The 53620-nt window shown below is 67.4% G+C and carries 55 protein-coding genes, 2 tRNA genes and 1 pseudogene; 39 read left to right on the top strand and 19 right to left on the bottom strand.

The window, feature by feature from the left end; all coding sequences use genetic code 11:
- Positions 1 to 153: 153 nt before the first annotated feature.
- Entirely contained in the window at positions 154 to 1209 is a 1056-nt protein-coding gene (gene hisC / locus ACZ54P_RS00330; protein ID WP_465459409.1) for a histidinol-phosphate transaminase, read from the bottom strand.
- A gap of 97 nt (positions 1210 to 1306) precedes the next feature.
- Between hisC and ACZ54P_RS00325 the strand changes: the two genes are divergently transcribed.
- From ACZ54P_RS00325 to ACZ54P_RS00265, 13 genes are all read left to right on the top strand, one after another.
- Positions 1307 to 1939 (top strand): dienelactone hydrolase family protein, encoded by a 633-nt coding sequence (locus tag ACZ54P_RS00325; protein WP_465459408.1) that lies wholly within the window; start codon positions 1307 to 1309, stop codon positions 1937 to 1939.
- 47 nt (positions 1940 to 1986) lie between these two features.
- Positions 1987 to 2466 (top strand): hypothetical protein, encoded by a 480-nt coding sequence (locus ACZ54P_RS00320; RefSeq protein WP_465459407.1) that lies wholly within the window; start codon positions 1987 to 1989, stop codon positions 2464 to 2466.
- Positions 2466 to 3608, top strand: coding sequence for a PPE domain-containing protein (locus ACZ54P_RS00315; protein WP_465459406.1), 1143 nt, complete (start codon positions 2466 to 2468; stop codon positions 3606 to 3608). Before ACZ54P_RS00320 ends, ACZ54P_RS00315 begins: the two co-directional genes overlap by 1 nt.
- The gene (locus ACZ54P_RS00310) at positions 3608 to 4360 is read left to right on the top strand and encodes an ESX secretion-associated protein EspG (RefSeq protein ID WP_465459405.1); all 753 of its coding nucleotides are present in this window, start codon (positions 3608 to 3610) and stop codon (positions 4358 to 4360) included. The genes ACZ54P_RS00315 and ACZ54P_RS00310 overlap by 1 nt, the downstream gene beginning before the upstream one ends.
- Before the next feature lie 28 nt (positions 4361 to 4388).
- Positions 4389 to 6365: an acetoacetate--CoA ligase gene (locus ACZ54P_RS00305; RefSeq protein ID WP_465459404.1), complete on the top strand. Its 1977-nt coding sequence runs from the start codon at positions 4389 to 4391 to the stop codon at positions 6363 to 6365.
- 31 nt (positions 6366 to 6396) lie between these two features.
- Complete coding sequence (locus ACZ54P_RS00300; RefSeq protein ID WP_465459403.1) at positions 6397 to 8046, top strand: phosphatidylglycerol lysyltransferase domain-containing protein; 1650 nt, start codon at positions 6397 to 6399, stop codon at positions 8044 to 8046.
- 65 nt (positions 8047 to 8111) lie between these two features.
- Positions 8112 to 8201: transfer RNA gene (locus ACZ54P_RS00295), tRNA-Ser, on the top strand.
- A gap of 42 nt (positions 8202 to 8243) precedes the next feature.
- A tRNA-Arg gene (locus ACZ54P_RS00290) sits at positions 8244 to 8317 on the top strand.
- 803 nt (positions 8318 to 9120) lie between these two features.
- Positions 9121 to 10485: a restriction endonuclease gene (locus ACZ54P_RS00285; RefSeq protein WP_465459402.1), complete on the top strand. Its 1365-nt coding sequence runs from the start codon at positions 9121 to 9123 to the stop codon at positions 10483 to 10485.
- 327 nt (positions 10486 to 10812) lie between these two features.
- Positions 10813 to 11499: a hypothetical protein gene (locus ACZ54P_RS00280; RefSeq protein ID WP_465459401.1), complete on the top strand. Its 687-nt coding sequence runs from the start codon at positions 10813 to 10815 to the stop codon at positions 11497 to 11499.
- Between the two features lie 427 nt (positions 11500 to 11926).
- Positions 11927 to 12586 carry an HNH endonuclease gene (locus tag ACZ54P_RS00275; RefSeq protein ID WP_465459400.1) on the top strand — a complete coding sequence of 220 codons (660 nt, stop codon included), beginning with the start codon at positions 11927 to 11929 and terminating at the stop codon, positions 12584 to 12586.
- 46 nt (positions 12587 to 12632) lie between these two features.
- Positions 12633 to 13598 carry a NaeI family type II restriction endonuclease gene (locus tag ACZ54P_RS00270; RefSeq protein ID WP_465459399.1) on the top strand — a complete coding sequence of 322 codons (966 nt, stop codon included), beginning with the start codon at positions 12633 to 12635 and terminating at the stop codon, positions 13596 to 13598.
- Positions 13599 to 13603: 5 nt separating this feature from the next.
- Positions 13604 to 14431 (top strand): HNH endonuclease, encoded by an 828-nt coding sequence (locus ACZ54P_RS00265; protein ID WP_465459398.1) that lies wholly within the window; start codon positions 13604 to 13606, stop codon positions 14429 to 14431.
- Between the two features lie 42 nt (positions 14432 to 14473).
- On the opposite strand, the gene ACZ54P_RS00260 is transcribed toward ACZ54P_RS00265, so the two are convergent.
- Positions 14474 to 15712 (bottom strand): DNA cytosine methyltransferase, encoded by a 1239-nt coding sequence (locus tag ACZ54P_RS00260; RefSeq protein ID WP_465459397.1) that lies wholly within the window; start codon positions 15710 to 15712, stop codon positions 14474 to 14476.
- 87 nt (positions 15713 to 15799) lie between these two features.
- Between ACZ54P_RS00260 and ACZ54P_RS00255 the strand changes: the two genes are divergently transcribed.
- The gene (locus ACZ54P_RS00255; protein ID WP_465459396.1) at positions 15800 to 16294 is read left to right on the top strand and encodes a very short patch repair endonuclease; all 495 of its coding nucleotides are present in this window, start codon (positions 15800 to 15802) and stop codon (positions 16292 to 16294) included.
- Positions 16295 to 16303: 9 nt separating this feature from the next.
- On the opposite strand, the gene ACZ54P_RS00250 is transcribed toward ACZ54P_RS00255, so the two are convergent.
- Complete coding sequence (locus ACZ54P_RS00250; RefSeq protein WP_465459395.1) at positions 16304 to 16867, bottom strand: TetR/AcrR family transcriptional regulator; 564 nt, start codon at positions 16865 to 16867, stop codon at positions 16304 to 16306.
- A 46-nt stretch (positions 16868 to 16913) separates the two neighbouring features.
- Between ACZ54P_RS00250 and ACZ54P_RS00245 the strand changes: the two genes are divergently transcribed.
- Together ACZ54P_RS00245 and ACZ54P_RS00240 are read left to right on the top strand one after the other, a co-directional pair.
- Positions 16914 to 17582 (top strand): SDR family oxidoreductase, encoded by a 669-nt coding sequence (locus tag ACZ54P_RS00245; RefSeq protein ID WP_465459394.1) that lies wholly within the window; start codon positions 16914 to 16916, stop codon positions 17580 to 17582.
- 4 nt (positions 17583 to 17586) lie between these two features.
- Positions 17587 to 18477, top strand: a complete 891-nt coding sequence (locus tag ACZ54P_RS00240) for an SWIM zinc finger family protein (RefSeq protein WP_465459393.1) — start codon at positions 17587 to 17589, stop codon at positions 18475 to 18477.
- Here the strand turns inward: ACZ54P_RS00240 and ACZ54P_RS00235 are convergent.
- Positions 18474 to 19481, bottom strand: coding sequence for a tetratricopeptide repeat protein (locus ACZ54P_RS00235; protein ID WP_465459392.1), 1008 nt, complete (start codon positions 19479 to 19481; stop codon positions 18474 to 18476). The genes ACZ54P_RS00240 and ACZ54P_RS00235 overlap by 4 nt on opposite strands.
- 108 nt (positions 19482 to 19589) lie before the next feature.
- On the opposite strand from ACZ54P_RS00235, the gene ACZ54P_RS00230 reads away from it, so the two are divergent.
- A complete protein-coding gene (locus ACZ54P_RS00230) occupies positions 19590 to 20624 on the top strand; it encodes a nucleotide disphospho-sugar-binding domain-containing protein (protein WP_465459391.1) in 1035 nt (344 codons plus the stop codon).
- 70 nt (positions 20625 to 20694) lie between these two features.
- The gene (locus ACZ54P_RS00225; RefSeq protein ID WP_465459390.1) at positions 20695 to 22524 is read left to right on the top strand and encodes an NB-ARC domain-containing protein; all 1830 of its coding nucleotides are present in this window, start codon (positions 20695 to 20697) and stop codon (positions 22522 to 22524) included.
- Here the strand turns inward: ACZ54P_RS00225 and ACZ54P_RS00220 are convergent.
- Positions 22511 to 23635 carry a hypothetical protein gene (locus ACZ54P_RS00220; RefSeq protein WP_465459389.1) on the bottom strand — a complete coding sequence of 375 codons (1125 nt, stop codon included), beginning with the start codon at positions 23633 to 23635 and terminating at the stop codon, positions 22511 to 22513. The two genes, ACZ54P_RS00225 and ACZ54P_RS00220, sit on opposite strands and share 14 nt — an antisense overlap.
- 179 nt (positions 23636 to 23814) lie before the next feature.
- Here ACZ54P_RS00220 and ACZ54P_RS00215 point away from each other — a divergent pair, with 179 nt between their 5' ends.
- The 3 genes from ACZ54P_RS00215 (at position 23815) to ACZ54P_RS00205 (ending at position 25619) form a co-directional block, all read left to right on the top strand.
- Entirely contained in the window at positions 23815 to 24138 is a 324-nt protein-coding gene (locus ACZ54P_RS00215; RefSeq protein WP_465459388.1) for a hypothetical protein, read from the top strand.
- A gap of 148 nt (positions 24139 to 24286) precedes the next feature.
- A complete protein-coding gene (locus ACZ54P_RS00210) occupies positions 24287 to 24934 on the top strand; it encodes an HNH endonuclease family protein (RefSeq protein WP_465460187.1) in 648 nt (215 codons plus the stop codon).
- 28 nt (positions 24935 to 24962) lie between these two features.
- Entirely contained in the window at positions 24963 to 25619 is a 657-nt protein-coding gene (locus ACZ54P_RS00205) for an alpha/beta fold hydrolase (protein WP_465459387.1), read from the top strand.
- On the opposite strand, the gene ACZ54P_RS00200 is transcribed toward ACZ54P_RS00205, so the two are convergent.
- Positions 25597 to 26232 carry a nitroreductase family protein gene (locus ACZ54P_RS00200; RefSeq protein ID WP_465460186.1) on the bottom strand — a complete coding sequence of 212 codons (636 nt, stop codon included), beginning with the start codon at positions 26230 to 26232 and terminating at the stop codon, positions 25597 to 25599. The two genes, ACZ54P_RS00205 and ACZ54P_RS00200, sit on opposite strands and share 23 nt — an antisense overlap.
- A gap of 22 nt (positions 26233 to 26254) precedes the next feature.
- Complete coding sequence (locus tag ACZ54P_RS00195) at positions 26255 to 27238, bottom strand: aldo/keto reductase (RefSeq protein WP_465459386.1); 984 nt, start codon at positions 27236 to 27238, stop codon at positions 26255 to 26257.
- A 55-nt stretch (positions 27239 to 27293) separates the two neighbouring features.
- On the opposite strand from ACZ54P_RS00195, the gene ACZ54P_RS00190 reads away from it, so the two are divergent.
- Positions 27294 to 27770 carry a MarR family winged helix-turn-helix transcriptional regulator gene (locus ACZ54P_RS00190; protein WP_465460185.1) on the top strand — a complete coding sequence of 159 codons (477 nt, stop codon included), beginning with the start codon at positions 27294 to 27296 and terminating at the stop codon, positions 27768 to 27770.
- Here the strand turns inward: ACZ54P_RS00190 and ACZ54P_RS00185 are convergent.
- From ACZ54P_RS00185 to ACZ54P_RS00175, 3 genes are all read right to left on the bottom strand, one after another.
- Complete coding sequence (locus tag ACZ54P_RS00185) at positions 27739 to 28164, bottom strand: ATP-binding protein (RefSeq protein ID WP_465459385.1); 426 nt, start codon at positions 28162 to 28164, stop codon at positions 27739 to 27741. The two genes, ACZ54P_RS00190 and ACZ54P_RS00185, sit on opposite strands and share 32 nt — an antisense overlap.
- A 78-nt stretch (positions 28165 to 28242) precedes the next feature.
- Positions 28243 to 29016, bottom strand: coding sequence for a SigB/SigF/SigG family RNA polymerase sigma factor (locus ACZ54P_RS00180; protein ID WP_465459384.1), 774 nt, complete (start codon positions 29014 to 29016; stop codon positions 28243 to 28245).
- Positions 29013 to 29429, bottom strand: a complete 417-nt coding sequence (locus tag ACZ54P_RS00175; RefSeq protein WP_465459383.1) for an anti-sigma factor — start codon at positions 29427 to 29429, stop codon at positions 29013 to 29015. The genes ACZ54P_RS00180 and ACZ54P_RS00175 overlap by 4 nt, the downstream gene beginning before the upstream one ends.
- 139 nt (positions 29430 to 29568) lie before the next feature.
- Between ACZ54P_RS00175 and ACZ54P_RS00170 the strand changes: the two genes are divergently transcribed.
- The 5 genes and pseudogenes from ACZ54P_RS00170 (at position 29569) to ACZ54P_RS00150 (ending at position 32444) form a co-directional block, all read left to right on the top strand.
- The gene (locus tag ACZ54P_RS00170; RefSeq protein ID WP_465459382.1) at positions 29569 to 29877 is read left to right on the top strand and encodes a WhiB family transcriptional regulator; all 309 of its coding nucleotides are present in this window, start codon (positions 29569 to 29571) and stop codon (positions 29875 to 29877) included.
- A 214-nt stretch (positions 29878 to 30091) separates the two neighbouring features.
- Positions 30092 to 30445, top strand: coding sequence for an STAS domain-containing protein (locus tag ACZ54P_RS00165; protein WP_465459381.1), 354 nt, complete (start codon positions 30092 to 30094; stop codon positions 30443 to 30445).
- A 54-nt stretch (positions 30446 to 30499) separates the two neighbouring features.
- Positions 30500 to 31285, top strand: coding sequence for a metal-dependent hydrolase (locus ACZ54P_RS00160; protein WP_465459380.1), 786 nt, complete (start codon positions 30500 to 30502; stop codon positions 31283 to 31285).
- Positions 31286 to 31362: 77 nt separating this feature from the next.
- Positions 31363 to 31902 (top strand): annotated as a pseudogene (locus tag ACZ54P_RS00155) (TetR/AcrR family transcriptional regulator); the annotation flags it as partial.
- Positions 31903 to 32057: 155 nt separating this feature from the next.
- Positions 32058 to 32444 carry a hypothetical protein gene (locus tag ACZ54P_RS00150; protein WP_465459379.1) on the top strand — a complete coding sequence of 129 codons (387 nt, stop codon included), beginning with the start codon at positions 32058 to 32060 and terminating at the stop codon, positions 32442 to 32444.
- Positions 32445 to 32479: 35 nt separating this feature from the next.
- Here the strand turns inward: ACZ54P_RS00150 and ACZ54P_RS00145 are convergent, their stop codons facing one another.
- The gene (locus tag ACZ54P_RS00145) at positions 32480 to 34120 is read right to left on the bottom strand and encodes an ABC transporter permease (protein WP_465459378.1); all 1641 of its coding nucleotides are present in this window, start codon (positions 34118 to 34120) and stop codon (positions 32480 to 32482) included.
- On the bottom strand, positions 34117 to 35013 hold the full coding sequence (locus ACZ54P_RS00140) for an ABC transporter ATP-binding protein (RefSeq protein ID WP_465459377.1): 897 nt from the start codon (positions 35011 to 35013) through the stop codon (positions 34117 to 34119). Before ACZ54P_RS00140 ends, ACZ54P_RS00145 begins: the two co-directional genes overlap by 4 nt.
- Before the next feature lie 94 nt (positions 35014 to 35107).
- On the opposite strand from ACZ54P_RS00140, the gene ACZ54P_RS00135 reads away from it, so the two are divergent.
- The 6 genes from ACZ54P_RS00135 to ACZ54P_RS00110 all read left to right on the top strand — a co-directional run bounded on the left by ACZ54P_RS00135 (position 35108) and on the right by ACZ54P_RS00110 (position 40791).
- A complete protein-coding gene (locus tag ACZ54P_RS00135; RefSeq protein WP_465459376.1) occupies positions 35108 to 35608 on the top strand; it encodes a GbsR/MarR family transcriptional regulator in 501 nt (166 codons plus the stop codon).
- A gap of 120 nt (positions 35609 to 35728) precedes the next feature.
- Positions 35729 to 36454, top strand: coding sequence for an SGNH/GDSL hydrolase family protein (locus ACZ54P_RS00130; protein WP_465459375.1), 726 nt, complete (start codon positions 35729 to 35731; stop codon positions 36452 to 36454).
- 116 nt (positions 36455 to 36570) lie between these two features.
- Entirely contained in the window at positions 36571 to 36732 is a 162-nt protein-coding gene (locus tag ACZ54P_RS00125) for a hypothetical protein (protein ID WP_465459374.1), read from the top strand.
- A 331-nt stretch (positions 36733 to 37063) separates the two neighbouring features.
- Positions 37064 to 37669, top strand: a complete 606-nt coding sequence (locus ACZ54P_RS00120; RefSeq protein ID WP_465459373.1) for an RNA polymerase sigma factor — start codon at positions 37064 to 37066, stop codon at positions 37667 to 37669.
- Positions 37666 to 38145 (top strand): hypothetical protein, encoded by a 480-nt coding sequence (locus tag ACZ54P_RS00115; protein WP_007030725.1) that lies wholly within the window; start codon positions 37666 to 37668, stop codon positions 38143 to 38145. The genes ACZ54P_RS00120 and ACZ54P_RS00115 overlap by 4 nt, the downstream gene beginning before the upstream one ends.
- Before the next feature lie 162 nt (positions 38146 to 38307).
- Positions 38308 to 40791, top strand: a complete 2484-nt coding sequence (locus ACZ54P_RS00110; protein WP_465460184.1) for a CHAT domain-containing protein — start codon at positions 38308 to 38310, stop codon at positions 40789 to 40791.
- Positions 40792 to 40991: 200 nt separating this feature from the next.
- Here the strand turns inward: ACZ54P_RS00110 and ACZ54P_RS00105 are convergent, their stop codons facing one another.
- A complete protein-coding gene (locus ACZ54P_RS00105) occupies positions 40992 to 41432 on the bottom strand; it encodes an SRPBCC family protein (RefSeq protein ID WP_465459372.1) in 441 nt (146 codons plus the stop codon).
- 49 nt (positions 41433 to 41481) lie between these two features.
- On the opposite strand from ACZ54P_RS00105, the gene ACZ54P_RS00100 reads away from it, so the two are divergent.
- Positions 41482 to 43446 carry an FUSC family protein gene (locus tag ACZ54P_RS00100; protein WP_465459371.1) on the top strand — a complete coding sequence of 655 codons (1965 nt, stop codon included), beginning with the start codon at positions 41482 to 41484 and terminating at the stop codon, positions 43444 to 43446.
- Positions 43447 to 43449: 3 nt separating this feature from the next.
- Here the strand turns inward: ACZ54P_RS00100 and ACZ54P_RS00095 are convergent, their stop codons facing one another.
- Positions 43450 to 44073: an AAA family ATPase gene (locus ACZ54P_RS00095; protein WP_465459370.1), complete on the bottom strand. Its 624-nt coding sequence runs from the start codon at positions 44071 to 44073 to the stop codon at positions 43450 to 43452.
- A gap of 91 nt (positions 44074 to 44164) precedes the next feature.
- On the opposite strand from ACZ54P_RS00095, the gene ACZ54P_RS00090 reads away from it, so the two are divergent.
- The 3 genes from ACZ54P_RS00090 (at position 44165) to ACZ54P_RS00080 (ending at position 45982) form a co-directional block, all read left to right on the top strand.
- Positions 44165 to 44503 carry a hypothetical protein gene (locus tag ACZ54P_RS00090; protein ID WP_465459369.1) on the top strand — a complete coding sequence of 113 codons (339 nt, stop codon included), beginning with the start codon at positions 44165 to 44167 and terminating at the stop codon, positions 44501 to 44503.
- Between the two features lie 234 nt (positions 44504 to 44737).
- Positions 44738 to 45670, top strand: a complete 933-nt coding sequence (locus ACZ54P_RS00085) for a TauD/TfdA dioxygenase family protein (protein WP_465459368.1) — start codon at positions 44738 to 44740, stop codon at positions 45668 to 45670.
- Positions 45671 to 45745: 75 nt separating this feature from the next.
- Positions 45746 to 45982, top strand: coding sequence for an antitoxin (locus ACZ54P_RS00080; protein WP_465459367.1), 237 nt, complete (start codon positions 45746 to 45748; stop codon positions 45980 to 45982).
- A gap of 68 nt (positions 45983 to 46050) precedes the next feature.
- On the opposite strand, the gene ACZ54P_RS00075 is transcribed toward ACZ54P_RS00080, so the two are convergent.
- From ACZ54P_RS00075 to ACZ54P_RS00055, 5 genes are all read right to left on the bottom strand, one after another.
- Entirely contained in the window at positions 46051 to 47004 is a 954-nt protein-coding gene (locus ACZ54P_RS00075) for a prephenate dehydrogenase (protein WP_465460183.1), read from the bottom strand.
- Positions 47005 to 47052: 48 nt separating this feature from the next.
- Entirely contained in the window at positions 47053 to 49071 is a 2019-nt protein-coding gene (locus ACZ54P_RS00070) for an oxidoreductase (protein ID WP_465459366.1), read from the bottom strand.
- Between the two features lie 9 nt (positions 49072 to 49080).
- On the bottom strand, positions 49081 to 49617 hold the full coding sequence (locus ACZ54P_RS00065; protein ID WP_465459365.1) for a PadR family transcriptional regulator: 537 nt from the start codon (positions 49615 to 49617) through the stop codon (positions 49081 to 49083).
- A gap of 117 nt (positions 49618 to 49734) precedes the next feature.
- Positions 49735 to 50583 (bottom strand): SAM-dependent methyltransferase, encoded by an 849-nt coding sequence (locus ACZ54P_RS00060; protein WP_465459364.1) that lies wholly within the window; start codon positions 50581 to 50583, stop codon positions 49735 to 49737.
- A gap of 27 nt (positions 50584 to 50610) precedes the next feature.
- Positions 50611 to 51078, bottom strand: a complete 468-nt coding sequence (locus ACZ54P_RS00055; protein ID WP_465459363.1) for a MarR family winged helix-turn-helix transcriptional regulator — start codon at positions 51076 to 51078, stop codon at positions 50611 to 50613.
- Between the two features lie 145 nt (positions 51079 to 51223).
- Here ACZ54P_RS00055 and ACZ54P_RS00050 point away from each other — a divergent pair, with 145 nt between their 5' ends.
- A complete protein-coding gene (locus ACZ54P_RS00050; RefSeq protein WP_465459362.1) occupies positions 51224 to 52171 on the top strand; it encodes an alpha/beta hydrolase in 948 nt (315 codons plus the stop codon).
- A 123-nt stretch (positions 52172 to 52294) separates the two neighbouring features.
- The gene (locus tag ACZ54P_RS00045) at positions 52295 to 53512 is read left to right on the top strand and encodes an alpha/beta hydrolase (protein WP_465459361.1); all 1218 of its coding nucleotides are present in this window, start codon (positions 52295 to 52297) and stop codon (positions 53510 to 53512) included.
- Positions 53513 to 53620: the final 108 nt, after the last annotated feature.

Here is a 53620-nt window from a genome sequence, read left to right as displayed (position 1 = left end):
GGCTTGTGGGGTTTTCCCCCTTCGGGGTGGTTCGTTTTCTCCGGAGGGAGAAACCCCATCTTTAGGTGTCTGTGTGTGGTTGTGGTGGGAGGTGCGGTTCCCACCCCAACCCCCCCCCCACGACCACGCCGAGCCTTCACGGCCCGGTCGCTCCTAGCGCGGGAAATCCCCCGCCGCTTCGAGGAAGAGGTCGTTCTCCTCAGGCGTCCCGATGGTCACTCGCGCGCCTTCGCCCGCGAACGGGCGCACGATCAGCTTTCGCTCCAGTGCGTGCTCCGCGAACGCCGTCGTCCGCTCGCCCAGCGGCAGCCAGACGAAGTTCGCCTGTGTCTCCGGAACCTCGTAACCCTTGGCCAGCAAGGCATCCCGCACGCGGGTCCGCTCGGAGACGATCTCCTTGCAGCGCTCCAGCAGTTCGTCGGCCGCGTCGAGGGAGGCGATGGCCGCCGCCTGGGCGATCATGTTCACCGAGAAGGCGACGTACACCTGCTTCAGCGCGATGGCGATCGGTTCCGGCGCCACCGCGTAACCGACGCGGAGACCCGCGAGGCCGTATGCCTTCGAGAAAGTCCGAAGTACCGCGACGTTGTCCTTGCCGCGCGCCAGTTCGACACCGTCCGGCACCTCGGTGTCGGTCACGAATTCCTTGTAGGCCTCGTCGAGCACGACGAGCACACCGGCGGGCACGGCGTCGAGGAACCGCTCCAGTTCCGCGCGCCGCACGACCGTCCCGGTCGGGTTGTTGGGGTTGCACACGAAGACCAGCCGCGTCTTCGGTGTGATCGCCGCCAGCATCGCGTCGAGATCCAAGCCGTGCCCGTCCGTCAGCGGCACCTTCACGCTGACGGCGTTCGCCACCTGCGTGACGATCGGGTACGCCTCGAACGAACGCCACGGGAAGACGACCTCGTCGCCCGGTCCGCAGAGGGCCTGGATCATTTGCTGGCAAAGGGAAACCGAGCCGCAGCCGATGGCGATGCGCTCGGTCGGCTCATGCAGTTCGCGGGCCAGCCGCTCGACGAGCCCGGACGACGTGATGTCCGGATACCGGTTGATGCCCTGTGCCGCTTCGACTATGGCCTGCGCCACACTCGGCAGCGGTCCACCGGGAACCTCGTTGCTCGCCAGCTTGATCGCACCCTGGATTGTCCGGCCAGGGACGTACTTCGGCAACGATTCGAGATCCGCACGCGGCGAAACAGGGGACATCTTCGGCGCTCCTACGTCTGGGGGACGGCTCCGACACCGTATCCTCCCGCGCCGGGGCAAGCCCCGAATATTTACCTAAGAGTGGTCTGATGGAGGAATGACCCTGACGACCACCGTGGAACATCAGCACGTCGACGGCCACACGCTGCGCCTGACCTTCGCCGAACCGGAAGGCGTCGTCCGTGGCGGACTCGTGGTGTTGCACGAGGAAGCCGAAGAGGTCGAAGAGGGTTTGGGCCTGTTGCTGGCGGGTCTCGCCGGCGAGGGCTGGCTCACCGTCACGCCGCATCTCGATCGCGACGACCTCACGCAGCAGGATCTGCTCGACGCCACCGACGCGACGCTCGCGTGGCTTTCCGAGCGCGGTGTCCAGGCGGATCTCGTCGGTGTCGTCGGTTTCGACCTCGGCGGGACGGCGGCGCTGGTCGTCGCGTCGAACCGCAGGCTGGGCGCGGCCGTGAGCGTCGGCGGGCAGGGAGTCGCCGAACTGCCGGTCCTCGTCGAGATCGCGGGACGGCTGACCAGCCCGTGGCTCGGGATGTACGGCGACGCGGGTGACGAGGCCGGAGGTGCCGAGGTCGAGCAGCTGCGTGACGCGGCGGCCTCGGCGGGGGTCGCGACGGACGTCGTCCGCTACCCGGGCGCCAACCACCGCTTCGACGCCGACCCCGACGCGGCCGCGGAGGCCTGGCAGCGCACGCTGAATTGGTTCGACGCCCACCTGCGCTGACTCATCCGCGCTAACATTCCCCTTCGGATGTGACAGGGGAGGGTCAGATGGCACAGTCACCCAAGGTGCCCGTGACGCCACAAGCCGCGTTCGGCGCTTCGGCGCCGGCCTTGGCGCCGGTGGCGGGTCAGATCCGGGACACCAAGACCGATGCCAAGAAGGGGACCGTCAAGGTCACCGAAGACGCCGCCAAGAAGCTCGTCGACGCGCTGCTGAAGGCACGTCACGAGCTGAACGCGCTGATCAAGGACTCGACGGAGTTCAAGGCGCCCTTGAAACTGGGCGACAACTTCGTCGGGCACACGATGAGCGAACGGTTCCAGGGCGCCGCGACAGAGGGCACCGAAGCCGCCGTACCCGTCCTCAACGACTTCGCCAAGGTACTCAAAGACTTCCAGCTCACCGTCATGGCGGCGCGGAAGATGTACGTCGCCGCGGACGAGGAAGGCCAGGAGCAGCTCGAGCGGGTCGCTCGCCGCTTCGACATGGAGGACATGGTCGAACACGAGCGGAAGGACGAGCACTGATGCGGATCATGCCGACGCCGTGGCCGCCGCCCGAGCCGGAGCCCCAGCCCGGCCCCGATCACCTCAACGCCGACATCGACTGGATGAGTTACTCGCATCGAGAGCTCTACGAGATGGTCCACAACGAGCTGGACCTGGCCGGCGCGGAATCCGTCGCCGCGCAGTGGGCGAAGATCAGCGCGTTCCTGGACAGGGTCGGCTCCGAGCTCAGGGCGGCCATTGTCGCGACCGCCGACGGCTGGACCGGCGAGGGCGCCGACAGGGCTCGCGACGCCGCGATCAAACTCGTCGACTGGGCGGGCGAGACCGGCTGGCGCGCCGAGAACGTCGCGAACTGCTTGCGCCGCCAGGCGGATATCGCCGATACCGCGCGGCGCACGATGCCGGAGCCGCCGGGATTCTCCCCGCGGCCAAAGGCGCCAGAGGCACCGAAGCGTCGTCCCATCCCGATGTCCGATTCGACGCAGGCCATGTCGACGTCTTCGCCGCCGAAGTCCGACTTCGCCGAGGCAGGCCGGATCGTCGCCGAGCCCACCGACGAGAGCTCGCAGGATCTGCACCGCCAGGCCGCCGACGTGATGACGCGGATGCAGCGGAGTTCCGGCGAGGTCTACGAGAACGTCCCTCGCTTCACTTCGTACGGCAAGCAGCCGCAGATCCTCAAGACGCCAGAGAAGCCGGAGTCCGAACCGAAGCCCGTCCCGCAGCCGGAACCGGAAACGCCGCCGGACGACTCGACGCGCAGCAGCGGGGTCGACGACGTCGCCCCGATCCAGGTGCGGGAGCCGGCCGAGGCACCACGCTCGCCCGGCGCGAGCAGCGGCGCGTTCGTGCCGCCTCCACCGTCGTCCGGCACCTCCGGCGGAACCCACGAGCAGCTCGGCCAAGGCGGCCGATCCGGCGTCGGCGGCTTCGGACCGTCGGGCCAACCCGGCCAGGTCGCCGGTGCCGGATCGCGGGCGGCGGCCGCGGGCATGGGCGGATTCGGCGGGATGCCGATGGGAATGGCGCCTCAGCAGGGCAAGCAGGACGAGGGAGAACACAAGGCGCCGGATTACCTCGTCGAGGACTCCGACGTCTGGGGGCTGGGCGGGTACGTGACCCCGCCGGTCATCGGCGAAGACCCGAGGGGTGGCCGCTGATGGACTGGATCCGGCTGCACATCGGCGAGTTGTTTCTCCTGTGGTCGGCGCACGGACGCGACGAACTGCCCGCGGTGCTGGAGGTGCCGCACGTCGGGCGGACGCCGGAGTTCCGGGCCGAGCTGGCGGCGACGGCGAGCCGGACACTGTCCGAACGCGGCCTGGGCACGGTCGAGGCGCCTTCGCCCGAACTGGTGGGATTGCTGCACACTCTCGCGAACAGCGAGCTGACACTGGACCTGCGGCTCGACGGCGACCCGTCGTACCGGGCCGTCGGCTGCGTGTCCGATCGGGGCGCCGTCGCGATCGGCGTCGCCGGCACCGACGTCGAACTGGCCGCCCTGCGGGAACCGCTCGTCGCCGCGACCCTGCTGCAGGCGTTGCCCCCGTGCGAGCAGGGGCGCGGTCTCTCGGTCAACCTGCGTGTCGACGACTACACGGCGGCGTGCGAGGCGGGGGAGCGCGGTGGGCAGGCGGCGTTCTCCGACGTCCTGCGCGATGCCGGGCTGCGGGAACCCGAGGTCATCGTGCTGGTGAGGATCGCGACGCAGCGGATCCGCAGCGGGCGGCTGGGCGCGACCAGGAAGTCGTGGGAGGGCCGCTGGGTGCGCGGCGAAGGCACGCTGACCTGGGTGGACACTCATGACGGGCGCTACGGACTTCGTCGTGACCGAGGTTGGCTCACGGTGACCCCGCTGGACGCGGCGCGGCTCAAGACGATGGCGTACGAGCTGTTCACGGGGGCTCGCTAAGTCGGTTAACGGGGGTTAACATCGCGGGGTGACGCACACCGCCGACGCCCCAGAAGTGCTCTGGCGCCCTGAGCCGAGCCGCCTGTCCGACACCAAGATCGACGCGTTCCGCCAGTGGCTGCGCACCGAACGCGGCGTGGAGGTCGACGACTACAACGCGTTGTGGGAGTTCTCCGTCCGGCGCGGGCCCGAGTTCTGGGCGGCCGTCGCCGATTTCCTCGGTATGCGCTGGCACGACCGACCCGGCGAGGTGCTCGCCGGTGAGATGCCGAACGCGCGGTGGTTCGCGGGTGGCACCTTGAACTACGCCGAGCACTCGCTCATGCCCGGCGTCGCGGGCGCCGCGAAGGCCGACGACGAGATCGCCGTGATCTTCCACCGCGAAGACGGTCTCTCGTCGCAGTTGACCTACGGCGCCTTACGTTCCGCCGTCGCCGCCGCGCGAGAAGGCTTGCGGAAGCTGGGAGTGTCCAAAGGGGACAGGGTCGTCGCGCTGGCGCCGAACTGCCCGCAGACGCTGATCGCCTTCCTCGCCACGGCGAGCCTCGGCGCCGTCTGGTCGTCGTGCTCGCCGGACTTCGGCGTCCGGGCGATCACCGACCGGTTCGCGCAGATCGAGCCGAAGGTGCTGATCGCCGTCAACGGCTATGTCTACAATGGACGGTGGTTTGACAGCCGGTCGACGGTGAACTCGTTGCGGGACGAGATCTCCACGCTGGAAGCGACCGTGCTCGTCGACTACGCCGGCGGCCGCCTCGACGGCACCCTCGACTGGGACACCCTGCTCGCCGACAACGGCGGCGCGGAACTGGCCTTCGAGCCCGTCGAATTCGGCCACCCGCTGTGGGTCCTGTACTCGTCGGGCACCACCGGCCTGCCGAAGGGCATCGTCCACGGGCACGGCGGGATCACCCTTGAACACCTCAAAGCCCTTGCCCTGCAAAGCGATATCGGCCCTGGCGATCGGTTCTTCTGGTTCACCACCACCGGCTGGATGATGTGGAACTTCCTCATCTCCGGGTTGCTGACCGGCACCACGATCGTGCTGTTCGACGGCAGCCCGGGATATCCGGACCTGAACGTGTTGTGGCACCTGGCCGAACAGCACCGCGTGACCTACTTCGGCACCTCGGCGCCGTTCATCCAGAGCTGCCTGAAGGCCGGGATCGAACCGGCTGAGCGGTACGACCTCACCGCCTTGCGCGCCTTGGGATCCACCGGTGCGCCGCTGAGCGTCGAAGGCTTCCGGTGGATCGTCGACGAGGTCGGCAAGCGCGTCCAGATCTGCTCGGTGTCCGGTGGCACGGACCTGTGCGCGGCGTTCGTCGCGGCGGCCCCGGACGTCCCGGTCTGGCTGGGTGAACTCTCCGTCCGCGCGCTCGGCGCCGCCGTCGCCGCGTTCGACGAGGAGGGAAAACCGGTGGTGGAGACGGTCGGTGAACTGGTCATCACCGAACCGATGCCGTCGATGCCGGTGTTCTTCTGGAACGACCCGGACGGTTCGCGGCTGCGCGAGGCGTACTTCGAGATGTACCCCGGGATCTGGCGGCACGGTGACTGGATCCGGATCACCCGCCGCGGCTCCGCGGTCATCTACGGACGCAGCGACTCGACGCTCAACCGCGGCGGCGTCCGGATGGGCACGGCCGAGTTCTACCGCGTCGTCGAAGCGTTCGACCAGGTCGCGGATTCGCTGGTGATCGACACCTCGGCGGCGGGGAACGAGGACGGGCAACTGCTGTGCTTTCTCGTCCTGGCCGAAGGTGTCTCACTCGACGAAGTCGAACCCGCCCTGCGCAAGGAGCTGCGAGGGGCCCTCTCACCGCGGCACGTACCCGACCGGTTCGTTCAGGTGAGCGAGGTACCGCGCACCCTGAACGGCAAGAAATGCGAGGTCCCGGTTAAGAAGATCCTTTCGGGTGTTTCACCTGACCGCGCCGTCAGCAGGGATGCGCTGCTGAACCCGGACGCCCTTGTACCGTTCGTAGAGCTGGCAAGGAGTTAAACGGGGGCCGAATTTGGCGGGCGCGTGGCGGGTGGCTGGTGCCACCTCGGTGCTGGTGATCACCTGGGTGACCCGGCTGGCCGGACTGCTGGCGTTGGTCTCGGTGCTGGTCCCGGCCGGGCGGCGCACCCTGCGCGGGCACGTCGCCGAATGGCTGGAACTGCCGCACGAGGCCACGGTCGGCGCGGCGACGGTCGTGCTGGTGACCGGCGTGCTGCTGGTGCTGCTAGCCGCCGGCCTCAAGCGGCGGAAGCGAAGGGCCTGGCAACTCGCGGTCGCCGCCGCCGTATTGCTGACGGTGTCGCACCTCGGACTGCGCCACGTCCTCGGCGCCGGGCTCGTTTCGCTCGCGCTGCTGATCGCCCTGATAACGACAAGGCGCTACTTCATCGCGCTCCCCGATCCGGTGACCGGCCGGTGGCGCGCGATCCGGGTGTTCCTGCAGTTGGTGCTGGGCGGAATCGCGATCAACTTCACGCTGCTGTCGTTCGCGCCCGTCGCGGCGAGTGTCGGCGACCGCCTGGCGCAGTCGATGTCGGCCCTCATCGGCGTGAGCGGTCCAGTGGTGTTTCCCGCGCTGTGGCTGGAGGACCTGTCGGCGGCCGTCGGCGTGCTGTTCGGCATCAGCGCTGTGTTGCCGGCGGCGTACTTCCTGCTGCGGTCGGCCGAACCCGCGCCGGAACTGACCGACGACGAGGTCGAGCGGCTCAGGGCGTTGCTGGACGAGCGAGACTCGCTGGGGTACTTCGCCCTGCGTCGGGACAAGTTCGTGGTCTTCTCGAAGTCGGGGAAGGCCGCGGTCACCTACCGGGTGATCGCCGGTGTCGCGCTGTGCTCGGCGGACCCCCTCGGTGACCCGGAAGCATGGCCCGGCGCCATCGAGGAGTACCTGGACATCTGCCGTAGGTACGCCTGGACCCCGGCGACCATGGGCTGCTCGGAACTGGGCGCCACCGTCTGGGCACGCTTCGGCCTGGAGGTACTGGAGATCGGCGACGAAGCCGTCGTCGACACGGAAACCTTCACCCTCGACGGCCGCGTCATGCGCGGCGTCCGCCAAGCCGTCTCACGCACGAAACGTGCCGGCTACACCGTCCAGATCCGCAAGGCCGAAGACCTGTCTCTCGCCGAGTTGGACGAACTCCGCACCCTGGCCGCCACCTGGCGCGGCACAGACACCGAACGCGGCTTCTCCATGGCCCTCGGCCGGATGGGTGATCCAGGCTCGGTCCTGGTCACCGCCGAGCACGACGGCGCCGTTCGAGGCGTCCTGCAGTTCGTCCCCTGGGGCGAGAAGGGCCTGTCCCTCGACGTCATGCGCCGCGACCGAACCGCCGACAACGGTGTCAACGAGCTGATGATCTCCGAACTGCTCCTGACGACCCCCGCAAAGCACGTGTCCCTGAACTTCGCCGCCTTCCGCGCCGTTCTGGAACAAGGCCAACGCATCGGCGCCGGCCCCGTCGCACGCCTGTCCGCGAAGACACTGCGATTCTTCTCACGCTGGATCCAGATCGAGACCCTCTACCGCTTCAACGCCAAGTTCCAGCCCCGCTGGGTCCCGCGCTACCTGGCCTACCCCGCGGCCCGCGACCTCCCCCGCGTCGGCGTCGCCGTCTTCGAAGCCGAAGGCCTCGGTGGCCGCCCATCACGCCTGCTCAGAGCGCTGCAGCGAACCTAAGGGGGGTCCCTTTCGCGGGGGTTCGGCGAGTGTGTAACCTATCTGGGCAGTGGTCGTTCGACCTGGGAGGCTTCGCCTAGTCTGGTCTATGGCGCCGCACTGCTAATGCGGTTGGGGGTAACCCCCCCTCCCGGGTTCAAATCCCGGAGCCTCCGCTGGCCCCTGTTCCGGCAGGTGCTAGATTGATAACTGAACAAGCGCCCGTAGCTCAGCTGGATAGAGCATCTGACTACGGATCAGAAGGTCAGGGGTTCGAATCCCTTCGGGCGCACGTCTGGTTGAGACAGCACTAAGGCCCTCCCGTTCGCGGGAGGGCCTTTTTGTCTGTCCTGTATGGATTCTTAGCGACGCCGCCGCGCGGCCAACGCACCGCCGACCGATCCACCGCCGAGTAGTCCGGCCGCCGCCAGACGAAGCGCGTTGGCCGTGCGGGGTGTCGTCAGAGATCGTCTGTGTGAACCAGTCGCTTCGCCGCCGGGTCACCATGAGTGCTCCCGCGTCGGCGCGCTCAATTCACGCCGCAGCCAAGGCGCCCGTGCCAGAACTCTCAGCGCGTAAGTGCCCGGCGCCCGGTGATTCGCGGGGGGGAGATGTGAATGAAGAATTGAGTTCGCTTCCCGCAGAGTCCCAGAGGACAGGAACCTAATGGGTCGAGTGGTGGCACGAGCTTGTGCTTAGGTGTGACTTCGACTTCAAGGTAATACTGAGACACGTCAGTATTTCCCCTACTGCAGTGCGAATATCTGCGGTATCGCTGCGAGGTAGCCGAGGCGGTTGTCGTGGTCGGCGATTTGCTACCGTCGCAACATTATCGAGATGGGGTCAATTATGCCGCTCGACGGCGTCGTCGTGGTGCATATCTTCAGCTCGTAAATCTCCCGTGCCGGATCCGGCACCAGATGGCATGGAACTAACTATCCCAGACAGTGTTCTCGGTTAGCTACACCTTCCGTTCGGTGAGCTGCGCTGGCTTGCGACGGGGCTGTCTTCTTCCCGTTAGCAGTTCGGACACGCGGCTTGTCACACTCTGAACAGGCCGGAATTACACACTGTGTACAGCGGTGGTGGCATCGCATGCTCGCGGCACAACCGCCAGTGCTTGCTTCAACGCAAGCGGAGGTGTCGTGTCGTGGAGACCTGGCGTCGACCTGCCGGTATGATCACCCGAAAGGATGGTCTATTCATCACTTTGGGCGGCTGTTCGAGTGCTTGAGAGGAGCGGACCTGTCTAGGCCTGGGGCACCGGAGGTCGACAAACCGGCAGCGCCGTTTGCTGATCTCCATGTCGCAGACCTGCTCATCGATGGCTTCTATCCGGGCGGCTTGAGCGGGCATTCTGGCGACGACCCGATTGCGAAGTTGGTCCCCGGTGTAGGCAACCAGGGCGGCTTTCGATACGTCGGTTCACCGCGCCGCGGCACCGTGCGCCTTGCAGTCCTCTACACCACGGGTAACCAGCCAGACTGGCCAGACGCTCTCGACCTGCAGACCGGCCTATTCACCTACTACGGAGATAACCGCACCCCCGGTCACGAACTGCACGACACCAGCCGGGGAGGTAACCTCCTGCTCCGCGATGTCTTCAACGCGGCACGCGGCACACCTGAGCAACGGCTGGCTGTTCCCCCTTTCCTGTTGTTCGAAAAAGCCAACGCTCGTGGCCGAGCTGTCCGGTTCCGCGGTCTGCTCGTACCAGGTGGGCCGGCGCTGACGTCGGACGACGAACTGCAGGCAATCTGGCGGACCACGCGCGGGCAGCGGTTCCAGAACTACCGCGCACGCTTCACCATCCTGGACTGCGCTGTCATTCCTCGGACCTGGCTTCGACACGTCTCCGCGGGCGGCAATCCACTTGGCGACGATTGTCCCCGTGCGTGGGCCGCCTGGATCCAGGGACGCGCGTACCTGCCCCTAACGGCACCGGCAACGACGGTAGTCCGCACCAGGGAGGAGCAGTTGCCCCAAGACGCTCAGGGCAGGCAGATCCTGGAGACCATTCGTGAGTATTTTCGTGACCGAGAGCACGACTTTGAAGCCTGCGCCGTGGCGCTCTGGCGTCTGACGGCCCCGGCTACCGGTCGCTGCGACGTCACTCGTCCAACTCAGGACGGGGGGCGTGATGCCGTTGGTCAGTACCATCTCGGCCCCGCTGCGGACCGGATTGCCATCGACTTCGCGCTTGAGGCAAAGTTCTACTCAGCCGACAACTCAGTAGGAGTCCGAGAGGGAAGCCGCCTTATTTCCCGGCTCCGCCACCGGCATTTTGGAGTTCTTGTGACCACTTCGTATTTCAATCGACAGGTGCAGCAAGAGATTCGCGACGACCAGCACCCCGTGGCCCTTATCTGTGGTCGCGACATTACTGACCTGCTCTATCAGCATGGCTACTCTACAGTAGGTTCAGTTAAGCAATGGCTAGAGCAACAGTTCTCTTGCTGATGTCAAAAAACGAAATTGACTTAGAATCATTTGTAGCTGAGGTTGTTGTGATCGACACTCGCTGAAGATGCGGGCAAGAATTACTTGCGTCGCCCGACAGTAAGACCTGAGTAAACTATCCAAGCGGAACATCTCACGCATGGTGCATCCATTGTGCTCGATTACACCTAATAAGACAAGTCAAACGTGAGTAGTCTGGGAGAATGCGCGTTGATTACCACTGCAGACGAAGTTTGCTCCTTATTTCTGTCGGCGCCAGGAAGCCGGGCGGCCTATGACAGCTGGTGCAGTCGAAGTCGCCTGCGGCGCGCTGGTGTAATTCAGACTGTGCGTAACCATAAGTCAAGAGCACTCTATTCTCTTAGTGTCGACGATCTTAACCAGACGTTCCAGCAGAGTGACCATCCCCTCGGTGAAATAGACCGGCGGGTAGCTGAGAGTATTCAAGCGGCGAGAAACTGGAATCCGTCTTATGCCTTTACTCATCTCCTGCATTTCTTGCTGGAAAAGATGGGTAAACTGCCAACATGGCAAGAATTCCATCACTTCTACACTGCGACGGAAGAAGGCTGGGCAATGCTCGGCAAAGAAGCTGCGGAGCTTTTGTGGAAGCTTGAAAAAGATGGGGCTAAGCGGTCTGTGGTCAAAGACGCCTTGACTTGGCGCGTTGGGAATGCTTATTACGGGATCGTCCGAGACATTTATACGCTGGTGCATCTCCGTACATTTAGTATCGATGCACGTGCACATCCTCTTGCTGATGCGCTATTCAGGACTGACTGCTGGGTTGGTCGCCATATCTTGAGTATTCGCGTAGGCAACTCCGAATTTGCACTCGGTTCGCAAGGGAGGAAAAAGTCTCCGGTACTGCTACTCAAAGACGCTGAACCAGCCTTCACATTCAGTGACATCGAACTTGCGCCCGCAGTGGAGTACGGGACTGTGCATCTGCCAGCGGTAGAGAGCATTGCTGAACATGCGAACCGGCTGGCACGTCTGCCAGGCGCACAGTAGGAGCTCTGGACATGGTTGGAGCTCTGTTCGAGGGTCACGTGCAGGGCTCTGACATCGTCCGTGCCTGAACCGATTGCCTCAACAAGGGGAGCTTTCGCAGGTCAGAGTTTGTCAGCCAAGGCGCAGTGAAGATCCCGGTCATGAATCGACGCGCGCGTGACAGCCCGCCCGATGCCGGATGCTGGCGCTGCGCCCTCTCCGTCATAGCTGCTCTTGCGATTGGAGGACGAACTGTCGTGGGCCTGATGACTAGTGACTTAGCTGCTGGGACGGTGTACGCGTACGGCGGCACTGGTGCCACTACTTGCCGAAGCAAGCTTCGGCGGCGTACGGTGCGAAGGTCACTTCGCGTGCTTCGGAGGTAGTGGTGTCTTCTGACGATGCTGGGGCTAAGCCTGACTGGAGGAACCCGAATCTGGGGACGCGGGTGAGGGTCGCGCTCTGGCTCGCCGATGAGGTGGGTGAGGGCGGGCGCTTCGTGAAGCGGCAGCTTCGGGAAGCGATCCCGGGAGTGGAACAGATTGACAGGCGTATGCGCGATCTCCGGCCTGCCGGATGGTCGATCCTGACCTATCGCGATCGTGGTGGCCTTGCTCCAGGTGAGCTTCTTCTGGAGAAGATCGGAAAGCCGGTATGGGAAAAGGAGCACCGCGCCGCGGGGTTGAGGGTCATCACGGCTGCGACTCGCCGGAGGGTGTTCGAGCGGGACAACCACCGGTGCGTTCGCTGCGGGATCTTGCCAGGAGAGCTCTATCCCGATGAGACGGAAGCGGCGGCGCGGCTGACCATCGGTCATGTCGAGCCGCACAAGTATGGATCCGCTTCAGGCGAGGAAAATCTCGTGACCGAATGCTCGCGGTGCAACGAGACGGCCAAGCATCTGGCGTCTCCCAGGTTCAGTGAGCGCCAGGTGTGGGACGAGATTACGGAACTTCCTCGTAAAGACAAGCAAATGCTGCTTGCCTGGCTTGTTGCTGGAAAGCGGGAGCAAAGCCGGGTTGAGCGGGCGATGTCGCATCTTTGGCAGCTTCCTGGTGCTCAGCGCGAGGAGATCATGCGACGGTTGGGGCGCTCGCTTTCCTCTTGATCTCAGGTGACACAATTTTTCCATTCAATTTCTTGAGGGGGAATTAATGCTTCCTGGGCTGTCTGACCTTGCCGCCGCTGATTCCGAGGTGCTGGCGGTGAGAGATGAGCTTTATCGAAGAGATCCTTCTGGGGACAGGGTTGCTGCGGTCCTTCGGGACACGCTCGATCAACTTTATGATGGTCAGCGTACGGGCAGATGGTCCTTTGACCAATTGCACAAGACCGAAAAGACCTATATGGGAACACTGATTGAGATCAATCTGCATCGTGAATTCGGGTTCGAAGACGGCGCCGTGATGGACTACAAGATCGCTGGTATCGACGTCGACTGCAAGTATTCGATGTCGAAAGGTTGGATGCTTCCGCCCGAGGCAGTCGGTCATATTTGCTTGCTTCTTTGGGCGGAAGACTTAAAGCAGTCTTGGTCCGCCGGGCTGGTCAGAGTTCGTCCTGAGTGCCTCAACCGCGGAGCAAATCGCGACAGCAAGAACACGCTCAACAAGGCCGGAAGGGCTGCAATCCTTCCGCTGTGGGAAGACCACAAAGTACTAGAGCCCAATCTGTTCCTTGAGCTTCCCGCCGACAAGCGTGAGCGGATCTTTGGTGCGCGAGGTAGAAGGGGTGCTAGTGGTCAGGCAAGGATCAACGAACTTTTCCGGTTGGTGCAGGGAAGGATCGTCAGGCGGGCTGAAATTGCCACTGTCGCGCAGCAAGACGATTCGATGAAACGTGCCCGGGACTCAGGTGGTGCTCGTGATGGACTTCGTCCTGAAGGCATCCTCGTACTGGGCCATCAGGACCGCGATCCACTGGTGGCCCGTTCACTTGGGCTGCCTGTTCCGAAGAAGGGGCAGGTCGTCGCGGCCCGGGTCGTACCAGCCGACTTGGGGGAGAAGCGGCCGACAGCTGAGATTGAGGGAAGGTTGTGGGTCGTGGCGAGCGACGACGAGGAGTCAGTCGTTCCAGCGCCCATCGTTCCCCGCAAGCGCAAGGCGTCGGTGGAGGAATAGATCTCATGCCACAGAAGAAGCGTGTTTTGCCGAAGCCCGGATCGCCAGATTTGGCGATTCTGCCAACTGAGTCACACCGGGTGCTGTACAAGTTCTTGTACGAACGCCGGGGTAATCCGCCGACTATGCGCGAGATTCGTGCGCACATCGCCGAAGTCCTTGGCGAAGCTTTGTCGCAGACGGACCGTAGGGTCCGTGATCTGCGTGATCACTTCCAAGTTCTTGCTGTTCGTTCTGGCTCTGAGCATCGGTACCGGCTTGAGGGCTGGTCTGAAGTTAAGAAGGACGGATCCAGGAAAGCCCTGAGCAGGAGGATCAGGGCTGAAGTCCTCTCTCCGAAGCGTTGTGCTCAGTGTGGAAGAACGCCGCTGGACCATGGGGTGGTCCTCGATGTCGACCACAAGGTTCCTCGCGAGTGGGGTGGAACCGACGAACTGGATAATCTCCAGCCGCTTTGTGTCGAGTGCAACTCGGGGAAGAAGGACTTTTACGCGACCTATGACGCATACGCCGCGGAGATTCGTGCCGCCTCCGCTCACGCGGAGCCGCATGGGCGGATCGGTGAGCTGCTCAAAGCGTTTCGAGGTGACTGGGCTCCGTCTAGCTTGATTGGTGTCGTTGCGTCGATGCATCAGTACCAGGAGGACTGGCAGCGACGCCTTCGTGAACTTCGTTTGCTCGGTTGGAAGATCTCTTCAAGGCGAAAGAGAGATCCCATCACCGGCCGAACCAACACCTGGTACCGCGCGGAAAGCTGGAAACCTTGGCCTCCGGGCTCCATCAGGGCCGAGGTGGACCGGCTTGCGCCTTATACCCAGCGCGTCCGAGGATGAACCGGAGCCGGGCCCGCATCGAACTGCGGGCCCGGCCCGGCATCAGCTGATCTTCGCGCGGTGCTTCAGGAAGAGATCGTGCCGGTCGTGGTCTTCTTGTCCTACAAAGGCTTTGAAGTTACCGAGTTTGTAGGCGGTCTTAGCGTTAGAGGTATCGATTTCGACCTCGAAGTCGCGACTGAGCAGGCCGATCCGGCGTTCGAGTTCTGCGGGATCGGTGAGTCCGACGAGCTTCATCAGGCGTTCGGGAGTGAGGAAGCCCTCGGCTTCGCGGAGAGCTTTGTAAACCGGATCGCGCTCGGCGCTCTCCATCTTCTTGGGCTCGCCTTCCCGGTTGAACGCACGGATGATCGCTTCGCCAACCGCGCGAGCGACCGGCGGGGGGAAGGCGTTGCCGATCTGCCGGTACCTGGACGTCTTCCGTCCAGTGAATTCCCACGGGTAATCGTCAGACCAGCCCTGGATGCGAGCGACCATTTCCGTCGTCAGCTTCGGGATGAAGTCCACAGGGTGGTCCGACGTTGGAGGAGCATCAGCGACTCCGAGCGCGTCTACACCTATTTCGGCCCAGGCGCGTTTTGCGCGTGTCGGGCCCAGATCGGCTCCGCCGTGTTTCTTCGAACCGCCGACGATGGTCGGTGCGATCTTGTTTGCCTTCTTCGACCACGCCTTGGCGCCCTTCCAGCCATCTGCGGCCATCAGGTCGATCAAGGTTTCGCCGACCGTTGGAGGCGTCCCTGTGTGTTCCGGCCAGTGGAAGTAGGGAGCATCCTTAGCCTTGAGCGCGATGAGGATAAAACGTGGACGTAACTGCGCTACACCGAAATCCGACGCGTGCAGTAGCCGCCACTCGGCGATGTATCCGAGCCCTGCCAGGCGGTCGAGCACATGCTGGCGATACCCGGCGAAGCGGGGCATGCTCAGCCCCCGGACGTTCTCGAGCATGAGCGCACGAGGCTGGATCACGGTGACTTGCTCCACCGCCCAGGCGAAGAGGTCGCGTTCGTCGTTCGCGCCGAGTTGCTTGCCCGCGATCGAGAAAGGTGGGCAGGGTACGCCGCCGGCCAGCAGTGATACGCCCTCATAGTCGGCTGGGCGCCATTCCGAGTGGTCGGCTACGTCGGCTTCCACGACCTTCCAACTGGGCCTGTTGGCTCGAAGTGTGTTGCAGGCGTGTGTGTCGAGTTCCACGGCAAGGGCATGCTCGAACCCGGCCTTTTCGAGGCCCAGGGCTTGCCCGCCGGCGCCTGCGCAGATCTCGACCACATCGTATGTGCTCATCGATGCTCCTCTCTATCTGCGCGGGTGGGCGGCCTGTCGGTATCTTGCCTCACGCGGGACGCAGAGCTGTGATTGGTCTGGTGGTTGGTGAACGTGTCGGAGAGTGATGGTGTCGAGCCGGCCCGGCGGGAGTCCGGGCAGCGGCGATCTCCCGCGCCGCTGAACGCGGGGCGATCGCGCAACATGCGGGCGAATCGTCGGTCTGATACCAAACCTGAGGTCGCGCTGCGTCAGGCATTGCACCGGCTTGGCTTTCGCTACCGCAAGGACCATCGGCTCGACTTGCCAACCGGTGTTCGTGTGCGGCCCGACATCGTGTTCACGCGGCGTAAGGTCGCTGTCTTCGTCGATGGATGCTTCTGGCATGTGTGCCCTGAGCATGGACGTGAGCCCACACGAAACGAGTGGTACTGGACACCGAAGCTACGGCGGAACATCGAACGCGATCGGTTGGCTGACGCGGCCCTGGGTGAGGCCGGGTGGCGGGTCGTGCGCATCTGGGAACACGAGGACGTGGAGAGCGCGGTGGGCAAAGTGCGAGAGGTTGTCGAACATGGGTTCGATGCTACGGATCGGGTCTGACACTTTCCGTTAGTCCCCGAACACGCTCCTCAGCGCCTCCCGGATCAACCCCGGCAGATCCCCCTCCCCGCCAGTTTCGGCCCACCGCACCAGCGCCACATGCGCCGCCCCCAGGCAAGCCATGGCCGTAGCCCGCACCCGAAACTCCTCATCGGCGGAGGAACAACCGAGAGCCGCCACGATCGCATCGGCTGTCGCGTACTGGCTGTCCAGATGCCGCGCCCGCAGCGCCGGGACCGAGATCATCAGCCGTAGCCGCGCCAGGAGGAACGCCTTCTCCTGCGTAGAGCCCAAAGCGGCGGTCGCCTCCAAAGCGCCGCCGATGCGCGCGGAAAGCGACAGGGAAACAGGCTGCTCAAGTACGGCAGAAGCCGTCACAGGGTCGTATTCGTCGTAGAGAACCAGGTCTTCCTTCGTCGGGAAGTGCCGGTAGACCGTCATCGCCGAGACCCCGGCGGCCGCGGCGACGTCGTTGACGGTGGTGGCGTCGTAGCCGACGTCGGTGAAGAGGCGGATGGCGTGGGTCTGGATCACGAGCCGGGTTTCGGCGCGCTGGCGGTCGCGGAGGCTCACATGGTAGACACTACCAAAGTGTTAGTCACTAACATCTGGGGTGCGTATGAAGACCGCATTGGTGACGGGAGCTTCGCGGGGGATAGGGGCGGCGATCGCGCGGAGGCTGGAGAGAGACGGCATCCGAACGATCAAGCGATCAAGCGAGCAGGCCGACTTGTCGACCATGGAAGGTGTCGACAAGGCCCTGGAGGGCATCGAGACCCTCGACATCCTGGTCAACAACGCCGCGGCTCCGCCGGCAGGGCCGATCGAGACGGACACGCCCGAGAGCTTCGATCACTTGATGGCGGTGAACGTGAAAGCGCCGTACTTCCTCATCCAGCGAGCGCCGCTGAACGACGGCGGCCGCATCGTCAACATCTCCTCGGTCGCCACGCGGATGGCCAATCCGGCGCAGACCTCGTTCGCGATGACCAAGGGCGCCCTCGAGACCATGACCCGCACGCTCGCCCAGCAGCTCGGCCCGCGCGGGATCACGGTCAACGCCGTCGCGCCGGGCGCTACCAGGACCGCGGACAACGAAGCGATCTTCACGCCGGAGCTGGAAGCAGCCATCAAAACCCTCACCGCACACCAAAGGCTCGGCACCGCACAAGACATAGCGGACGTCGTGGCGTTCCTCGCCTCCGACGACGCCCGTTGGGTGACCGGCCAGGTCCTCGACGCGAGCGGCGGGTTGTTTCTCGGGCCGCCGACGCAAGGGGTTCAATAGGCCGGTGACGTGGTTCAGCGAGGACGAACTCCGCAGGCAGGCAGGTGACGTCTCGTTCGCGCGCGGGGTCAAGTACCTGGAGTCGGTCGAGACGCTGGACGACGTCGCGGGCGGGGTCACGGCGGTGGTCAGCGGCACCGACCGGTACACGGTCCGGTTGCGCAACGTCGACGGCGAGCTGGTCGGCGAGTGCTCCTGCCCGCACGCGGCGGATGGCTTCTTCTGTAAGCATTGCGTGGCCGTCGGCCTGCTCGTCCTCGAAGGCGCGGCGGACGGCGGCGCGGCCGACATCCGCGGATACGTCGAAACCCTCACCCGTGCCGAGCTGGTCGAACTGCTCGTCGGGCACGCGAACGAAGATCCCGTCCTGTTCCGCAAGCTGTCGCTCAAAGCCGGCCGCGACGACCTCGACGCGTTGCGGCGTCATGTCGAGGGGACGTTACGACTGCGGGGTTTCGTCGGGTTCCAGGGCACGCTCGCGTACGCCGAGAAGGTCCGCGAAGTGCTCGCCACCGCCGAGGAGGTCATGGACGGGCCGCTGTTGTGCCGCGTCGTCGAGCTGGTCGTGGAGGCGCTGGACTTCGTCGACGACTCCTTCGGGACGCTCAGCGACGAGGTGAGGAGGGCGCTCGCGTTGTACGCCGAGGCCTGCGCGGACTCGCCGCCGGAGCCCAAGGAGCTCGCGGAATGGTTGCTCCGTCTCGATCTCGACGGGTCGGGCCGCGTCGACGTGAGCATCGCGGACTTCACCGCAGGGCTCGGCTTCGAAGGCCTCGCGGTGTTCCGAGCCGGCGTCGAGGAGCGGTGGCGCCTCGACGACGGCGAGGACCCGTACCGCAGCCGCAAACTCCAGCGGCTGCGCGAGGGCTTCGCGGCGATGCGGACCACGCCCTAGTACTGCTGACGGTGCCGGGCGCCGGAGTTGCGGTACAGCTCCTCCAAATCCCGTTGCCCGGCCTCGTCGCCGGTGTCGGCGGCCGCGCGGAACCAGTGCTCCGCCTCCTGGAAGTTCCCGTGGTCGGCGGCGAGCCTCCCGAGGTTGGTGTAGGCGGGGACGCTGCCGAGTTCGGCGGCCTTCCGGTACCAGGCGGTGGCTTCGCCGGGGTCGTTCCGGTCGTTGGCGAGTACGCCGAGGTTCGTCATCGCCGCGGCGTCGCCCCGTTTCGCGGCCTTCAGATACCAATGCTCGGCGGCGTCGAGTTCACCGCGCCGGTGCAGCACCAGGCCGAGGCGGACGGCGGCATCGGGAGCACCGGCCGCCGCGGCCGCGCGGTAGCAGCTTTCGGCGCGCGTGAGGTCGTCCCGTTGCTGGGCCTGGTGGCCGAGTTTGCACAGCGCGGCCGCGTCGGCCTCTTCGCCCGCCTTGCGCCACCAGGGTTCCGCTTCCCGGGTCCGGCCGGAGTCGCACAGCAACGCGCCGAGCGTGATCATCCCTTCGACGTTGCCCGCCTCCGCGGCCTGTCCCGCCCAGTGCTCGGCCTCCTGGAGTTCACCGCGCCGGTGCAGGAACCGGCTGAGTTCCGCCATCGCCTCGACCCGGCCTTCACCAGCGGCCCGACGCCACCAGTCCTCGGCGTCGTCCAGTTTTCCGCGCCGCGCACAGAGATTTCCCAGATGCGCCATGGCATGCGAATCACCGGCCGTCGCCGCTTCCCGGTACCAGCGTTCGGCCTGTTCGGGCGCTCCGCGTTCGCGCAGGAGGTGCGCCAGGTTGCCCATCGAGACCCGGTCCCCGCCCGCGGCGGCCTTGCGGAACCACGACTCGGCCTCGTCGAGGTCACCGCGTTCGAGCGCGGTGGCTCCCATCCGTGCCATGGCGATCACGTGCCCGCGCTCCGCGGCCTTCCGATTCAGATAGTCGTCGACCCGGGTGTTCCATTTGCGTTTTTCGGCGCCCACAAACCCGCTCCTTTCCGGCAGCGTCCTTGGGTAGTCGCTGATCAGGGCGCGGATGTGACAACGACTACCCGGAGAACCCGGGCTCACGCGGACAGTGATGATCGACCGATGATGGACTGTGTCTTCGTGCCGTACACCGCGCACGGACATGTGAATCCGATGCTCCCGGTCCTCGTCGAACTGGTGGCCAGGGGAAACCGGGTCCGGGTGGTCCTCTCCGGCAGGCGATTCGAGGACGTCGTACGGCGGACGGGCGCCGAGCCGGTCGTCTCATCGCCCGACCATGTGGTGCGGGTGGCGCCGACGGCGCGGCCGCCCGAGATCGCCACCTGGATCCGGGATCGGACGCGCCGCCGGGTCGCCTGGGCGGCCGCGGCCCGCCGGTGTGAGCGGGAATTCACCCGCGCCCGGCCCGGACTGGTGATCGCCGACCCGATGGTCCCGTGGGCACGTCGTCTCGCGCGGCGGCACGCCCTGCCGGTCGTCACGTTCTGGACGACCCATGCCCGCACCACGTCCGGTTCCGGTCCGGTGCTGGTCAACGCCCTTCCTGAACTGCAACCGCGGGCGCATCGCTTCGGCACGCGATTCAGTTTCGTGGGGCCGCTGATCGCCCCGGCCGCCCCTGAGGACTGTCCGGCGCCCGACGGGCCGACGTTGCTGGTGTCGCCCGGTACCGTCTTCGCCAGGCCGCCGGAGTTCTTCCGGCGGATCGCGCGGGCCTTCTCGGGCACGGAGTGGACCGTGCTGATCGCGACGTCGCACACCCCGCCCGCCGCGCTCGGCCCGTTACCTGCCAACGTGATCGCGCGTCGGTGGCTGCCGCAGTGGCAGCTGCTGCCCGAGGTCGACGTGTTCCTGACCCACGGTGGAATGAATTCCGCGCAGGAAGCACTGGTCAGGGGCGTGCGGATGCTGGTCGCGCCGCGAAGCCGGGAGCAGCGCGCCACCGCGCGCAGACTCGACGAACTAGGGCTCGCGCACGTCTGGGATCCGGCGACTTCGCCCGCGTCGGCCGTCGAACGCCTGCTCAGCGACGGCCGTGTCCTGGCGAAGACGACGTCGATGCGGTCGCGGCTGGCGGCGTATCCGGCCGCCGCACTGGCCGCCGACGTACTCCAGGACGCGAACGGGAAGTGCTGAAGTCATCACGCTTCGAGATCACCTCGCGGTAGGGTCGGAGCCGAATGCCCGAGGGGGAAGGAGCGTCTCCGTGCTCGCAGAGATGCGGAATCCGTATTTCGTGGACCGCGGCCCCGAACGCGCGGAATTCCGGCGGCGCAACGAAGAGGCGCGCTCCGGTGGGCAGCCTCATCTGACCGTGTTCACCGGCCCCCAAGGCGTCGGGAAGACCGTGCTGGCCACCGAGGTCTGTCACGAGATCGCCGAACACTACGAGATCGTCCTCTTCTGCGACACGCTGGGTTCGCGGGGCGCGAGGGAACGCCTGGAGGCCCCGGAGATCGCTCTGCGCCTTCTCGAAGACCTCGGGGTGGTCGGAGAAGCCGTGCCTGCCAAGGACGACCGCCGGATCGCGGCCCTGCGCAACCGGCTCGCCGGCCACAAGGTGCTGCTGTACCTGGACGACGTCGCCGCGGCCGATCAGGTGCTGCCGCTGCTGTTCGCCTCGCCCCAGCTCGCCGTCGTCGTCACCAGCCGCAGCAGTTTCGACAGGCTGCGGATGAACGGTTTCACCATGTCCACGGTCGACACCTTCGGGCCGGAGGCGGCCGCCGAACTGGTCCTCAAGCGCACGGGGACCGTGGTCGGCGAGCGCGAGATCCAGGTCGTCACCCGGATCTGCGAGGGGCTGCCGCTCGCCCTTTCCGTCGCCGCGGTGCGGTTGGGTGATCCGGGCGGCACGCCCGCCGAGTACGTCGCCGAACTGAGCGCCGGAAACCCCTTGTCCGCTCTCGAACTCGACGACGAACATCCGGTTCTCAAGATCTTCGACCTGGCATACGGCGAATTGACCGAGGATGACTCGTTCGCTTTCAAGGCCTTGAGCCTGCTTCCGGGCGCCGATTTCGGGACGGCCGTCGCCGCGGCGGTCCTCAGGCGGCCGGCGCCCCACACCAAACGCTTGCTGGAGCGGCTGGCCAAGGACAATCTCCTCGAACGCACCGGCCCCGGAAGGTATCGCTATCACAGCCTCCTTCGCGAATTCGCCAAGGACAAGGCGCTTTCCGAGTTCGACGAGCCCGATTTCGCGGGCGTCGCCACGAAGGCCGTCCAGTGGTACTGGCGGCTGGCGGTTTCGGTGGACAAGGCACTGTCGAACCGGCCCGCTCCGATCCCGGCGGAAAGCCACTACGCCGAGATCGATGCCTTTCCAGGCGACGCCTGGGCCGAGTTCACGAAGGAATGGCCTAATTTCGTGGCCGCCGCCAAGGAGGCCCGTGCGCTGCCGACCGAGGAGATCGGGGCGATCTTCCCGTTCTCCTTGTGGTACTTCGGTTATCAGACCAGGCGGCACGACGAGGTCATCGACGCCTATCACGAGATCCTCGGGCGCTGGACCGAACCGGCGGCTCGCTGGCAGGTCCTCCGTGACCTCGCCGGCCTCCATGAAGCGGCAGAAGAATTCGATCAGACCGACGCGTATGTCGAGCAGGCTCTGGATCTCGATCACCCGCCGGGGCGGCAGAGCACCTACGACTGGTACGCCCTGGCCCAGGAAGCCCGCGGCAACCACGAGTTCGCACTCGAACTCTTCGGAAAATCGCGGGAAGCGGTGGCTTCGATGGAGGTTTCGCGGCAGAAGCGGGCCCTGGCGTTGCTCGACATGCACACCGGCCGGGTGCTGTTCAAACGTGGCCGCTTCGAGGACGCGCGGGAACCCGCCGCGGCGGCCTGGGAATTCTTCCGGGTCGCCGACCGTGAAGACGCCAACAAGGCGCTTTCGGGCGGCCGGCTCGGCCTGATCCTGCGCGAACTCGGCGAAGACGCCGACGAGTTGCTGGTCCCGGCGTTGGCCCTCTTCGAACGGTTGGGAATGGCGAAGCAGGCCGAGGAGATCCGCGCCGCGCTCAGCGAAGAGTGACGTCGAGCTCGTAACGGGCCGGGCCGAGTTCGACCGTGATCGACGGAGCGAGGTCCTCGAGCGGATGACCGTCGTCCAGCCAAGCGCGGACGACCGAGGCGTGTACCTCGACGGGGCCAGGCCCGGTCAGTTCGACGCGGTGCCCCGACGGCGTCGTCACGACGCTCTTCCCCGCACCGAGGACGGCTCCGAAGATCCCCTCACGAATTCCGGCGACGACGCCTGCCCCGGTCAGCACCGAGGCGCCGGCGCGAATCGAGCGGATCGGGTGGTCGTCCGGGCAGGACCACCGCTGATCGGTTCCGGTACCGCGCCGAAGTTCGGCCGGGTACCTGACCAACCGGACGCACCGCGTGGCCCGGTCGATTTCGTGCTCCACCTCGGCGGCGACGCGATGGGACGGCAGGACGGTGAGCCGAGGGGCAGGCGCCGGAGCGAGCGGAATCTCGTTCACTGGCTCGGAAAGGCCGAGCAACCGGTAGAAGACATCCCGGAGCCGTTGGAGGGATTGGCCTGGCATCGACGTGACCAGGTCGGTGACGCCCGCGAAATCGTCCGGACGGTACTCGTCGAGAACTCGTCTGACCTGGGGGAGCAGCGGGCGGCGACGATCGAGGCGGGGCGCGGTCTCGCCGAGCACGGAGACGGCCGTTCCCGGTGCGACGTCGTCGTCGCCGAAGGCCGCCAACGCCGTCGGTTTCGCCAGTGCCGCACCGTATCCCGTCACCGAGCCATGGTCGCCGACGATCAGGTCCGCGGCGGCGAGTCCCGCCTGCCAATCGTCCACTTCGGACAGTACGACCAAGCCGGACCGGACGCTGTCGGCCAGCCAGGTGTTCAGCTGCCACGGGCTGTGACCGTGCCGGACGTTGGGGTGAACGACCGCGAGTACCTGGAATTCGTCGATGGGCAGCGCGGAAAGCAGGGTCCGGAGGAAATCCGGCCAGGAGCCGAGCAGGGCGTTCGACCACCACGTCGACGACGTCAGGACGACCTTGCGGTCACCGGAACCCAGTGCTTCGCGATACCGCTCGCGGTACGGCAGACCGGCGAGAATCCGGTCGTAGCAAGGATCTCCGGCGACCACGGCCTTCTCCGCCGCCGCGGGCACCGTCTTGGTGAGCAGGTCCAGCTGGGCGGTATGGGAGAGGATGAAGGCTTCGGCGATCGGTTCGCCGTCGTACAGCAGCCATTGTGGCGAAAGGCCGAAGATTTGCCGATTTCCGATTTCCGATTTCCGATTTCCGATTTCCAGGCGAGTATTTAGTATATCCTATTCCGTGGGAAAGAATGACCTTGGGGCCGGTGATATCGGTGATCCCGCCGTGGTGGCTCGCCGTGACGACCAGGTCGAACGCGTACCGCTTGGCGTCCTCCCACGCGATGACGGCCATCCCCAGCGTGTCGAGAAGTTCGCGCAGGCCGTGCTGGAACGGATCCTCGGCACAGGTGAACACGACCTGGACGCGGAAATCGCTCTCGAAGGCGGGGAGTACGTCGAGCAGGCGGCTCACCGTGGTGACGTTGTGCGCGATCACGAGGATCCTCCGGTGGACCGCGATGGTCGCCCAATTCGCCGTCTTGATACCGATCAATGCCTCGTTCACGGCCTGACCGTAGCCGACCTCGCGGAGTGCCCTGGATCACGTTGCCCGCTGTCATCACCGTGTCGCACCCCGGTTCCGTCCCGTCGCGAGGCGATACTTGGTCGCTCCCCAACCCCGTCGAGAGGAATCGCGCGGTGGCCACGCGTACCCGGCAGATGACCACGGCGCAACGACTGCTCCTGCTGATCACGCTGTTCGCCGTGGTGCTCGCGGTGTTCTGGTTCGTGTCCGGCAAGGGCGCCGCGCTGCAGCCGACGCCTTCGAACCCGGCGAGCGCCGCCGACGCGCGCAAGCAACTGGACGAGCTCACCGTCGCGCCGCGCGGTTCGATGGACGGCTACGACCGCAAGAAGTACCCGCATTGGGACAACCAGGGGAACAACTGCAACACGCGCGAGTTCGTCCTCAAGCGGGACGGCAAGGACGTCAAGGCCGGCTCCGACTGCGCCCCGACCTCCGGTAGCTGGACGAGCATCTACGACGGCGAGACCTGGACCAAGCCGGACGACGTCGACATCGACCACATGGTCCCGCTCGCCCAAAGCTGGGTCAGCGGCGCGAAGTCGTGGACCGACGAGAAGCGCCGCCAGTTCGCGAACGACCTGACCCGGCCGCAGCTGTTCGCCGTCACCGACAACGTCAACCAGGAGAAGAGCGACAAGGCGCCGGATCAGTGGAAGCCGCCGCTCGTGTCCTTCTGGTGCACCTACGCCACGGACTGGATCACCGTGAAGCATTACTACAGCCTCACGATCACCACGGCGGAGAAGACGGCACTGAGCGACATGCTCGGTCGTTGCTGATCCCCCCGGCTTCGGCTTAGCTGTGCCGATGGCGACTTTCGTACTGATCCACGGCGGTGGCGGCAGCGTCTGGGACTTCCACCTCCTGAAAGCGGAACTGACCGGCCGAGGGCACGACGTCGTCGCGGTGAACCTGCCGATCGAAGACGAGAAGGCGGGCTTCACCGAGCATGTCGACGCCGTGACGAAGGCGATCGGCGACCGCGGCGACCTGGTGGTGCTCGGCCATTCCTACGGCGGTTTCACCGCGCCGCTGGTCGCCGAAAAGCATTCGGCACGGCTGCTCGTACTGCTGACGCCGATGATCCCGAAGCCGGGCGAGACGCCGGGGGACTGGTGGGGCAACACCGGTTTCCAGGACGCGAAGGATCTCAGCGACGAGGAAAAGTTCTTCAACGGCGTCCCGGCGGACCTCATCGCGGAGGCAGGCTCGCACGGGAGGAACCAGGTCAGCGCCGAGTGGGGACAGCCATGGCCGTTGGAAGAGTGGCCGGACGTCCCGACGAAGGTCCTCATCGCGCGCGAAGACCGGTTCTTCACGCCTGAGTTCCAGCGCCGGGTCGTCCAGGAAAGGCTCGGTTTCGCGCCCGACGAGATCGAAGGCTCGCATTCCGTGCCGTTGAGCCATCCGAAGGCCTTGGCGGACCGCTTGGAGGCCTACCTCACCAGCGTTCCAGGTGCATGACGTCTTCGAGCGGCTGACGCGGAGCGGGCTTGAAGGTGTCGCCCGTGTAGAACGCGGTCGGGATGAGCGCTGCCTGGTGCACGTTCTCCGGTAGGCCGAGGATCTCCGCGGCCTCCTTCTCGTACGCGAGGTGCAGCGTCGTCCACGCCGTGCCCAGGGTGACGGCGCGCGCCGCGAGCATGTAGCTCCACACGGCGGGCAGCAGGTTCCCCCACAGCCCCGCCTGGTTGCCGGCGGGCAGCTCGGCGCTCTTCGTCTCCAGGCACGGGATGACGTGCACCGGCACCTCGCCCATCTTGTCGGCCAGGTACTCGACGCTGGAGCCGACGCGCTTCTGGACCTTCGAGCGCTCCGGGTCGTCCGCGAACAGTTTCCCGGCCGCGTTCGGAGAATCCAGGTACTCGCGGCACGCTCGCTGGTAGAGCTTGCCGAGTTCGGCCCGTTGCCCCGGATCGGTGATCACGAGCCAGTGCCAGCGCTGGGTGTTCGACCCGCTCGGCGCCTGCAGCGCGACCTGCAGGGCGTGTTTCACCAGTTCAAGCGGAACCGGCCGGGTGAGGTCGAGTCGTTTGCGGACGGTCCGGGTGGTCGTCAGCAGCTCTTCGGGCGTCATCATCCCGCGATTATGTCCGAGATCACCAACGCGGATGGATCAACGGTTTCAGCAGCTCGTCGTAGACCGCTTCGACCGCTGCCGTGGCTTCGGCCGTCAGTGGGGCCAGTCCGGCCGCCGAACTGTTCGCCTTCGCCTGTTCTGCATTGCGCGCGCCAGGGATGACGACGCTGACCCCGGGCCGGTCGATGATCCACCGCAGCGCGAACTGCGCGAGCGTCCGCCCTTCCGGGACGAACTTCCGCAGGCGCTCCACCGCTTCGAGGCCGACGTCATACGGCACGCCGGAGAAGGTTTCGCCGACGTCGAAGGCGGCGCCCTGGCGGTTGTAGTTGCGGTGGTCGTCCTCGCCGAAGGTGGTCGAGGCGGTGTAGCGGCCGGAAAGCAGGCCCGACGCGAGCGGGACACGCGCGATGATCCCCGCGCCCGCCTTCTCTGCGGCCGGGAGCACCTGCTCGAGTGGCTTGAGCCGTAAGCAGTTCAAGATGATCTGCACCGAGGCCACGTTCGGCCGCGCGAGCGCGGTCAAGGCCTCTTCGCAAGTCTCGACGCTGACGCCGTACGCCTTGATGCGGCCTTCGTCGACCATCGCGTCGAGAGCGTCGTACACCGCGTCGGACGAGTACACCGGCGTCGGCGGGCAGTGGAGTTGCACGAGATCGAGCGTGTCCATGCCGAGGTTCGCGCGCGAACGGTCGTTCCAGGCGCGGAAGTTCTCGGCGACGTAGTTTTCCAGCACCTGCTCGGCACGGCGCCCCATCTTGGTGGCGACGAAGATCGCGTCGTCGCCGCGTTCCGCACGGAAGCGGCCGACGAGCCGCTCGCTGCGGCCGTCGCCGTAGACGTCGGCGGTGTCGAAGAAGGTGACCCCGGAATCCGCCGCGGCGTGCAGGACGGCGAGCGCGTCGGCCTCGTCGACCGTGCCCCAGTCCGCGCCGAGCTGCCAGCAGCCGAGTCCCACCACACCGACGTCCCGGCCGAGCCGGGCGATCTTCCGTGTCTCCATGAGCACCGATCCTAGCTATGATCCGCCGGTGGGCGGACCGTCGCGGGAACGAGGGATGGGCACGCTGCTGAGGCATTTCCTCGAAGTGACCGAAGCGGACGTCTCCGCGTTCCTCCAGGACATCGGGCTGGAGGACTACCGCCCCCGGTTCACCCCGGTCGTCCGCGCGATCGTCGCGCGCGGGCCGCTGTCCATCCGCGACCTCGCCGCCGAGGTCGGGGTGACGCATTCCGCGGCCAGCCAGACGGTCGCGCAGATGGCGCGCCAAGACCTCGTCTCGCTCGAACGCGGGACCGACGCCCGGCAGAGGATCGTTTCGCTGACCGAGAAGACGCGGCGGCTGATGCCGACGCTCGAAGCCGAGTGGGCGGCGACCAGCGCCGCGGCCGACCAGCTGGAAGCCGAACTGCCGTACCCGCTCAGGGAGGTGTTGGTGGCCGCCATCGAAGCCTTGGAGCGGAAGTCGCTCCGGGAACGGATCGGGGAAACGGACGCCGCGCTCAGCCTGAGGCGGAGTTCCGGTGCAGGCTGAAGACCGCCCAGACGTACTTGCCACCCGGATACAGCTCGTGTCCCCAGTCCTCGGACAACGCGTGCACCAGCTGGAGCCCGCGGCTGCGTGCCGCCATCGGAGAGGGTTCCTTCAGCTTCGGCCGACCCGAGCCGGAGTCGAAGACCCGCAGAGTGAGCCTGCCTTCCGAGTACTCGACTTCGAGCTTGTCGGGCTTCTCGCCGTGTTCGAAGGCGTTCGTCACCAGTTCGGAGGTCGCCAGCAGGACGTCGTCCGCCGCCCGGTCGTCGAGACCGAGGCTCGCGAGTGTCGCCCGGACCGCCTGCCGCGCGACCGCGGGGGCGGTGACATCGACCGGGAGGGGCAGGGAGACCACCGGCAACGAGCCCTCCGATCGCGTCTTAAACATCGTCATGGTTGCGCACCTCCCCTCGCGAGAGACTCCCAAATCCGGCTGTTCGTCTCCCTGGTACCCACAAGGGCGACGGTCGAATCAAACTCCGTCGGTGAGTTCGGTTTCCGTCAGCCCCTCACGCATCTTCTGGAGGGTGGAGGCCAGCAGCCGGGACACCTGCATCTGGGAAACCCCGACCCGCCGGGCGATATCCGACTGACTCATCCCGGACCCGAACCGCAGCGCGACGATCTTGCGTTCGCGGTCGGGGAGGCGTTCCAGCATCGGGCGCAGCGCCTCGCGCAGCTCCGCCTGGCTCAGGTTGGCGTCCGCCTCGCCGAAGCGGGTGTGCGCCGAGTTCTCCAGCAGGTTGTCCAGCGAAGCCCCATAGCGGCCTTGACCGGCGCGGAGGCCTTCGAAGACCTCGTCGACGCCGACACCGAGGTGAGCGGCGATCTCACTGGGTTTCGGCGCGCGCGAAAGCCGGATCGTCAGCTCCTCGCGCGCGGCCGAGATGTTCGCGTTCAGCTCCTTGAGCCGCCGCGGGACCCGGACCGACCAGCTGTTGTCGCGGAAATGGTGACGAAGCTCACCGGAGATGGTCGGCACCGCGAAGGCGAGGAAGTCGCTGCCCTGGGCGGGATCGAACCGGTCGACGGCGTGGATCAGCCCGATCGTCGCGATCTGGACCAGGTCCTCCATCGACTCGTCCCGGTTGCGGAACTTGCGCGCCAGGTTGCGCGCGAGTTCCAGATGGGCGCGCACCAGGTCGTCCCGGAGCCGTTCACGCTCGGGGTCGTCCGCGGGCAGCGCGCACATGCGCTCGAACAGGGCCGGAACGTCCGCGCCGTCTTGCCCGACGGGATCGCTCACGGCCGGGCCGCCTCGCTTTCCCGGATGAGCTCGACCCTGGAGAGGTAGCCGCCGTCGGCCGGGGTGACACTCCGCCGCGCGGAGGTCGCCAGCGCGGTGAGCAACTGCCAGGACAGCCCGGTCTCGTCGTCGGGCTCCGGAGAATCGGACATGACCGAGACGGTCACCTCGATCCGGCCGTCCTTCCAGGAGAAGACGCAGGTCAAGTGCCCGTCGGCGGCCGAGGGGAGCAGCATGGAGCAGGCCTCGTCCACCGCCATCCGGAGATCCTCGACGGCGTCCAGGTCGAAATCCTGACGCATCGCGATGTCCGCGACGATCGTCCGGAGAGTCGGTACCACGTGCGGTACCGCGGCCGTGCGTACCTCGATGAGTTGAGCGCCCTCGCCGCTGGGCGGGGTGTTGTCCACCACGTGTTGGTCCTCTCTCCGGCTGCGCGCTGCCGTCTGCTCGGTTGCCCTGGGTGTGAGCAAACCAAACCCACGTTTGACTCGCACAGGCGGCGGGCATGTAACCGGCGACAAACGATCTCCTTGGAAGGCGGGGACCGACATGGCTGACGTGAGCCGGCTGCCGAACGTGGTGGCGGAAGAGTGGGATTGGCAGCTCCGTGGGTCGTGCCGAGGCGCCGACAGCAGCTTGTTCTTCCATACGGACAACGAGCGCGGTTCGGCACGTGAGCGGCGCGAATCCCGTGCCAAGGCGATCTGCCAAACCTGCCCCGTGCTGGCGCAGTGCCGCAAGCACGCGCTGGCGGTGCAGGAGCCGTACGGCATCTGGGGCGGTCTCGGCGAGATCGAGCGCCGCGAGTTGTTCCTGCGGGAACGCCGCGCCGGGCGCCAGCCGTTGACCGCGCATTGAGCACGTTCCGGACACCGGTCGGCGACGCGCGCGACGGCGATCGTGGCGCGCCGCCCGGGCTGGGTTAGGGTTGGGACTGTCGTTGCGGGGACAGCCACGCCTACCCGCCGAAGAAGAGCGTGCGTCCGTGTCCGGACTGGGCGCGGCCGTAGCTTGAGACCACAGGCGAGCTCCGGCGCTGAGCGCTGGTTCTCACCTGATGAGGAGAATGTGCATGCCCGCAGCGGAGCAGAACACCACGCCGCCCGGTTTCAGCATCACGCTGGACACCGACGCGTCAGCACCGCGCGTGGTGGTCACCGGTGAGCTCGACCTGTTGACGAGCCCGCAGCTCCAGGAGACCCTCGGGGCCCTGATCACGGACAAACCGTCCGGCCGGGTCGTCGCCGACCTGACCGGGGTGACCTTCTTCGACTCCTCGGCGCTGAACGTGGTGCTCCAGGCACAGCGCCAGGCCGCCGAGAAGAAGGTGGAGCTCGAAGTGGTGCCCAGCGCGCAGGTGAGCCGAGTGATCGAACTCACCGGCGTCGCCGAGCACCTCAGCGTGTCGGAGGAGCCCCCCGCCTGATCCCCCGCTACGGTCGTGGGCTCTTGATCCGCGACACCTGGGGGCAGCACGATGATGGGGCGGACGCATGCCCTCACCGGCTGGTGCGCGGGCCTCGCGCTCGCACCGGTCGTCGGGGCGGGCACGGTGCACCAAGCGGTCGTGTTCGCCGCGACCACGGCGGGCTTCGCGCTCTTGCCCGACCTCGATCATCCGGGCGCTCGCGCGTCGAAGCTGCTCGGCTGGTTCACCGGGGCGATCTCCTGGGTGCTGCGCCGTGTCTCGGCGGCACTGTACGCGCTGACCAAGGGGCCTCGGGACGAGAAGGTCACCGGTAAGCACCGGCACCTCTCGCACACCGTGCTGTTCGCCGTCGGTCTCGGCTTCCTGACGTCTTGGGGCACCACCGAAGGCGGCCCGTGGGCGGTGTTCGGCGTCGTCGTACTGGGCCTGCTGCTCGCGGAAGGCGCGCTCGGCGACTGGCTCCTGCCGGTCAGCGGCGCCGCGGTCGGCTGGTGGGTGTGGACGGCGCCGCCGGACAAGGCGGCGCAGCTCGCGGAGATCTCCGGCTGGCTCGGCATCGCCGTCGCGGCCGGTTGTTTCGTGCACTGCCTCGGGGACGCGCTGACCGAGTCCGGTTGCCCGTTCCTGTTCCCGATCCCGATCGCGGGCGAGACCTGGTACGAGATCCGGCCGCCGAAGCCGCTGCGGTTCCGCACCGGCAAGAACGTCGAGAACCGGCTGATCTTCCCGGTGTTCGCGGTCGCCGCGGTGGTGCTGATCCCGGGCGTCTGGGACTACCTCTTCACCACCGTCCAGGGTTTCCTCACCCCGGATGGGACGCAGACCGCGGTCCACTGAGTGTCTGTCCCTGGGGAATTCGCTCGCCGTCGGCGGCGTTGAATCGGAACGCCGAACCCGGTTGACGAGGGAGAACAGTGGACAAGCCCGTGCTGCGCGCCGACGCGCGACGCAACCGAGCGAAGGTGCTCGCGGCGGCCGAAGAGGCCTTCGCCCTCGACGGCCTCGCCGTCCCCCTCGACGAGATCGCGCGCCTCGCCGGGGTCGGCGCGGGCACGGTGTACCGGCATTTCCCCAGTAAGGAAGCCCTCTTCCAAGCCGTCGTCCTGGAGCGCGTCGAGCAGTTCGCGCGGGAAGCACGCGACCTGCTGACCGCCGAAGATCCCGGCGCGGTGTTCTTCGACTTCTTCGAACGCGTCGTCAAACAGGCGTCCCTCAACCGGGCCCTTTGCGACGCGCTCGCCGAGACGACCGGGCTGGGTTTCAAGGCGAGCGCGGGCTCCGACTTTCGGTCGGCACTGCAGGCGCTGCTGTTCCGGGCGCAGGCCGCCGGGGCGGTGCGCGAGGACATCGACGGTGACGACCTGCGTGCCCTGATCGCCGGTTGTCTCGCCGCGGAACGGTATTCGCCGGAAAGCAGGAACCTCGTCCGCGTCGTGCTGGACGGCCTGCGCACCTGGTCACGGAATTCCGGCGCGACTGACGCAACCCGGACGGCCCCTCGTCCCGTCTGCCCGGTATGCGGCGGCTACCGGTTTTCGTACTCCTGCTCGCGACACTGACCGCGTGCGGCCAGTCCTCCGGTGACGGCGGTGGCAAAGACTGCCCCGCCATGGCACTGATGGAGGGAGTGTCGCTCGACGTCCCGCCCGAGACGGCCGCCGGACTCACCCGCGTGTCGATGGAGTTCTGCTGGGCGGGGAAATGCGTGACCAAAGCCACCGAGTTGACGCCGGGCAGCCGCACCGAGGACGAGGGGTGCGTAGGCGACGTGTGCTCGGGGAAGGCGGTGCCCACCGGTGGCAAACACGCGGCCGTGCCCGTTCCCGGGCTGCCGCTCACGCCGGTGAAGACCACGGTGACCTTCGACGACGGGAAACCCCACTTCCTCGACGTGACGCCGGTGCTCGCCTACCCGGCAGGTGAGGAGTGCGGCGGCGGGGTGCCGGTCGCGAAACTCGTCGTCGGCCCGGGAGGCGAGGTACGGCAACAACCGTGAAGGCCGCCCCCCGATGAGCGGCCTTCACGGCCCGGCTAGCCGACGTCTCGGCGTCGCCAGCCGGCGACCCCGGCCGCGAGCGCGACCGCCGCCACCCCCGCGAGCCAGCTCAACGGGGTCGCGGTGAACTCCGCGGCGGGCAGTTTCGGCACGTGCGAGAACGGCGAGACGTCGAGCAGGACCCCCGGCAGGTTCAGCACCGGGCCGAACAGGCTGAGCAGCAACGCCAGCCCGGCGATCGCCCACGCCGCCGTCGAGAACTTCGGCGCCAGGCCGAACAGCGTCACGGTGAGTCCGACGATCACCCACACCGCCGGGAGTTGCGCGAGCGAGGCGACCACCAGGTCACCGACCGAGCCGCCGACGTCCCCGGCCCGCATCCCGTTCGTCAGTCCCAAGAGGACACCGCTGACGAGCATCATCAGCGCGGTGCCGCCGAAGGCGAACACGAGATGGCTCCCCAGCACCCGAAGCCTGCCGACACCCGTGGCGAGCAGCGGCTCGACGCGGACCGCGGTCTCCTCGGCGCGGATCCGCAGCGCGGCCTGCACCCCGTAGAGCGCGACGACCATCGCGAACATGCCCGCCATCGCCGCCATGAAGGCGTCGACCAGCGCGTCGGTGCCACCCATCCGCTGGAAGATCTCCCGCGCCTGCTCGCTCTGCCCGACGAGGTCGCCGATGCCGTTCGCGATCGAACCGAACACCCCGGCGCAGACGGCCGTCCCGATCAGCCAGCCGATCAACGGCCCCCGGTGCAACCGCCACGCCAGCGCGAATGGGCTTCGCAGCGACGCGGCCGCTTCGGCAGGACCGGGCCTCGGCGGAAGGAGGCCGGTGCCGACGTCACGCCGCGGGATCAGCGCGTAGCCGATCGCGCCGACGGCCGCGGCCGCGGCGAGCGGCAGCACGAACACCCACCAGCGCTCGTCCGCGAACGGCCGGATCTGCTGCGCCCAGCCGAGCGGGGACAGCCACGAGACCCAGCCCGCGTCGGCCGTCGAGTCGCCCACCGCACGAAGCAGGAACGCGACCCCGACGGCGGTGGCGCCGATCCCGTTGGCCGTCCGCGAGTATTCGGCGACCTGTACGGCGACCGCCCCGATCGCGGTGAAGACCAGTCCGGTCACCGCGGTGGCGCCACCGAGCGCGAAGGCCCCGGCCGACGGCATCTTCGCGCCGATCATCAGCCCGGTCTCGATCAGTCCGATGAGGACACTCGCGCCACCGGCGACGGACATGGCCGCGGTCAGCGCGGCGTACCGGCCGACCACCGCGGACGCGAGCAGTTCGGCGCGGCCGGAGTCCTCCTCCGCCCGGGTGTGCCTCGTGACGGTGAAAACCGCCATCAACGCGACGAGCAGCGCCAGGAACCCGCCGAGCCGCCAGGAGGTGAATCCACCCGCCGTCGAGAGGTCGAAGGCCGGTCCGTAGATCACCGCGATCGACGGGTTGGCGCCCATGCTCGCGGTGAGCCCGGCGCGTTCGGCGGCCGTCGGGTACAGCGTTTCGAAAGTGCCGGCCGTGCTCGACGGCGCGATGCCCAGCAGGAAGACCCAGATCGTCAGGATGATCCGGTCCCGTCGCAGCGCCAGCCTGATCAGCTGCCAGGTGCCGACCAGCCGGGTGGCCGACGATCCGGCCGCGTGCGCGGGCCGGTCGAGCGTCGCGGTCATTTCGCGCTCGCTTCGGCGGTGTAGTGACGGAGGAACAGTTCTTCCAGTGTCGGCGGCTGGCTGGTCAGGCTGCGTACGCCGACCTCGGTGAGCCTTCGCAGCGCGTCGTCGAGGGAACGGGTCTCGACGTCGAACCGGACCCGGTTGCCCTCGACCTTGAGATCGTGGATGTTCTCCAGCTTGGTCAGCCCGTTGGGCGGTCCGGCGAGTTCGGCCGAGATCGACGTCCTGGTGAGATGCCGGAGGTCGGCCAGCGTGCCGGTTTCCACGGTGCGGCCGTTGCGGATGATGCTGACCTTGTCGCAGAGCGCCTCGACCTCGGCCAGGATGTGGCTCGACAGCAGCACCGTGCGGCCCTGCTCGCGCTCCTCCTGGATCGCGTACTGGAAGGTGGCCTCCATCAGCGGGTCGAGGCCGGAGGTCGGCTCGTCGAGGATCAGCAGGTCCACGTGCGAGGCCAGCGCGGCCACGATGGCGACCTTCTGCCGGTTGCCCTTGGAGTAGGTGCGCCCCTTCTTCTTGGGGTCGAGGTCGAACCGCTCGATGAGATCCTTGCGGCGGCGCTGATCGAGCCCACCCCGCAGCCGCCCCAGCAGATCGATCACCTCGCCGCCGGAGAGGTTGGGCCAGAGGTTGACGTCGCCGGGGACGTAGGCGAGGCGCCGGTGCAGCCTCGCCGCGTCCTTCCAGGGGTCGCCGCCGAGCAGGCGCACGTCGCCCGAGTCCGCGTGGAGCAGGCCGAGCAGGACCCGGACGGTGGTCGACTTCCCCGCGCCGTTCGGGCCGAGGAAGCCGTGCACCTCCCCAGCGGGAACCCGCAGATCAAGGCCGTCGAGAGCCTTGGTCCGGCCGAAGGATTTGTGGAGGCCGGCGATGGAGATGGCGTTTTCCATGCGACTGAAGGTACAGTGATTTCACAAAGTTGTGAAGTTAAGAAAACGTATGGATGCTGTGATCACTCTGGGGGTTGTGCGAGAGGATGTGCCCATGACGACGCCTGAGAGTGCTTCAAGCACCCAGAGAGACGAGGACGCCGTCCGCCGCTACGTGGAACACCTGGGTCTCACGCTTTCCCAGATCGGGATGCAGCGGATGCCCGCGCGGGTGTTCGCCGCGTTGATGACCACGGACAGCGGCCGCCTGACCTCGGCCGAACTGGCCGACCAGCTTTCGGTGAGCCCCGCCGCGATCTCCGGCGCCGTGCGCTACCTGGAACAGATCGGACTGGTCGCCAAGGAACGCGAGCCGGGCTCGCGCCGCGACCACTACCGGCTGTTCGACGACCTCTGGTACGCCACCTTCATGAAACGCGACCGCATGATCACCCTGTGGCGCGACGCCGCCGACGAGGGCGTTTCGGCGCTCGGCGAGGGCACGCCGGCAGGCGAGCGGGTCGCGGAGATGCGGGACTTCCTGAGCTTCATGATCAAGGAACTCAACGACATGTACGCGAAGTGGCACGCGATGCGGGCCGAAAAGGGCAAGTGACCGGGGGGCGCGGGTGGCCGTTCGGTGCAGTTGGTCGTGAGTGGCGATTCGGGTTCTAACCCGAATCGCCACTCACGACCAACGCCACCGGAGGACCGGACGCGGAAGTAGGGTCGCGGGGTGATGAGCCGTGCGGTGGTACTCGCCCCGATCCTCCTCGCGCAAGCGGTCCGGGTGCGCCGTACGACGCCCAGGCTGCCCGGCGCGACAGGCCCGGTCAGCGGCCTCGTGAACGGCGAGGGCCGCCCGCTGCGGCTCGCGGTGCTCGGTGAGTCCACTGTGGACGGCGTCGGCGCGGCGACGCACGCCGAGGCGCTGACCGGACGGCTCGCGGAGGAACTCGCGCGGGACGGCCGCGCCGTCGCCTGGCAGGCCATCGGCAAGACCGGGGCCAACGCGCGAGTGGTGCGCGAGGAACTGCTGCCGCTGCTCCAACCCGCCGACGTCGTGGTGATCGCGCTCGGCGTCAACGACACGATCGAACTCCACTCGGCCGCGCGTTACCGGCGTGACCTGCTCGATCTCATCGTCTCGCTGCGACGCCGCGCCGGCCGGATCCCGGTGGTGCTGGCCGGGGTGCCGCCGATGGGCCGGTTCCCCGCCCTGCCACGTCCGCTGCGGGACGTCCTCGGCGCCCGGTCGGCCGTCCTCGACGCCGCGGCCGCCCGGCTGGCGTCGCTGCCCGGCGTCGTCCACGTCCCGATGCCCGCCGCGATGCTCGACCCCGCGACCTTCGCCGAGGACCGTTTCCACCCCGGCCCGGAGGGCTACCGGCGCTGGGCCGGGCAACTCGCCGACGTGACCCGGCAGCTACTCAGTGACACCTTTTCGCCGGAAATCCGCTGACCAGGTCACCCGCCTGCCACAAATCGAGAAAGTTATCCGAAAAACCTGGCTCTGCGTGTATCTGATGGCAGCCTCGTTGCGTCCTATGGAGCAGTCGAGGAAATGAGGGACACCCGATGACGACCGAGACCAGCACCGCACCCGTCGAGGACGAGGCCGCAGCCACCGAGGACCTCGAAGTGACCCCGAAGCCGATCGCGGCTCCGGTCCCGCCCCGTCCCGGGACGAGCCCGGACGGCAACTGGGAACCGCACGGCACCAATCCGCCGGTGAACTGAACCGACACAGACGGGTGATGTCCGGAGGCCGAGGGGGCCTCCGGACATTGCCTCCGGGTGCTCCTTCGGGGGAGGGGGACGCCCGGATGCGGGCCCGTTGGGGAGCGGGCCCGGGGGGAGGGAAAAAGGGCCGGCCGGTGCGCAGTCCACACCTACTCGCGCCGGCCGGTGCCTTTGTCCTCGACCACCGATGCGCCAGAGTCCGGATATCCGACACAAAAAAGTTAGTGACTTGATGTATCCCAGAGCCTCCAGCACGCTCCTTCTCCCCGAAGGGCCCGCGATACTGCCAGCGCCGACACGAAGACACGTCCGAAGTGGGGCAGATACGGTGACCGACGTGCAAACGACCGAGGTAGACCCGCCATGGGAAGGACTGACCGGTGCCGATCTGCATGCCGCCTGCATGCGCGCGGCGCGGGCCGGTGACCGCCAGGCGATGGACAGACTTGTGCACGAGCTGACCCCGCTCGTGTGGCATGTCGCGCGTGCGAACGGGCTCGATCGCCTGACCGCCGAGGACGTGGTCCAGACGGTGTGGCTCGCCCTGTTCAGCCAACTCGAGAAACTTCGGGACCCCAAAGCCCTCGCCGCGTGGTTGATCACCACCACCAGACGTGAAGCACAGCACCCCTTCGGCCGCCGCGCTCAGCCCGTCCCGCTGACCGACGAGCTGGCCGAAAACATGGAAAGCACTCATCCGGCTCCCGAGGAGGAAGCCGTCCGCGCCGACCGGGATCGCCGGGTCTGGCGCGCCTTCCTCCGCCTGCCGCACCGCTGTCAGCAGCTCCTTCGGCTGACCGTGCTCGCCGGGCGGGCCGAATACCAACTGGTCGCCGAAGCACTCCGCATGCCGCGCGGAAGTGTCGGACCGACCAGGGGCCGTTGCCTCGAATCGATGCGCGACCTGCTGGGCCAAGAAGGGGGAAGCCGATGAACGACCTCGGGACGCCGGGGGAGATGACCTCCCCGGGCGATGAGGCCTTACTGGCCGATATCGGACGTTTCATGGACGAATTGGACCCGCCACCGGGAGATCTGGTGCAGCGGGTTCAGTTCGCGCTCGCGCTCGAAAACCTCGACGTCGAGGTCGCCCGCTGGGAACGGATGGACGCCACGGCCGGCGTTCGCGGCAGCGACACCGGCACGATCACCTTCACCGTCAGCGATCTGACCGTGATGATCAACCTGACCAAGATCGGCAAGAAGCACCGGATCGACGGCTGGCTCGTGCCCGCCGGCGAGTACGGAGTGGAGGTGCGCGTCGCCGAGCACGGGACGAGTTCCACCACCGCCGACGAAGGTGGCCGGTTCGTGCTGGACAACGTTCCCCAGGGAACCACCCAGATCGTGATCCATCTCGGTGACGTGACCTGCCGACGGACCGTCGTGACCCCGACAGTGGTGCTCTAACCGGACGGCTGTTCCGTTATGCGGCGTGGGTGTGCTCCCATAGTGCGTGTGCCCGCGCCGTCTCCTCCTGTCGTCGATCCCGTAGCCGAAGAGGCGGCCGAGCTCCATGCCCAGGCGAAGGCGGCCGCCGCGGATCACGGGCTCAGCAGGCCGATCCGCCTGATGCGGCGCGCGCTCGTCCTGCTGGGGCCGGTCGACGAGGAACACCTCGCGCGGCTGGAGGTCCGGGTCCGGATCCTCATCAGCCTGGCGGCGGCCGAAGCGGAGATCGCGTCCGAAGAGGACGGTCTCGCCCGACTGGACGAGGCGGAACGCATCCGCCTGCTGCTGCCGGACGGTGACGTCCGGCACGAGTTGCGGTTCGTCGTCGGGTTGCAGCGCGCCGTCGTGCTGATGCGCGCCGGACGGCTGGAGGAATCGCTCGCGCTCAACAACGCCTTCCTGCCGGGGCTGGCCGCCGAGGCCGGCAAGTACAGCGCGGTGCTGACCCGGTCGCTGGTGAACCGCGCTTGGCTGCACCTGGAGATGAGCAATCCGGACGCGGCGTACCGAGACCTCGTCGAGGCGCTGGACCTGGCCGTCGAGCACGGATACCGGCGGCTGGAAGGGAAGATCCGGCACAACCTCGGCGATCACGCGCAGCTGCTCGGTGACATCCCGGAAGCTCTGCGGCACTACGAGCAGGCCGCCGCGATCTTCGTGACCGACGGTTCCGGTTCGCTGCCGCTCGTCCGGCTCGACCAGGCGAAGGCGCTGCTCACCGCGGGACTCGCCGAAGAGGCGGCGCGGCATCTCGACGACGCGATCCCGGAACTGCGGCGCAACGGCGCGGTGCATCTCGTCGCCGAGGCGGAGGTCGCCAGGGCCGGTGCCGCCATCCTGGAACGTGACCACGCGCTGGCGAGAAAGCTCGCGGCGTCGGCCCGGCGGAGTTTCCTGCGGCGTGGCAAGGGACGCTGGGCGGAGGTCGCCGCGTTGACCCGGCTCCGCGCGGACGCGGTGAAGGTCTTGGCGGACCGGGAGAAGAAACCGTCCGCGAAACTGCCGGGGCAACTGGCCGATCTCGCGATCCGGCTGGCCGAACTCGGTCTGCGCGACGAGGCGGGCGCGGCCAGGATGTTCGCGGTGCGGCTGCTGATCCGCCGTGACGAGACGGCGGCCGCGGAGAATCTGCTGGCGCAGGTACCGAAACCGCGGCAGACCACGCCGATCGACCACCGGATGCTGCTGCGGCTGTGCCGCGCCGAACTCGCGGTGGCGTCGCACCGGCCGCGGTCGGCGCTCGCCCAGGCACGGGCCGGGCTGGCGGAACTCGGGCAGATCCGCGACCGCATGGGCGGGCTCGACCTCGTCTGCGGGACGGCGGCGCACGGCGAGGAACTGGGCAAACTCGCACTGACGCTGGTGCTCAAGAAGGCGAGGCGCAGCGGCGCCGGGGCGAAAAGCCTGTTCGCGTGGCTCGAACGCACACGCGCCCAGGTGTACCGCTACGAACCACTTCCGATCATCGAGGATCCCGCGCTCGCCCGGCACATCAACGAAATGCGGCACGTGCAGGGGACGATCCAGGCGCGGCGGCTGTCCGGCGAACCGGTCGGGAGTCTCGAGGAACGCTACGACCGCTTGCAGCAGGAGGCGACGCGGCTCGGGTGGTACACCAGCAAATGGGGTCGGCCGCGGCCCGTCTCGGCACCCGAAGAGGTAGTCGAGCAACTCGGGGATCGCGTATTGGTCAGCCTGATGGGGTACCGCGACACCTTGTACGCGGTGGTCGTCGACCGCGGCCGGTTCCGGCTCTTGAAGTTGGGGCCGCTCGCGGAGATCGTCGAGACCGCGCGACAACTGCACGCGGACCTCGACGCGCTGGCCCCGGACAACCTGCCCGCGCCACTGGTCGAGGTCGTCACCGGCTCCGCGCGGCGTCGAGCGGACAAATTGGACAAGCTGATCTCCGCGTCGCTGGCGAAGACGTTGGAGAACCGGGAGCTGATCATCGTGCCGATCGGTTCGCTGTACGCGCTGCCTTGGGGTGCTTTGCCGTCACTGCACGGACATCCGGTGTCGATCGCGCCGTCGGCGACCGCCTGGGTGACCGCGTCCGGACGACGCAGCAAGGGGCCGGTCCTGCTCGCCGGCGGGCCCGGCGTGCCGGGTTCGGTCGGCGAGGTGCGGAACCTGCGGTCGGTGTACCCGCAGGCCCGGCTCGTCGACGGGAAGGACGCGACCAGCGCGGTCGTACTGTCCGCTTTGGATGGTTCCGGAATGGCGCATCTGGTCGCGCACGGCGCGCACGAACCGGCGAACGCGCTGTTCTCGCGGCTGGAACTGGTCGGGGGACCGTTGTACGCGCACGAAACAGCCCGGCTCGCGCATCCGCCGGAACGGGTGGTGCTGGCCGCGTGCGAACTCGCGATGAGCCACATCCGGCCCGGCGAGGAGGCACTCGGCTTCGCCGGGACACTGCTCGCCAGCGGCTCGCGGACGGTCATCGGGGCGATCGCGCGGGTCGGCGACAAGGCCGCCGCCGACGCGATGTCCGACCTGCACCGGCGGCTGGCCTCGGGGACTTCGCCCGCTCTGGCGCTCGCCGAGGCGACCGCCGCCGATCCGCTGCGGCGTCCCTTCCTGTGTCTCGGCGCGGGCTGATCTTTCGGGTCCGCCCGCTCGTGTCATGAGGGGTCCCCCTAGGACAGATTTCGTCCTATGGGGACCCCTCATGACATCGCGGGGGAGTTGTCCACAAGCATCCCCATCTGTGGACAACCCCGCCGACCAGCCGTTCTCGCCGCCCATCGCCGGTAGACTGGACTCGGGGCCGCCCCCCTTGGGAAGGGCGGGGGGTGGGGTCAGGCGCGTTCGGCGTGTTTCACCAGGCGAGTGGCCAGAAGCGAGACCACGGCGCGTAAAGCGGCGCAGGCGGCGGCGCCGGTGCCGGGCAGCGATTCGGTGAACCGGCCGGTCCAGCGCAGATCCGTACCGCCGGAAGCGTTGGGCGTGAACGAGACTTCGGCACGGTAGTCCTTCAGCGGCGCGATGCCCGCGAAGCCGTAGACGTGCTTCCGATCCTGTTCGTACTCCAGCGTCTCTTCGTGGAGATACACCGGCCACAGGCCGACGGCCCGGACGGCGCCCACCCCGTCCTCACCCGGTTCCCGCGCCCAGCGCGAGTGGAACACCACCGGCTTCGCCCATTCCGACCACCGGGAACCGTCGGCTTCCAACGCGAAGAGGGAAGCGGGCGAGGCGCTGCTCGTCCGGTTGATTTCGAAGGAGTACGTCTTGCCCATGTGGCGACGATAACCGCTCCACCCCCGGCGGATAAGTCAAGATAGGGGCGTGAGCACCACGCGCCGCGAGATCGCCGCACCGCATTGGCTGGTGCAGCTGCTCCGCAGCACGCCGGTTCCCATTCCGTGGAACATGGTCGCCAGAGCCGTACTCGCCTTGGCCGTGCCGCTGGCCGTCGGCTACGCGCTCGGCGACATCGGCGTCGGCGCACTCATCTCCACCGGCGCCCTGCCCACCGTCCTGTCCGAATCCGCGGGCCCGTACCGCTACCGCGCCCGCCGTCTCGGCGGCGCCACCGCTGCCGCCGCCCTCGGCTACTTCGCCGGGCTTATCACCGGCGGAATCCCGGCCGCCTCCATTCCGGTCGTCGTCGGGGTCGCGGCGGTGTCCGCGCTGATCAGCGCGGCAGGCAGCAACGCCTCGGTCGCCGGGCTGCAGATGTTTGTCTTCTGCGTGCTCGGCACCGGTCAGCACGTGACCGGTGTGCGCGTCGAGCTCCTCCTCGGATACTTCTGCGTCGGCGCCGCCTGGAGCCTGCTCATCGCGCTCGCCACCTGGACCTTCCGCGCGACCAGCCCGGAACGCGGTGCCGTCGCGCACGTCTACGTCGAACTCGCCGCGATGCTGTCCGCGACCGACGAAGCCACCTCCCGCGTCGCGCGCCACCAGCTCACGACCGCGATGAACACCGCGTACGACCGGCTGCTCACCGCGCGATCGTGGCTGTCGGGCCGCGACGCCACCTACCGCCAGCTGCTCAACCTGCTCTCGGCCAGCACCCCGGCCGTCGAGGCGTCGGTCGCGATGGTCAACGCCGGCCGCCGGGCCCCGGACGACGTGATCGACCACTTCATCGCGACGTCGGCCGCCGTCCTCGCGAATCAGGAACTGCCGGAGCCGCCCGAAGCGCCCGAAGACGCCGACCCGGTCCTCGCCGCGCTCTACGCCGGGCTCGCCAGGATCGGCAAGGGCGACAACCGGAAACGGCGCGAGGTCCAGCCGTGGCACAAACGCCTCCGCGGCTGGGCGGGCTCGCTCATCTCCGGTCCGCTCACCTGGTTCGCCGCGCTCCGCCTCACCCTGTGCGTCGCGATCGCCGAAGTCGTCGCGCTGATGGTCCCGTTCGAACGCTCCTACTGGATCACGCTCACCGTCGGCATCGTCCTCAAACCGGACTTCGGCTCGGTGTTCGGCCGCGCGGTACTACGCGGAATCGGTACGGTGATCGGTGTCGGCATCGGCGCGGCCGTACTCGCCGCCGGCGGCGAGGGGTGGCTGCTGGTGCTGCTGATCGCCGTATTCGCGGGCGGTGTCGCGGTCGGGAAGGTCCGCAACTACGGCATCCTCAGCGCTTTCGTGACACCGCTGATCATCCTGCAGATGGACCTCGCCAGCACCGGCAGCTGGGACATCGTGCTCGCGCGGCTCGTGGACACGGTGCTGGGCTGCGCGATCGTCCTCCTCTTCGGCTACCTGCTGTGGCCGGGCAGCCGTCGCCCGCAGGTCGGCGGACGACTCGCCGACAGCCTCGACTGCCTGGTGAAATACGTCGACAAGGGTCTCGTGCTCGCGCCGTCGGGCGAAGCGCGGCTGGAACGCTCACGGGCCCGTCGCCGCGCCTACCGCGCGCTGGCCGACCTGCGGACCGCGTTCCAGCAGGTCGTCGTCGAACCCTCCGCCGCCGGACGGCAAGCGGTCGCCTGGTGGCCGGTGATCGCCGGGCTGGAACGCGTCGCGGACGCCGTCACCGAGGTCGGCGTCACCCTCGGCCGCGGCGCCCCCGCCCCGGACGACGCCGACATCGCCCTCCTGACGGCCGCGCTCGCCGAACTCGCGGCCGCCGTCCGCGAGGAACGGGACCCGGCGGAGATGCCGATGCCCGACAACGAGCAACTGTCCGGTGTGGTCGACCAGATCGGCACCGCCTTCGACGCCGTGCGTGGCCCCGATCTCGTCGAACGCGCACCGTTGCGACTGGTCCGGCGGTTCCTGCCGTACCACCGCCGGGCCTGAGGTTCAGTCGAACCGGATGTGCTTGACACTCGTCCACTTGCGACGGACGAAACCCCGCAGCGCGCTGTCCGTGTTCGGTTCGAGCGTCAGCCCCGCCGACGCGGCGATCCGATCGGCGACCTGGGCGACGGTGAGCCGGTCGGTGTGGACGTGCTCTCCGAACTCCGCGCCGCTCAGCCGTTCCAGGCAGAGGTCGAGCTTCGACACCGCGAAACTCTCGCGCTTCGGCGGCACACCCTTCCGCCGCACGGAATGGACGACGCCGCGTTCACGCGACCGTCGCAGGACGGTCTCGCGTTCGGCCAGCAAAGCGAAATGCCGGACGTCATGCCCGCGCTCGCGCAGCCTGCCGACGATCTCATCGAAGTAGGTGGGTTCTACCAGCGTCATCGGCACCACTACCGGGCCGTCCTGTTCACCGAGCAGGAGATCGAGCACCTCGAAGACGCCCTGACGCCACGCGGGCAGGTCCTGGAAGTCGCCGCGCAGTGGTGGCGGCAACATCCGGTGCAAGCCGAAGCCCGCGACCTCGGGATCGGACAGGACGCTGCCGGGAAGGCGCCGATGCAGTTCATGCGCGGTCTGCGTCTTTCCGCCGCCGAAGGGGCCGTTGATCCAGACGAGCATGACCTCCACCCTAGCGATGAATACCACCCGCCCGGGGGAGCGTGAGCATGCTCTCGAACTTATGTTCGAAAAGTGACGCATAATCAGAGCCATGCTCGACACTGGTGACACGATGCCGCCGGGGCCGCGTCACCTTCACATGGTCCGGCCCCACCAGCCCGTTTGGGTCAATCTCAGGCTGGTTTACCCGGTCGGCGCGTCGAAGACCCGCCTGCCCGACGGCCTCGACCTGGCCGGCATCGTCCCCGGACTGCTGGGGATGTGGCGGGCGACGACGACGGCGCACTGGGTCGGCTGGGTCACCTTCCAGCTCGGCCCGGTCGGCCAAGGTGGGACGACGCATTCGCAGTGGGTGCTGGCCGAGGCACTGCGGCCGCGCGAGGAGCGGAATCGGTGGTCGGGAAGTTTCCCCTACGAACGGCGTCGTTAGGCGTCCCGCAGCCTGGACCCGGTTGACCGCGTCCCCGACCAGGGGACACCATGGGGCCGTGTCCACCATCTGGGAGTTCGCGCCGCACCGCTCGTTGGGTGAAGGCGTCGCCGCTCTGCTTCTGCGCCGTGGACGGCTGGGCTCGCCGCCCGCGTAACCGCATTTCCCAGCGAAGGCCATCCGTGCAGGTGGCCTCTTTCGTCATCCCGGAAATCGGAAACCCTGGAGCCAAGCATGTCCGTTGAGCTGCCCGACCGTGTCCTGCTCCGCCCGGCGACCGTCCCCGACGGAGGAATCCTCGAAGGGCCCCGCGTACTGCGTCGCCTGCCGGAAGGCGAGGAAGAACGCCCTTACGAACTCTTCGCCCTGCGTCCGCTGGGGCGGGTGATCGGTGCCGAGATCGGCGGCGTCGACCTCGCCGAGCCGCTGACTTCCGCCCTGCAGGTGGAGTTGAACCGAGCGCTGCTGGAGTGGAAGGTGCTGTTCTTCCGTGACCAGCGCATCACCACGGCACACCAGCGCGCCTTCGCCGCCCACTGGGGTGAACTGGAGACGAACCCGTTCATCCCCCAGGGCGAAACCGAGGACACCACCCGCTTCACCCGTTCGGCGACCATGCCCGCTTTCGAGAACATCTGGCACGTCGACGTCACCTTCCGGCCCGCGCCGGCGCTCGGCTCGGTGCTGCGGCTGATCGAGGTCCCGCCGGTCGGCGGCGACACGATGTGGGCCGACATGGCCGCCGCCTACGACAACCTGCCGGAGAACGTCCGCGCCCGCATCGACGGGCTGAAAGCGGTGCACGACTTCATCCCCGGCTTCGCCCGGTTCTCCGATCCGGAAACGCTCTCGCGGCACCAGGACGCGTTTCCGCCGGTCGAGCATCCGGTCGTCCGCACGCATCCCGAGACCGGACGGCGCACCCTCTTCGTGAACCAGGCCTTCACGACGCACATCGTCGGACTCGAACGCGAAGAGAGCGACAGGCTTTTGCGGTACCTGTTCAGCCGCGCGCACATCCCGGAGTTCCAGGTGCGCTTCACCTGGCGGCCCGGCTCGGTGGCGTTCTGGGACAACCGTGCCACCCAGCATTACGCCGTCAACGACTACCACCCGTACGCGCGAGTGGCCGAACGTGTCGCCATCGTGGGTGACCGGCCGTTTTGAGCGGGCGTCCCCGCGGCGGGTGATCGGCGCGCTCGTCCCGGGCGCGCACCCCGCGACCTGTGTGACGATGAGGCCATGGGCATCAACTTCGATGAATTGAAGAACAAGGCCACCGACGCTCTCCGCGAGCACAACGACAAGATCGAGGGCGGCGTGGACAAGGCGGCGGAGTTCGCCAAGTCGAAGTTCTCCGGCCACGACTCCAAGATCGACTCCGGTGTCGACAAGGCGAAGGGCTTCATCAACAAGTTCGACGACACCCCGGACAACCAGCCTCAGCAGGACCAGCAGCAGCCGCCCCAGGGCCAATAACCGCCGCGTTTCGTCCTCTGAATGCGGTCCTTGCGCACGCAACTACCGCATTCAGAGGACTAAACGCGTCAGGAGACCTCGCCGACCGCGGTGTCGTCCTCGATCGCCGTGATCCGGCCACCGCGCTCGCCGAGGGCGATCAGGCCGTCGCGGGCGTCCGGAGCGGTCAGGCTGACGCGTACCCCCGCGCGCTCAGTGTCTTTACTGGTCACAAACGCTTGCGCGCCCTCGTAACCGGCGTTGACCGTCACCGCGAGCCCACCTGTCGACGCCAGCGAGCCCCGCGCGGCGCCCAGCCGTCCGAGCGCTTCGTCGACGATCGGCAGCAGCGCGTCCCGGTTCCCCTCGGTCATCGCCCGCACCAGCGCCGGGCTCGACCCGGCCACGCGCGTGCCGTCCGTGTAGGACCCGGCGGCCAGCGCCATCGCCAGCGGTCCGCCCTGCGCGCCGATCGTGGCGAGGATGGCCGCGAAGATATGCGGCAGATGCGAGATCCGCGCGACCGTCTCGTCGTGCGAGTCCGCGGGCAGCGGCACGACATGCGCGCCGAGGTCCAGTACCAGCTGGGCGACCTCGGCCCACGCCGTCAGATCGGTGTCGTGCTCGACGCCGAGTACCCACGCGGCCCCGCCGAACAGCGCCGGGTCGCTCGCCTTCCAGCCGGACTCCGTGGTCCCGGCCATCGGATGCCCGCCGACGAACTTCGCGTAGGGCGCGCGACGCCGGACGCCGTCCAGCACCGGGCCCTTCACGCTGGTGACGTCGGTGAGCACGCAGTGCCCGGCGACCCGCGAAACGGTGCGAAGCACGTCTTCGACCGCGGGCAGCGGCACCGCGAGCACGATCATCGCGTCCCGCTCCGCCGCCTTGCCCAGCGCCGCCTCGACCTGCGTCGTCACGTCGAAACCCGCTCTGCTGGCCGCGTCCGCGTCAGCTTCGGAGGTCGTCGCCCCGAACGTGGTGCGGCCGATCGAATGCGCCGCGCGCAGCAGCGAACCGCCGATCAACCCGAGCCCGATCACGCATACGTCTCGCACAAGGGTTCATCCTGCCACCTACGAGGCCCCACGTCAGAGAACAGCGGCGAGGCGCGTTCCCTGATCGATGGCCCGTTTGGCGTCCAGTTCCGCCGCGACGTCGGCGCCGCCGATCAGATGCACCGGCAGTCCGGCCGCCCGCAGGTCTTCGGCGAGGTCCCGCACCGGCTCCTGTCCCGCGCAGACGACGACGGTGTCCACATCGAGCACGCGCGGCTTGTCACCGACGGTGATGTGCAGTCCGTCGTCGTCGATCCGGTCGTAGGTGACCCCGGTGAGCTGCTCGACGCGTTTGGCCTTCAGCGCCGCCCGGTGCACCCAGCCGCTGGTCTTGCCCAGCCCCGCGCCGATCCCGGACTTCTTGCGCTGCAGCAGGAAGACCTGCCGAGGTGACGGCTCGACCTTCCGCTCGGTCAGCCCGCCCGCGGCCCGCTCGGGATCGGTGACACCCCATTCGGCCATCCACGCCTCCAGATCGAGCGCCGGGGAGGTGGTGTGCGTCAGGAACTCGCTGACGTCCACCCCGATCCCGCCCGCGCCGATCACGGCGACCTTCCCGCCGACCGGTTTCCCGTGCCGGACGACGTCCACATAGGACAGAACCTTCGGGTGGCCGATGCCGGGAAGCGACGGCACCCGCGGTGTCACGCCGGTGGCCAGCACGACCTCGTCGAATCCGGCGCCGACGAGGTCGGCGGCGGCCACTCGGGTGCCGAGGTGGACCTTGACGCCGGTGACCTCCAGTCGCCGTGTGTAGTACCGGATGGTCTCCGCGAACTCCTCCTTGCCGGGGATCTTGCGCGCGATCCCGAACTGACCACCGATCTCGTCGTCGGCCTCGAACAGCTCGACGGCGTGACCCCGTTCGGCGAGGCTGGTCGCGGCCGCCAGCCCGGCGGGACCCGCGCCGACGACGGCGACGCGTTTGGTCTTCCGCGCCGGCGCCAGCGTCAGCGTGGTCTCGTGGCCCGCACGGGGATTGACCATGCAGGACACCAGTTGCCGCTTGAACGCGTGGTCGAGACAGGCCTGGTTGCAGGCGATGCAGGTGTTGATCTCGTCCTCGCGTCCGGTCTCGGCCTTGCGGATCCACTCCGGGTCGGCGAGGAACGGTCGCGCCATCGACACCAGGTCCGCGTCCCCGCTCGCCAGCGCCTCCTCGGCGACCTGCGGCATGTTGATCCGGTTCGACGTGACGACCGGGATCCCGACGTGCGGTTTGAGCTTCCCGGTCACCCACGTGAAGGCCGCGCGCGGCACCGACGTCACGATCGTCGGCACCCGCGCCTCGTGCCAGCCGATGCCGGTGTTGATGATCGTCGCGCCCGCCTCTTCGACCTCTTTGGCCAGCGCGACGACGTCTTCCCAGCGTTGGCCGCCTTCGACGAGGTCCAACATGGACAGTCGGTAGATGATGATGAAGTCCTCACCGACCGCTTCGCGGGTGCGGCGCACGATCTCGACGGCGATCCGGCGACGGTTCTCCGCGCTGCCGCCCCATTCGTCGGTGCGCTTGTTGGTCCGTTCGGCGAGGAACTGGTTGATGAAGTAACCCTCGGAGCCCATGATCTCGACGCCGTCGTAGCCCGCTTCCTTGGCCAGGAAGGCACAATCGGCGAACGCGCGGATCTGCCGCAGTACGCCGGACCCGGAAAGGGCTCGCGGCTTGAACGGGTTGATCGGCGCCTTGACGCTCGACGCGGAAACGCTCAGCGGGTGGTAGGAATACCGGCCCGCGTGCAGGATCTGCAGTGCGATCTTACCGCCCGCTTCGTGCACCGGATCCGTGAGTTGCTTGTGCGCCTTGGCTTCCGCGCGCGTCGAGAGCTTCGACGCCAACGGCAGGAGCCAGCCGGTCCGGTTCGGCGCGAATCCGCCGGTGACGATCAGCCCGACGCCGCCGCGGGCGCGTTCGGCGTAATACTCGGCCAGTTGCGGGAAATGCGCTTCCTTGTCCTCGAGGCCGGTGTGCATCGAGCCCATGATCACCCGGTTGCGCAGGGTGGTGAAGCCGAGATCGAGAGGGGACAACAGGTTCGGGTACAGGCTCATCGCTGGTCCTTACGCATCGTGGTGGAATGCCTGGAGGACTTCCTCGAGCCATTCGACATGGCCCTGTTCGGTTCGGATTCCTCCGCGCAATACGAGGAACTGATGCAACGACTGTCCACTGAGGATGCTCGGGTCGGGGAAGTCGCGCTTCTCGATCAGCAGGTAGGCGTCGAGCCGGGCCGCGTGCGCGTCGCGATGCCGGGTGATCTCGGCGGCGACGGCACCGGGGTCGCCGAGCGTCGCGCCGCGGATCTTGACGGCGAGTTCCCGCGCCGAGGCGGTGGGATCGGGTTCGGCGAGCCAGCGGACCAGTTCGGCACGGCCCGCGTCGCCGACGGTGTAGACCTTCTTGTCGGGCTTCCCGGACTGCGCGACCTGGTCGACGGCGATCCAGCCCGCGTCCTCCATCCGCTTGAGGACGCGGTAGATCTGCTGGTGGGTGGCGTTCCACCACAGACCGATGGATTTCTCGAAGCGGCGCGTCAGCTCGTAGCCCGAGCCGGACCGCTCGGACAGTGAAACCAGGATCGCGTGCTCCAGTGCCATGCACCTAGTTTCATATGCACCTAGTTGCACTGCAAGGCGACGCATATCACAAGGTACGTGAAGGCCCCCTTCATTGCGTCTAGCGCAATGAAGGGGGCCTTCACGTACTTACAAGAGCTACGGCTTGCGGGCGACACCACCGATGACGCGCGACTCCGAGGGGGTCGCGGCGAAGACCGTCTTCTCGTCCGGATGCCACGCCGGCGCGTAGACCAGGCCCGGCTCCAGCAGCGGCCAGCCGCCGAAGAACCGCCGGAACTCGTCCATCGGGCGCAGGAAACCGGGGTTCGTCGTGGTCTCGTAGTACTTGAGAATGTCCAGCAGCGCCTGACGTTCCTCGTCGTTGGCCGGGTTCTCATTGGTCATCTGCGAGAGCACCAGCAGTGATCCCGGCGCGAGCCGGTCGCGGTAGAAGTCCAGCAGCCCGTCCGGGTCCTGCTCGTCCTTGATGAAATGCATGACCGCGTTGATCACCAGCGCGACAGGCTGCCGGACGTCGATGATCCCGGAGTCGATCACCCGTTCCCACAGATCCTCGGGGTCGAACAGGTCCGCGGCGATCGCGTGGTGGCGGTCCGGGTCGGCGGTGTCGGCGAGCAGCAGCGTCGAGTGCGCGAGCGCGATCGGCTCGTTGTCGATGTAGAGGACATGCGTGTCCTCCTCGGGACGCGCCTCGTCGGCGACCTCGTGGACGTTGCCGGCGGTCGGCAGGCCGGAGCCGATGTCGACGAACTGCCGGATGCCCAGTTCCGCGCAGTGGCGCACGGCGCGGCCGAGGAACTGCCTGCTGGTCTTGCAGTACTCGCCCATGAGCGGCAGACGCTGGCGCACCTTCTCGGCGAAATTGCGGTCGATGGCGTAATGCGTGTCGCCGCCGATGAAGTAGTCGTAGACGCGGGCCGCGGACGGCCGGTCCAAGCTGTTCTCGACGGCCTTGAGCGCCGCGTCGTGATCGATCATCGTCATCCCTTTGTCCGCGCCGGAAATTCCATGCTAACCGGCCGGGACGTAGGCCTCGCGGTAGGCGTTCACGGATTCTGTCAAGCGATCGAGCGCCGCGCGGGTGCGGGCGAGCCCGGCCGCGTCGAGGCCCATCGCGTCGCCGATGATCTTCGGGATTCCGACGGCGCGTTCCCTGAGGCGGGCGCCGTCCTCGGTCAGGCTGACGCGTACGGACCGTTCGTCGTCGGCCTGCCGGTCACGCCGGACCAGTCCGGTTTTCTCCAGCCGCTTGAGCAGGGGCGACAGTGTGCCGGAGTCGAGGTTCAGCACGGTGCCGAGTTCCTTGACCAGCCGCTCGTCCTCCTCCCAGAGCGCGAGCATCACCAGGTACTGCGGATAGGTCAGGCCCAGATCGTCGAGTACCACGCGATAGAGCGCGGTCACCGCGCGCGATGCCGCGTAGAGCCCGAAGCACAGTTGATCGTCCAGGCACAGCGATCCGGTGTCTTCTGTTGGCATCTGTCCTCCTCGTCCCATGGTGTGCCGATCATGCCTCAGCGCGCCACTCTAGTGAGGTAAATCTCCTTGAGGGCATTTTAGTTGCGCACAACTGAGTTGCGAGCTACCTTTTGTTCATCGACTTCGGCTCCCCAGGAGGCAGAAAATGACCGCCAACCCGCACAACCTGGCCCTCGAACCGGCCGCGCAGGCCTTCGTGGAGGCCACCGCGAACCCGCCGTTCCTCTTCCAGTTGCCGCCGGAGGAAGGACGCAAGGCCGTCGACGAAGTCCAGGGTGGCGACGTCGAATTGCCCGCCGCGGACGTCGAGGCCACGCACGTCGACGGCGTCGAGGTCCGCATCGTCCGTCCGGCGGGCGCCACCGGCACGCTGCCGGTGATCGTCTACATCCACGGCGCCGGCTGGGTCTTCGGGAACTTCCACACGCACGAACGCCTGGTCCGCGAACTCGCCGTCGGCACCGGCGCGGCCGTCGTCTTCCCCGAGTACGACCGCTCGCCCGAGGTGCGCTACCCGGTCGCCATCGAGCAGAACTACGCCGTGGCGAAGTGGGTCGTCGAGCACGGCGCCGAGAACGGGCTCGACAGCACGAAGATCGCGATCGCCGGTGACTCCGTCGGCGGGAACATGACGGCCGCGCTCACGCTCATGGCGAAGCAGCGTGGCGACGTCACCTTCCGTCAGCAGGTGCTCTTCTACCCGGTCACCGACGCGAACTTCGACACCGAGTCCTACCGTCAGTTCGCCGACGGCTACTTCCTCGCCCTCGACGGCATGAAGTGGTTCTGGGACCAGTACACGACCGACCCGGCGCAGCGCGCGGAAATCACCGCGTCGCCGCTGCGGGCGACCCTTGACGAGCTGGGCGGTCTGCCGCCCGCGCTGGTGATCACCGGGGAGGCCGACGTCCTGCGTGACGAAGGCGAGGCGTACGCCGCGAAGCTGCGTCAGGCCGGAGTCCCGGTGACGGCGGTGCGGTACCAGGGCATCGTCCACGACTTCGTCATGCTCAACACCCTGCGTGAAACGCACGCCGCGGACGCCGCGATCAAGCAGGCGATCGGGGTGCTCCGCACCGCGTTGGAAGGCTGAGCGGTTCGTCCAAGGTGACCCGCGTCACCCTGGACAACACTTTCCGGTGGTCGTACGTCTCTTGATCCAGATGTGGGAAGTGCGGTGCGGGGCGTGCCGCGGCCGGAGAGGGACACGATCGCCATGGGACTGGGACTGAGTGCCATCCGGCTCGATTCCACACTGAACCTCGTCATCGTCGTCGTGCTGACGCTGCTCGCGATCATCGCGGTGCCGTTCTTCTGGGAACGCTGGCGCCGCAAGGTGATCGGGCGCAGCGCCACGATCCTCGCCGGGGTGGTGCTGATCGTGGTCAGCGCCGGGATGGGCGGGAACATGATCGGCGGGTTCTTCCCGACGGTCGGAGCCCTGTTCGGCACCGGTGTGTACTCCGGGGAGAACGTCGACGCCGTCGCGGGCCAGAACGGCGCCGACCTCGACAAGCTGCGTGACGCCGGGGCCATGCGCGCCAAAGAGGGCAAGGGTTCCGTCGTGCACATGACGGTGACCGGCAAACGCACCGGCCTCACCCGCGACGTCTCGGTGTACTTCCCGCCCCAGTACTACGATCCCGCGTACCGGTCGCTCAAGTTCCCGGTCATCGAATGGATCCCGAACTACCCGTCCGGTCCCGAAGTGGTCACCGGCCCCTACGAGCTGCCCGCCAAACTCGACACGGCCATCGCGAAACACGTGCTCCCGCCGACCCTCGTGGTGATCCCGGATCCGACCGGGAAACCGAAGGTCGGCCACGACACCGAATGCATCGACGAGGTCGACGGCACCGCCAACGACACCTACCTGACCGCCGACATCCGCGACTGGGCGATCGAGAAACTCGGCGCCAACCCGCAGCGGAAGGCGTGGACGATGGCGGGCTGGTCCTCGGGCGGGTACTGCGCGATGAACCTGGTGACCAGGCATCCGCAGTGGTACGGCCAGGCGGCGAGCGTCAGCGGTTACTACAAGGCTTCGGTGGACGCGGAGACGGAGAACCTGTTCAAGGGCAGGCAGGACATCGTCGACGCGAACACGGTCACGATCAACCTGCGGAAGCATCCGTCGCCGGTCGACATCCTCGCGATAGCGGGGGACAAGGAAAGTTTCGAGAGCTTCTCGATCGACCAGATCCAGGCGGCCGTCCGCGCTCCCACGACGCTTTCGTCGTGGCGGATCCCGGACGCCGGGCACAACATGAACACCTTCAAGGCGCAGGTTCCCGACGTGCTGGCGTGGATCGGCGCGCGCACCGTGCCGCCGTGCCTGCCGCAGGACAAGAAGATCGTCACCAACGGCGGGGTCGCTGCGTGGCCGCTGCCCAACACCGGGGCGAAGGGCGCGCTTGTCGACGTCGTCGAGTAACCGTCGGGCCTCGTGAGTGGTTGTTGAAGGTGGGGACGTCAGTTCCACCCACGAAGACCAAGAAACGTGTTTTGCTCGGTCAGACTTGGGGGACCAACAAAAAACATC

This window comes from Amycolatopsis sp. NPDC034160, from assembly GCF_055575355.1.
The sequence above is the reverse complement of the archived record's forward strand: the minus strand, read 5'-3'. Positions and strand labels throughout refer to the sequence as shown.

What these genes read in the sequence shown, in the direction of transcription:
- ACZ54P_RS00195 (WP_465459386.1), bottom strand. Translation starts at nt 27,238, where the DNA reads ATGGAGACACGGAAGATCGCCCGGCTCGGCCGGGACGTCGGTGTGGTG.
- ACZ54P_RS00045 (WP_465459361.1), top strand. Translation starts at nt 52,295, where the DNA reads ATGGGACTGGGACTGAGTGCCATCCGGCTCGATTCCACACTGAACCTC.
- ACZ54P_RS00230 (WP_465459391.1), top strand. Translation starts at nt 19,590, where the DNA reads ATGATGGACTGTGTCTTCGTGCCGTACACCGCGCACGGACATGTGAAT.
- ACZ54P_RS00065 (WP_465459365.1), bottom strand. Translation starts at nt 49,617, where the DNA reads ATGGCACTGGAGCACGCGATCCTGGTTTCACTGTCCGAGCGGTCCGGC.
- ACZ54P_RS00050 (WP_465459362.1), top strand. Translation starts at nt 51,224, where the DNA reads ATGACCGCCAACCCGCACAACCTGGCCCTCGAACCGGCCGCGCAGGCC.
- ACZ54P_RS00110 (WP_465460184.1), top strand. Translation starts at nt 38,308, where the DNA reads ATGCGGCGCGCGCTCGTCCTGCTGGGGCCGGTCGACGAGGAACACCTC.
- ACZ54P_RS00140 (WP_465459377.1), bottom strand. Translation starts at nt 35,013, where the DNA reads ATGGAAAACGCCATCTCCATCGCCGGCCTCCACAAATCCTTCGGCCGG.
- ACZ54P_RS00125 (WP_465459374.1), top strand. Translation starts at nt 36,571, where the DNA reads ATGACGACCGAGACCAGCACCGCACCCGTCGAGGACGAGGCCGCAGCC.
- ACZ54P_RS00060 (WP_465459364.1), bottom strand. Translation starts at nt 50,583, where the DNA reads ATGACGATGATCGATCACGACGCGGCGCTCAAGGCCGTCGAGAACAGC.
- ACZ54P_RS00145 (WP_465459378.1), bottom strand. Translation starts at nt 34,120, where the DNA reads ATGACCGCGACGCTCGACCGGCCCGCGCACGCGGCCGGATCGTCGGCC.
- ACZ54P_RS00325 (WP_465459408.1), top strand. Translation starts at nt 1,307, where the DNA reads ATGACCCTGACGACCACCGTGGAACATCAGCACGTCGACGGCCACACG.
- ACZ54P_RS00285 (WP_465459402.1), top strand. Translation starts at nt 9,121, where the DNA reads ATGCTCGCGGCACAACCGCCAGTGCTTGCTTCAACGCAAGCGGAGGTG.
- ACZ54P_RS00090 (WP_465459369.1), top strand. Translation starts at nt 44,165, where the DNA reads ATGCTCGACACTGGTGACACGATGCCGCCGGGGCCGCGTCACCTTCAC.
- ACZ54P_RS00115 (WP_007030725.1), top strand. Translation starts at nt 37,666, where the DNA reads ATGAACGACCTCGGGACGCCGGGGGAGATGACCTCCCCGGGCGATGAG.
- hisC (WP_465459409.1), bottom strand. Translation starts at nt 1,209, where the DNA reads ATGTCCCCTGTTTCGCCGCGTGCGGATCTCGAATCGTTGCCGAAGTAC.
- ACZ54P_RS00190 (WP_465460185.1), top strand. Translation starts at nt 27,294, where the DNA reads ATGGGCACGCTGCTGAGGCATTTCCTCGAAGTGACCGAAGCGGACGTC.
- ACZ54P_RS00160 (WP_465459380.1), top strand. Translation starts at nt 30,500, where the DNA reads ATGGGGCGGACGCATGCCCTCACCGGCTGGTGCGCGGGCCTCGCGCTC.
- ACZ54P_RS00270 (WP_465459399.1), top strand. Translation starts at nt 12,633, where the DNA reads ATGCTTCCTGGGCTGTCTGACCTTGCCGCCGCTGATTCCGAGGTGCTG.
- ACZ54P_RS00085 (WP_465459368.1), top strand. Translation starts at nt 44,738, where the DNA reads ATGTCCGTTGAGCTGCCCGACCGTGTCCTGCTCCGCCCGGCGACCGTC.
- ACZ54P_RS00205 (WP_465459387.1), top strand. Translation starts at nt 24,963, where the DNA reads ATGGCGACTTTCGTACTGATCCACGGCGGTGGCGGCAGCGTCTGGGAC.
- ACZ54P_RS00105 (WP_465459372.1), bottom strand. Translation starts at nt 41,432, where the DNA reads ATGGGCAAGACGTACTCCTTCGAAATCAACCGGACGAGCAGCGCCTCG.
- ACZ54P_RS00310 (WP_465459405.1), top strand. Translation starts at nt 3,608, where the DNA reads ATGGACTGGATCCGGCTGCACATCGGCGAGTTGTTTCTCCTGTGGTCG.
- ACZ54P_RS00315 (WP_465459406.1), top strand. Translation starts at nt 2,466, where the DNA reads ATGCGGATCATGCCGACGCCGTGGCCGCCGCCCGAGCCGGAGCCCCAG.
- ACZ54P_RS00150 (WP_465459379.1), top strand. Translation starts at nt 32,058, where the DNA reads ATGGCACTGATGGAGGGAGTGTCGCTCGACGTCCCGCCCGAGACGGCC.
- ACZ54P_RS00165 (WP_465459381.1), top strand. Translation starts at nt 30,092, where the DNA reads ATGCCCGCAGCGGAGCAGAACACCACGCCGCCCGGTTTCAGCATCACG.
- ACZ54P_RS00070 (WP_465459366.1), bottom strand. Translation starts at nt 49,071, where the DNA reads ATGAGCCTGTACCCGAACCTGTTGTCCCCTCTCGATCTCGGCTTCACC.
- ACZ54P_RS00265 (WP_465459398.1), top strand. Translation starts at nt 13,604, where the DNA reads ATGCCACAGAAGAAGCGTGTTTTGCCGAAGCCCGGATCGCCAGATTTG.
- ACZ54P_RS00095 (WP_465459370.1), bottom strand. Translation starts at nt 44,073, where the DNA reads ATGCTCGTCTGGATCAACGGCCCCTTCGGCGGCGGAAAGACGCAGACC.
- ACZ54P_RS00200 (WP_465460186.1), bottom strand. Translation starts at nt 26,232, where the DNA reads ATGACGCCCGAAGAGCTGCTGACGACCACCCGGACCGTCCGCAAACGA.
- ACZ54P_RS00245 (WP_465459394.1), top strand. Translation starts at nt 16,914, where the DNA reads ATGAAGACCGCATTGGTGACGGGAGCTTCGCGGGGGATAGGGGCGGCG.
- ACZ54P_RS00210 (WP_465460187.1), top strand. Translation starts at nt 24,287, where the DNA reads ATGACCACGGCGCAACGACTGCTCCTGCTGATCACGCTGTTCGCCGTG.
- ACZ54P_RS00215 (WP_465459388.1), top strand. Translation starts at nt 23,815, where the DNA reads ATGACCTTGGGGCCGGTGATATCGGTGATCCCGCCGTGGTGGCTCGCC.
- ACZ54P_RS00055 (WP_465459363.1), bottom strand. Translation starts at nt 51,078, where the DNA reads ATGCCAACAGAAGACACCGGATCGCTGTGCCTGGACGATCAACTGTGC.
- ACZ54P_RS00185 (WP_465459385.1), bottom strand. Translation starts at nt 28,164, where the DNA reads ATGACGATGTTTAAGACGCGATCGGAGGGCTCGTTGCCGGTGGTCTCC.
- ACZ54P_RS00080 (WP_465459367.1), top strand. Translation starts at nt 45,746, where the DNA reads ATGGGCATCAACTTCGATGAATTGAAGAACAAGGCCACCGACGCTCTC.
- ACZ54P_RS00135 (WP_465459376.1), top strand. Translation starts at nt 35,108, where the DNA reads ATGACGACGCCTGAGAGTGCTTCAAGCACCCAGAGAGACGAGGACGCC.
- ACZ54P_RS00260 (WP_465459397.1), bottom strand. Translation starts at nt 15,712, where the DNA reads ATGAGCACATACGATGTGGTCGAGATCTGCGCAGGCGCCGGCGGGCAA.
- ACZ54P_RS00170 (WP_465459382.1), top strand. Translation starts at nt 29,569, where the DNA reads ATGGCTGACGTGAGCCGGCTGCCGAACGTGGTGGCGGAAGAGTGGGAT.
- ACZ54P_RS00320 (WP_465459407.1), top strand. Translation starts at nt 1,987, where the DNA reads ATGGCACAGTCACCCAAGGTGCCCGTGACGCCACAAGCCGCGTTCGGC.